The organism is Massilia alkalitolerans DSM 17462 (genome assembly GCF_000427785.1).
In the GTDB taxonomy this organism is placed as follows: Bacteria; Pseudomonadota; Gammaproteobacteria; order Burkholderiales; family Burkholderiaceae_D; genus Telluria; species Telluria alkalitolerans.
Window position 1 is genome coordinate 1 of record NZ_ATYR01000010.1, and the last position, 56,505, is coordinate 56,505.

A 56,505-nucleotide genomic window follows, 5' to 3' on the forward strand; every position below is an offset into this window, starting at 1 on the left:
ATTGCGCACCAGGCGGTGAACCTGCGTGCCGGCGTGCGGGTACGCAGCGGCGTTGCCGGCGCCATCCATGTGCAGAATGTGAACGCCTATCACCAGCGCTTCCGGCAATGGTTGAGCCGCTTCCGCGGAGTAGCTTCGCGCTACCTGCCGAACTACCTGGGCTGGCGTCGGGCGCTCGATGGTGGACGGATCACGACGGTGGAGCAATTGCTGCGTCTCGCGTTCGGAGTCATCCATAGCTAAGGAGGACAGCGCCTTTTTTATTGCCTGCGCCTCAAGCGCACTGCAGGCCGGCTTCCTCCGCGCAGATCCGGTTGCGCCCGCCCTGCTTCGCCACGTAGAGCATGGCATCCGCACGCAGGAACAGTTCGTTCTCGCTGCGGCACTCCGGATAGGCCGCCACCCCGCCGCTGAAGGAAAAATGGCGCAGGTCGCCGGGGCCGACTTCGAAGGGGATGGCACAGAAGGCCTGGCGCATGGCGTCCAGGCGGCGCCTGCCCTCCTCCCGGCTGCAATCCCAGAACACCACGACGAACTCCTCGCCGCCGAAGCGGCTGAGCAGGTCCCATTCGCCCAGCTGCGGCGCGAGAAGCAGGGACAGGCGCTTGATCACGATGTCGCCGAAGTGGTGTCCCCAGGTGTCGTTGATGGTCTTGAACTTGTCGATGTCGATGACGCCGAAGGCCAGTTCGGAGCCCTCCTGGGCGGCGCGCCGCACCAGCGCCTGCGCCTTCTTCTGCAGGCCGACCTTGTTGAGCAGGCCGGTGGCGCGGTCCTTCCCGATCAGGTCCTTGTTGATGCGGATCTTGTTGCTACGGTTCACCAGCTGGGCTTCCAGCAAGCCGGGCTCGCCGTTCGCCAGCACGGCGTCGAAGCCGTCGGCCAGCGCGCGCCGGGCCAGCGCCGGATCCGGACGGCACTGCAGCAGGGCGATCTCGCGCACCGGGTCGGCCTCGATATTCCTTTGCAGCACCCGCACGATGGCTTCGGTGCGCAGGTATTCGCCATCGGTCACCAGGACCAGATCGGGCTGCAGTTCCTTCACCCGCAGGTGCAGGGTGTACGCGTCCGGATGGCGGATCACTTCGACGCTGTGCTGCGCTAGCTGTGCCTCGTCCAGTCCCGGCACCTCGCCCAGCACGACCATGCGCACCGGGTCGCCGCGCTTCTTCTGCATGAACAGGTTGAACAGCTTGTCGACGAACACGTCGTTGGGGATCGGCTTTTCGGCATAGGCCAGGCAGTTGCTGTCGACCAGGCGCTGCTGCAGCAGGAAACGGCTGCCCTGGCGCGCGCTCTGCAGGTAGACATAGCGGTGGTCGGCGGGCAGGCGCTGCAGCAGCTCGCCCAGCATCAGGGTGCGGCGCCCCTCCGGCATGTCGGCCTGCATGTTGTGCAGGGCATCGAGGTCGATCACGTACAGGTTGTCGCCGCCATCCCCGGCCACCGCCTTGACGAAGCGCGACACGTCGTCGAAGAACAGGATGTCGAAGTCGTATTTATGGGCGTGCAGTAGCAGCTCGGCCCGGTTGTCCTTGATGAAGAAACTCTGCGATAGGAGCAGGACGTGATTCCTGTACAACGACATGGCTTGCGTCATGGTGCCTCGACTTCCTTGCTGGATGCGCTGCGTTTGCCCCTTGCGGTGCCTGCCGGGCTGGTCCCGTGCTGTGTTTATTACAGGAATCTAATTGTGTTCCCGTCGGCTCCAAAAGGCAAACACTTCAGTCCTAAGTGCAACAAGCGCCTGCAGAATTTCCGTTAAGAAATTTAGCTTAACAATCCTGTATGACGCCCGTATGAACTTTGATCCCGCGCAAACAAGGAACGGTGCCTGCCCGCGCTCCAGAACTTGATGCCCAGGCGCCGCGTCAAAACAAAACGCCAGTGTCGCCATACCGGGGGAAACGATGAGACCCGCACGCATCCTCACCATCATGGGCGCAAGCGGGGCAGCCGCGCTTGCAGCCCTGGCAGCCCTTTCCCTGGCCACGGCCGGCCCCGCTCCGAACGAGCGCGGCACTGGCACGCAGGCCTTCGATCCCCTGTTCGCACCCGGCGCCGTCTGCACCCCGGCGCGTACCGGCCGGCCGCCGCTGCTCGAGCGCCTCGTGCTCGCCCAGGCGGAGACGACGCCGTTCAAGCCGGGCCAGACAGTGCCGACCCAGGGCAAGACGACAAGCGAGGCCGCCCCGCCCCTGTATGCCAACCTCGGCAGCCTGCACGTCCCGGTCACCACCGGCAGCCAGCGCGCCCAGGCCTATTTCGACCAGGGCATGCGCCTGACTTTCGCCTTCAACCATGCCGAGGCCGCGCGCGCCTTCCGCGCGGCGCAGCAGCACGATCCCGGCTGCGCCATGTGCTACTGGGGCGAGGCGCTGGTGCTGGGCCCGAACATCAACGCACCCATGTTCCCGGAAGCCGCCGGGCCTGCCGCCGCCGCCGCCGCGCGCGCGGTGTCGCTGGCAGGCAAGACCACGCCGCCGGAACAGGCCCTGATCCGCGCCGTCGCGCGCCGCTACCAGGCCGAGCCGCCCGCCGACCGCACACCGCTCGACAAGGCCTATGCCGATGCCATGGGCGAGGCTGCGCGCGCCTTCCCGAACAACGACACCATCCAGGTGCTGTATGCGGAATCGCTGATGGACCTGTCGCCCTGGGATTACTGGCAGGCCGGCGGCACCCAGCCCAAGAACCGCAGCGCCGACCTGGTGGCCGCCCTCGAGCGCGTGTTGGAGCGCAACCCGAACCACCCGGGCGCCGCCCACTACTACATCCACGCGGTCGAAGCCTCGAGCCAGCCGGAACGGGCGCTGCCGGCGGCCAGGGTGCTGGCCCGGCAGATCCCGGGGGCCGGACACGTCGTCCACATGCCTTCGCACATCTATTACCGGCTCGGCATGTACCGCGAGGCGCTGGAGTCGAACCGCGAGGCGATTGCTGCCGACGAGCAATACTTCGCGCGCTCGCCGAGCGACCCGGTCTACCGCGGCGCCTACTATCCGCACAACATCCATTTCGTGATGGTGTCGGCCCTGATGGGCGGCGACGGCCGCACGGCGCTCGAGGCGGCAGGCAAGCTCGACAAATCAATCAGCCCCGAGCTGCTCAAGGGCTTTCCCAGCCTGCAGCCGGTAAAGTCCGCGCCCTATTTCTCGCATGTGCAGTTCAGCTCGCCGGACACGCTGGTGGCGCTGCCCGACCCCGGTCCCGACTTCGTGCTGGTCAAGGCGATGTGGCACTACGCCCGCGCCGTCGGCTTCGCGCGCAAGGGCATGCAGGCCGAAGGCGCCCGCGAAATCGCGGCGCTCGAACGCCTCGAGCGCACCGCGGACTTCAAGCCGATCGCGGAATGGAACATCCCGGCGCGCGAGATCGTGCAGACGGCGCGCGCGGTCGCACGCGGACGGCTGGCCGATGCCCGCGGCAATGCGCCCGAGGCCATCAACGCCTACCGTGAAGCGATCGCGGTGCAGGACGGCCTGCCCTACATGGAGCCGCCCTACTGGTATTACCCGGTGCGCCAGTCGCTGGGCGCGGTACTGCTGCGCACCGGCCAGCTCGAGGCCGCCGAACAGGTCTTCCGCGATTCGCTGGCGCGCACGCCGAGCAATGGCTGGGCCTTGCGCGGCCTGATCGAGGTCTACCAGAAGCGAGGCGACAAGCCTGCGCTGGCGGCGGCGCGCAAGCGCTTCGAGACCACCTGGCTGGGCGAGCCGGGCGGCCCGCCGCTGACGCGCCTGTAGCGGCTTGTTACAGCGTGGCGCTTTGCAGGCGCAGGTGGCGCTGCTATAGTGGGTGCATCGGACAGATGCGTCACCCCGTCTTTCCGGCTTCGAAAACGCTGACCTGTGGTCGGCGTTTTTGCTTTGGGGGCGGCTTAGTTTCCTGTCAATTGCCTATCGATACATGGTCGCTTGCGCCTGGGGTTGATCTTGCCAACGAATTTCCTGACTCTGCCATTTCTTTCGCGCCGGCCTGCCTGCCTTGCGGGACGCGCCGCGCTGCCCCTCCTGCTCGCGCTAGCCGCGTGGCCCGGCATGGCGACTGCCGTGCCCGCACCAAGCTATGGCGCCGAGCAGCTCACTACCCTGGTCAATGCCTACCGCAGCGCGCCGGGCAGCTGCGCGGGGCGCGCGGCCGCGCCGGCCGCGGCGCTGGTGGCGCACCCGGCGCTGGCGCGGGTGCGCATCGGCCCCGGCACCTTCATCGAGCTGGCGCTCGAGCAGGCCGGCTTTGCCGCCGAGCGCGCCGTATCGGTCAGCGTCAACGGTCCGGAAACCCCGGCGGAAGCGATGACGGTGCTGCAGGAAAAATATTGCCGCACCCTGCTCGACACCCGCTTCTCGGCCGTCGGCAGTTACCGCGAGGGTAAGGAATGGACCGTGATCCTGGCCCGTCCGGCGCCGCCGCTGCCGTCCGAGTCCTTTCCGGACTGGCACGAGGCCGGCAAGGCCATCCTGGCCGGCGTGAATGCGGCCCGGGCCAGCGCGCGCAGCTGCGGCAACCGGCAGTTCGCCGCGGCGCCGCCCGTGACCTGGAACCCGCAGCTGGGCGAAGCCGCGCTGTCCCATAGCCGCGACATGGCCGCGCGGCGCTACTTCGGCCACAAGGCCAAGGACGGCAGCATGCCGGCCGACCGCGCGACGCGGGCCGGCTATGCCTGGCAGCGGGTCGGCGAGAACATCGCCTTCGGCCAGAGCACCCCTGACGAAGCCATCGCCGGCTGGCTCGACAGCCCGGGGCACTGCGCCAACATCATGAACCCGGGCTTTACCGAGATGGGCGCGGCCTACGGTGTCGCGGCGGAAAAACGCAGCGGCATCGTCTACTGGACCCAGGTGTTCGGCCGCCCGCGCTGACCCGTCAGCTTGTCCCTGAGCTGTCCCGGGAACATGGTCCGAAACCCCTAAGCGAACGCGCCGGGAAACCTGATTTGGATAGACTGGGACGCGCCATCACCACATCACGGGACACCATGCAACCGAACCTCGGCCTCGTCTGCATCACCGCATCGAAAGACGTCCGCTACCGCACGGTCACGCGCAAGCGCCTGCTCGAGCACAGCCTGGACGCCCAGCGCAAGCTGCTCGAAGACCTGTACCGCGACAACATCCAGACCCTGGACAAGGCGCTGCGCTACTGCGAGGGCGAGGGCATCCGCCTGTACCGCCTGCCCTCCTCGATTTTCCCCTTCGCCGACGAAGACATCGGGCGCGAGGTGCTGGCGCCCTTCGCGACGACCCTGGGCCGCTCGGGCCGGCGTGCGCTGGAACGCGGCATCCGGCTGGTGATGCACCCGGACCAGTTCGTGGTGCTGAATTCGGATTCGGAAGGCGTGGTGGCGAACAGCGTCAAGATCCTGCAGATGCACGCCGACATCATGGACCTGCTTGAGCAGCCGCGCTCGCCATGGGCCCTGCTCGAGATCCATGGCGGCAAGGGCAATCGCGCCGACGCGCTGGTCGAGCGCATCGCCCTGCTGCCGGACGCGATCCGCTGCCGCCTGGGGCTGGAGAACGACGAATATGCGTATGGCGCTCAGGAAATTTACGAGATCTGCATGCGCGCCGGCGTGCCGATGGTCTTCGATGCGCACCACCACGTGGTGCACGACAAGCTGGACAGCTACGAAGACCCCAGCGTGGGCGCCATGCTGCTCAAGGCCAGGGAAACCTGGGCCGATCCCGCGCACCAGCTGGTGCACATCTCGAACGGCCGCGAAGGCTTCAACGACCGCCAGCATGCCGACCTGATCGAGGTGATGCCCTCGTCCTACCTGGCGGCGCCCTACATCGAGATCGAGGCCAAGCTCAAGGAAGAGGCGATCCGCGGCCTGCGCGCCTGGTCGGCTTCCGCGATGGCCTAGGCTGACGTCACTTTCTGCAGCCAGGGCTCGACGATCGCGAGCAGTGCCTGCGGGGCCTCGATCGGCACCATGTGGCCGCTGTCCTCGATGACAGCGAATTCGGCGCCGGGAATCCCGGCATGCATCTCCTCGGCTTCCTCGCGTGAACGCAGCCGGTCCTGTCCCGCCGCAATCACCAGGGTCGGGCAGCGGATGTCGATCAGCCGCTCGCGGTCGCTGGTACGCACGATCGCCGACTGGCGCCGGAACACCTCGCCGCCCAGGCGCACGCCCATCGCGCGCACCCGTTCGATCAGGGCCTCGTTGGCGGCGTGTTTCGGGTGCAGCGAGGTGGCGATCGCGGTCTTGCTCAGGCCCGAGAAGGCGACCGAGGCCGCGGCCTTGCCGACCGTGCCGCGGCTCTGCCGCAGCGAAGGCGTATCGGGGCGCGTGGAGGTGGCGACCAGCACCAGCGCGCGCACCCGCTCGGGCGCCAGGCGCGCGATCTCGCGGGCGACATAGCCGCCCATCGAGAAGCCGACCAGGATGAAGCTGCAAGGGGCATCGGCGAGCGCGCGGCCGGCCATCGCTTCGATGGAGGAATCATGGCGCAAGTCCGCGTGCATGAGCGGCCCGAATTTCCCGAGCGGCCCGGCCACGTCGTCCCAGAGCGCTTCGTCGGCCATGTAGCCGGGTACGAGCAGGATAGACATCGCAGCATGATAGCAAAGCCATGCTGCGCTTACCGGGCCCTGCTCAGGTTCAGGTACCCTGCGTCAGGTATTGCGCGACTGCGCCTGCGACACGTTGCTGCCCGGGGGGACGCTCTGGGTCAGCCAGACATTGCCGCCGATGGTCGAGCCGGCGCCCACCGTGATGCGTCCCAGTATCGTGGCCCCGGCGTAGATGACCACGTCGTCCTCGACGATCGGATGGCGTGGTGCTCCTTTGACCAGTGCGCCGCTGGCGTCCACCGGGAAGCGCTTGGCGCCCAGGGTCACGGCCTGGTACAGGCGCACCCGCTCGCCGATGATGGCGGTCTCGCCGATGACGACGCCGGTGCCGTGGTCGATGAAGAAGCTGCCGCCGATGTGCGCCGCGGGGTGGATGTCGATGCCGGTCAGCGAATGGCCGATGTCGGCGATCAGGCGCGCCAGGAAGGGCACGCCGAGGCGGTGCAGGCAGTGCGCCAGCCGGTGGTAGAGGATGGCGATGGTACCCGGATAGCACAGCATGATCTCGGCCACCGAGCTGGCGGCCGGGTCGCCGGCCAGCGCGGCCTGCACGTCCGACACCAGCAGCGCACGGATGCCTGGCAGGCTGGCGGCGAACTCGCGCGTGATCGCCTGCGCGTGCTCCGCCAGGGTGACCTCGTCGGCCTCCTCGAACTGGGGGGCGAAGCGCAGCGCGCGCCGCACCTGCCCCACCAGACGGTCGAGCGTGACGTTGAGCGTATCGCCGACGAAGTAGTCGATGCTCTCGTCGTTCAGGTCGGGCCGTCCGTAATGGGTCGGAAACAGCGCCGCCGAGACGCCGCCCACCACCTGGGTGAGGACTTCGCGCGAGGGCAGCTCGCGCACGCGCCCCTGGTGGCGGATGTTGTGGGTGGATTCGCGCGAGGTGCGCAGCGCGTCGATGATGGGGCCCAGGTGCCACTGCACGGAGCCGGATGTGGTCGGGAATTCGCTGTTCATGTGCCGAGCCTACCTGCTTTGCCGGCCTTGGAGAACGATTTAAATCAGCCTTCTATATGCGGAAATTGTTATGAAACATAGCTCGCGTAAACTTTGATCCGCTTCATTACTTCTGGTCCATATTTTGCTCTAACTTAATGGATTGCGTCCTGACACCAGGGCGCGCTTCATCGACGTGCCGCCGGCCGCCCCATACCGGGACAGGCCGCACCGGCATGGAGCCCACCAGCCACCGGGAGACGCAGTGTCCAACGCCATGTCCAGTGTCCGCGCCCAGTTACGCATCGTGTTTGCGTTCGTCATCATCATCTCGACCCTTGCCACTGCGGTCGCCATCTGGCGCCTGCAGCTCATGTCCGAGGAAACCGAAGCGTTCACCCGGCGTCCGCTGGTCAAGGAGCGCCTGGCTTCGCAATGGCTGCTCAACACCTCGGTGTCGGCCAAGCGCACCGCCGCGGTCGCCCGTTCGAGCGATCCGGAACTGGCCAAGGCCTTCGCGGCCGAAAGCCTCGAGTCGAGCCAGCGCACCAGCGTCCTGCAGGACAAGGTCGGCGAACTGCTCGACACGCCGGAGGAACAGGCGCTGTTCCAGGCCATCGCCGAGGCGCGCGGGCGCTACATCGAGACCCGCGACCGGGTGATGAAACTGAAGGCCGACGGCCAGGCTGGCGAGGCAATGGCCCAGTACGAGCGCGAATTCGTGCCGGCCACCCAGCTCTACCTGGACAAGGTGACGGCGCTGCAGGCGCTGCAGCACAAGGCCATCGACACCATGGCGCAGGAGGCGCTGGATGGCGCCGCCGCCAGCACCACCATGCTGGTGAGCCTGTGCCTGGTGACGCTTGCCGGCAGTATCGCGGCATCCATGCTGTTCGCGCGCGCGCTGTTCCGGCGCCTGGGCGGCGAACCGGCCGAGGCGGCGCGCGTGGCGGGCGAGATCGCCGCCGGCAAGCTGGATGTGCGGGTCGCGCTGCGGCCGGGCGACCAGTCCAGCGTGCTGTATGCCTTGCTGCGCATGCGCGACAGCCTGGCGCAGATCGTCGGCCAGGTGCGCGACGGCACTTCGACCATCGGCGCCTCGGTGGATGCAATGGCGAGCGAGGCCCAGGAGCTGTCGCGCCGTACCGAGAGCCAGGCGGCCGCGCTGGAGCAGACCGCCTCCTCGATGAACGAGCTGGCGCACGCGGTCCAGCACAGCGCCGCCAGCGCCGAGGAAGCGAACGGCCTCGCGGTGGCCGCCTCGACGGTCGCGCAGCAGGGCGGCGCCATGGTGGGCCAGCTGGTGGACACCATGGGTGCGATCAACGCCTCGTCGGCGCGCATCGTCGACATCATCGGCGTCATCGACGGCATCGCCTTCCAGACCAATATCCTGGCCCTGAACGCCGCGGTGGAAGCGGCGCGCGCCGGCGAACAGGGACGCGGATTCGCCGTGGTGGCCGGCGAGGTGCGCAGCCTGGCCCAGCGCTCGGCGGCGGCCGCGAAGGAGATCAAGGAACTGATCGACGACTCGACGCTGCGCGTGTCCCAGGGCGCCGACCTGGCCGGCCGCGCCGGCGCCACCATGAACGGCATCGTCGACAGCATCGGCCGGGTGACCGCGATCATGGGCGAGATCGTCGACTCGAGCAAGGAACAGGCGAGCGGCATCCAGCAGGTGCACCGCGCGGTGTCCGACATGGACAGCGTCACCCAGCAGAACGCCACGCTGGTGGAGGAATCGGCGGCCGCGACCGAATCGATGAAGGAAGAAGCCGCGCGCCTGGCGCAGCTGGTCGCGGTCTTCAAGCTGGCCGCCGAGGCCGCGCCACGCAAGGACGACGCGCCGCGCATCGCCAGGACAGTCCCCCCTCCCACCAAACCCGCCGCATCCGCGCCTCCGGCCGCGCGTGCCAAGCCTGCCGCCCGCCCTGCCCCGCCCCCGGGTGCGGAGCGCAAGGCCGCCGAAGAGGAGTGGGAAGAGTTCTGAACCCCGCCGGCCGGCATTGCCGGCCCGGCGATTCTGGCGCACCATAGCGTCATCCTTACTTCTGTCGAGCCCTGCATGAACCTGCCTTCCCACCAGCTGTCGATGACGGTCCTGATGACTCCTGACACGGCCAATTTCTCCGGTAACGTCCACGGCGGCACCATCCTCAAGCTGCTCGACCAGGTGGCCTATGCCTGCGCCAGCCGCTATGCCGGCCGCTACGTGGTCACGATGAGCGTGGACCAGGTCACCTTCCGCCAGCCGATCCACGTCGGCGAGCTGGTGACCTTCCTGGCCTCGGTGAACTATGCCGGCCGCAGCTCGATGGAGATCGGGATCAAGGTGATCGCCGAGGACATCCGTTCGAAGGTGGTGCGCCACGTGAACAGCTGCTTCTTCACGATGGTGGCGGTGGGCGACGACCGCAAGCCGGTGGCGGTGCCGCCCTTGCAGCCCGCTAACGACGACGAACACCGCCGCTTCGAGGAAGCCAAGGGGCGCAAGGCCGCCCGGCTGGAACTCGAACGCCGCCACGCCGAGCGCGCCGCCGCGCGCGCCTAGTCCGTGCGTTGGCGTACGGCGGGGCGGCGCCTCCTTCGGCTACCATCGGAGCTCGACCATTCACGGGAACGCCGATGAAAACCTCCCTGCTTGCTCCGATGCTGTCCCTGCTGATCTTGTCCGCACCCGCTGCCCAGGCCGCGGGCCAGGCAGCCGATGGCGCCAAACCGCTGGCCACGATTCCCGCGCTCGACGTCAAGCGCTACATGGGCACCTGGTACGAGATCGCGAAGTTTCCAAACGACTTCCAGAAGAAGTGCGTCGGCTTCACCACTGCCACCTACAGCCTGCGCGAAGACGGCCGCGTGGACGTGCTCAACCGCTGCCGGCGCGCCGACGGCAGCACCGACGACGCCAAGGCCGTGGCGCGCCAGGTCGGCGAGGCCACCTCGCCGAAACTGGAAGTGCGCTTCGCGCCCGCCATCGTGTCCTGGCTGCCGATGGTATGGGGCGACTACTGGGTGATCGACCTCGACCCGGACTACCAGCTGGCCGCGGTCAGCGAACCGAAACGCGAATACCTGTGGATCCTGTCGCGCACGCCGAAGGTCGACCCAGCCGCCTACGACGCCCTGCTCGGCCGGCTGCGCGCCCAGGGGCTGGACATGAACCGGCTGGTGCCGACCAAACAGGGCGAATGAGCCTGATTTCAATCAGGCACTACCGCCGCGCCAACCCATGTGCTAGAATGCGAGCCCTTGGCCTGGTAGCTCAGTTGGTAGAGCAGAGGATTGAAAATCCTTGTGTCGGTGGTTCGATTCCGCCCCGGGCCACCAAGAATTTGCTTCACGAAACGCCCACTCATGCAAGTGGGCGTTTTCGTTTCCGGGATAGTGCTTCCCCGGTGTCGATCTCCTCCCTCCCCAGACAGCGGCTCTCGATGCCGACTCCCCGTGGTGTCGTGTCGAGCTTCCCAAGTTCAGGCATGCATCTCCGCTTGACTACCCGTTTTCCCGGCCTCCAAGGCCATGACCATTCCTCGGCATGGTCGTTAACTATTGCCTACGGAGAATCCACAATAGACCATATTTGCCTAGGCAAATATAGTTCAACCGTTTTCAGACCATGGCTGCATTTGAAGAATCCAACAATGAACAGTTTGGTTACCTGATCAGCCAAGCTCGCAACGCGTTGTTTGCAGCGCTTGGTAAGGAAATGCTGCCGCTGGGCCTGACCGCGTCGCAGTTTGTTGTGGTCATCAGTGCAATGCGCCATGGCGCCCGCACCGTCAACGAGTTTTGTCAGCTGGCCGGGATCGAGCCTGGCCCAATGTCGCGTCTACTGGACCGCCTGGAAGCCAAGGGGATCGTCCGCAGGGTGCGCGACTTGGAAGACCGTCGCCAGGTCAATGTTGTCCTGACCGATAAAGGCGTCGCGCTCTGCCCGCACATCAACGCGGCGCTCCACAAGGTCTACGCGCAGTTGCTCAATGGGTTCAGCGAACAGGAAGCGCTGGCCTTCAAGCATGCGCTGGAAAGAATTCTGCTCAATGCGAAACAGTAGTTTCCAAGAACAGGGAATACAAGCACCACTTCGCCATTGATAGAAAAGTCAACCCGAATACGTCAGCTCGCGTCTGCGCACCGTCTTTGAACGACGGCGCCCTGTCGCATTCAATTTTTCTCAGGAGGACTCATCGCAATGAGTCAAGAAACCAGCAAGAATCCAGCAGCGCCTGCCAGCAGCAAGCGCTTCTCCCGGCGCAAGTTTATGGGAACCGCTGTCGGCGCCGCAGCCTTGGCCGGCGGCTACTCACTTGCATTCGGGGGGCAGTTCCGTGCCGCCAAGGCAGATCGCGCGGTTGACGTGCTGCTGATCGGCGGTGGCATCATGAGCGCGACGCTTGGTGTCTATCTGTCGGAACTGGAGCCAACATGGACCTTTGAAGTGTTCGAACGTTTGGACAAAGTTGCTGAAGAAAGTTCCAATGGCTGGAACAACGCGGGCACAGGTCACTCGGCGCTCTGCGAACTGAACTACACCCCGATGGACGATAAAGGGCAAGTGCATATTGCCAAGGCGATCGAGATCAACGAGAGCTTCCAGATCTCGCGCCAGTTCTGGTCGCATCAAGTGCGCAAGGGCGTGCTGGGCAATCCGCGCGAGTTCATCAACTCGACGCCTCACATGAATCTGGTGTTCGGCAAGGAGAACCGGGACTTCATGCACAAGCGCGTCGCGGCCTTGAAGGCATCGCCGCTATTTGCCGGCATGGAATTGACTACCGATCCGGCCAAGATTGCCCAGTGGATTCCGCTCATGATGGAAGGCCGCAAACCGGACGAAATGGTTACCGCCACCCGTTCGCCGCTCGGCACAGACGTCAACCTGGGCGCGATTACCCGCCAGTTCTACAAGCATCTCAGCCAGACTGTGGGCAGCAAGATCTCGACCGGGTACGAGGTCCGCTCGATCACGCGCAACGAGGATGGATCCTGGCGTGTGTCGGCGTTCGACGTCAACGACAGTTCCAAAGTCCAGACGGTCGATGCGCGCCACGTCTTTATCGGTGCAGGTGGCGCAGCATTGCCGCTGCTGCAGTTAACGGGTATTCCTGAAGCGAAACAGTATGCTGGCTTCCCGGTCGGCGGCGAATTCCTCGTCACCGAGAATCCGGCAATTGCCTCGCGCCATCTGGCCAAAGTGTACGGCCTGGCGGATACGGGTTCGCCACCGATGTCGGTGCCGCATCTGGATACTCGCGTGCTGGACGGTAAAACGGTACTGCTGTTCGGGCCATTCGCTACCTGGTCCACCAGATTCCTCAAGAATGGGGCGTATTCCGATATCGTGAAGGCAACCACGCCCTCCAATATCATTCCGCAACTTCAAGTCGGCGCTCATGAGTTTGCACTTGTAAAATATCTCGCGCAGCAGTTGCAGCTGTCCAAAGAAGAAAAAATGGCGGCGCTGCGTCACTACATGCCCGAGGCAAAGGACGAAGACTGGCGTCTATGGCAAGCTGGCCAGCGTGTGCAGATCATCAAGAACGTGCCCGGCAAGGGTGGCGTACTGAAGCTTGGTACGGAAGTGGTGGTTTCCGAAGATCGCTCGGTGTCTGCGTTGTTGGGAGCGTCACCAGGTGGCTCTACATCGCCGGCGATCATGCTGTCGCTGCTGGAGAGAGTTTTCCCTGATCAAATGAAGACCGCCGCCTGGCAGGAAAAAATTCGCGACATCGTTCCGTCTTATGGGAAAAAGCTGAATGAAAATGTGCAACTGCTGGCGGCCACCTGGGCAAGCACTGCTGAAACACTGCAGCTGACGATCGCGCCGCCAAGCCTGGAGAACTTCGTTCCAGGCGCGGCTGCCGTCGTTCAACCTGGGCAAGTGAAAAAAGTGCCTGACATCGCGCTGTAGTGCTGTCACCAAAACTCAGCCGTACAGCAAAAGCGCCACCTTCGGGTGGCGTTTTTGTTCAAACCTTCAATCCTTCTTTTCCCTGAATTCACCGTCGATGACCATGTCATCGGTCTTGTTGGCCGGCTGTCGGCCGGTGAACCTGGTGACGGACGCGACGATCCGGTCGAACATAACTCGCCTCAACCAGGGATAGCCCAGAAGAAACGCCAGGGTAAAGCCCGTGAATATCGCGGACACGCTGTCACCCAGCCACAGGAAGTTCAGCAAGCACAGTGCGAGTATGCCGGCGATGAGTGGCCGGCGCACAGGTTTGGGCAAGAGGCCGACGATGCGCAGCTTGCCCTTGCTTATCCAGGGAAATCTTGCAAATACGACGGCTAGGAGGAGTCCTGCCAGGAACCGGCCCGTGCCGAGATAAGCGGCCAGCACTCCAACGACCAGGAAACCGGTATAGGTCATCGTAGCGGCCAGGGCTGCCAGCAGCAGCAAGGCAATGGCGAGCGTTAGCTTGGGCGTACGTATCGCCGCATTGATCAAAAGACGTAGGATTTGTGTACTCCTGCAGAGGGACGTTAAAAAACCAAAGCGAATTTTAACAATACTCTCTTGCCTCGGGGCTGTTCAGGAACGTTCCTGCCCGGCGCTCGACCTTGCCCTTGCACCCATCGCCCCGCGCAGCCGCTTCTGCTACCATAGTCCCCTGGCGCGCGAGCATCCATCGCATGCGCCGACAACAACATCGAGACACCGATCCATGAAATCGGTGTTTCTGTCTTCGGGTAGCCAACCCACCCCTCCATACGGCGAGGCGGATCCCACGAGGTGACGCCTGCCGCACTACGACGAGCCACCGGCAATGCGCCGGAGCTTCGTCGCGCTCGCCGCTCCCGTGCATCACGTCGACGCTGGTCGTCGATGGAGCTGCCTGGACTCAGACATTCTCGATCTTGGAAACCACATGAAATACCTGTCCGTACATCAGTTTTTGCAGCACGTTGCCGACCGCAATCCCGGCCAGCCTGAATTCCTGCAGGCCGTCACCGAAGTCATGGAGAGCCTGTGGCCCTTCATCGAACAGCATCCCAGGTATGCCGAGCAAGGCCTGCTCGACCGCCTGGTCGAGCCTGATCGCGTGGTGATGTTCCGGGTCTCGTGGGTGGACGACCATGGACAGGTGCAGGTAAACCGCGGCTACCGGATCCAGCACAGCATGGCGATCGGCCCGTATAAAGGCGGGTTGCGTTTCCATCCCTCCGTCACGCTGTCGGTACTGAAGTTCCTCGCCTTCGAACAAACCTTCAAGAACGCCTTGACCACCCTGCCCATGGGCGGCGGCAAGGGTGGTTCCGACTTCGATCCCAAGGGCAAGAGTCCGGGCGAAGTCATGCGCTTCTGTCAGGCCTTCGTGAGCGAGCTGTTCCGCCATGTCGGCGCCGACACCGACGTTCCGGCCGGCGACATCGGCGTCGGCGGGCGCGAAGTCGGCTACATGGCCGGCATGATGAAAAAGCTGAGCAATCGCGCCGACTGCGTGTTCACCGGCAAGGGCCTGAGTTTCGGCGGTTCGCTGATGCGCCCCGAAGCCACCGGCTACGGGACCGTGTACTTTGCCGAGGAGATGCTCAAGACGCGCGGCCGTTCCTTCGAGGGTTTGCGTGTGAGCGTGTCCGGCTCGGGCAACGTGGCGCAGTACGCCGTGGAAAAGGCGCTGTCCCTGGGCGCCAGGGTCGTCACGGTGTCCGATTCGAGCGGCACGGTGATCGACATGGATGGTTTTACCACCGAAAAGCTGGCCGTCCTGATGGAGGTGAAGAACCACCTGTACGGCCGCGTCGGCGATTATGCCCAGCGCACCGGCACCCGCTTCGAAGCCGGCGTGCGCCCGTGGCATGTTCCGGTCGACGTGGCGCTGCCCTGCGCCACCCAGAACGAGCTGGATGCCGACGACGCCGCCGTCCTGATCCGCAATGGCGTCCTGTGCGTGGCCGAAGGGGCCAACATGCCCTCGACCATCGAGGCCGCAAAAGCGTTCGAGGCGGCCGGCGTGCTGTACGCGCCGGGCAAGGCCAGCAATGCCGGCGGCGTCGCAACATCCGGCCTTGAAATGAGCCAGAATGCGGCGCGCCTGTCCTGGCCGAGCGAGGAAGTTGACGCCCGCCTGCTGCAAATCATGCAGGGCATCCATGCGTCGTGCCTGAAATACGGCAAACGCGCCGACGGCAGCATCAGTTATGTGGATGGGGCGAACATTGCCGGGTTTGTCAAAGTGGCCGACGCCATGCTGGCCCAGGGTGTGATCTGAGCGCCTGAAACCCTAGTTGCCCTTCTGCGCCTGCGCCATTTCCAGCGCCGGCAAGGTCACCGTCAGGAAGGACGACACCTGGCCGACCAGCTCGGCGGCCTGCTGGCGCACCTGCCCCATCTGCAGGATCGACAGCTCGGCCTGGCGCACCGCCTGCTGGATCAGGGTGCGTCGCTGCACCAGGGCGTCCGACAGGCTCGCGTCCGTCGCGCCACCCGCGAGCTTCGACACGACGGCGAGCACCGCCGCATGCAGGCCCAGGTTGCGCGCCGACTCCTCCAGCCCGCGCACGGCGGCGTCGCTGTCCGCGATGAGCTGCAGCAGCTGCGCACGGCTCGAAGCCAGCTCCGTCTTGTACTGGGAAGGAGACTTCGGGCGGCGGAACAGCTTGTCGAACACGCCTGCCGGCGCCCTGGTGCTCTCCAGTGCGGCCTCGAGCTGCGCGGGCACCGCCATCTGGGTGAATCTCAGCACCAGCTCGGTGATGGGCTGGAGCAGCGCGGCCTGCTCCATCAATGGTCCTTCCGCCCACTCCGTGACCACCGGCAGCTTCAGCGGCAGGATGCGGCGAAACAGCGCGGCGAGGCGCTGGCCGGCGTGCTCGGACAAGGCCGGATAGTCGGCGAGCGCGATCGCCAGCGCATCGCGCACCGCCGGATGATCCTCGCTCTCGAACAGCACCCTGGCCACGGCTTTCGGGGGTACGGCGGAAGCCGGCGCCGCGGGGAGATCGTCGAAGGACAGCGCCTTCGGTGGGCCAGTGCCGGCCGGCGGCGCGGCAGCAGGCTGCTCGGCCTCGCCGAAATCGAAGGCCTGCGGCGCCGGCGAAGCGCCGGCCGGCTCGGCGGGAAGCTCGGGCTCCGCGCCGAAGTCGAATGCCTTGGGCGTCTGCTGTGTCATCGGCTACCCGGCATCGAGCAGGAGCGCGTGCTCCTCAGACGGTGCCGCCGAGCTTGCGGATGAAGGTCGCCAGGTTCAGCTTGAAGCCGGCGCCGACGGCCTGGAAGCGCCATTCGCCATCCTTGCGGTACAGCGAGCCGAACTGCAGCGCGGTCTTGTCCGAATAATCCTCGTCCAGGTCGTATTCCGCGATCACCTCGTTGGTCTCGTCGTTGTACACCTTGACGTAGGCATCCATGACCATGCCGAAGGTCTGCTTGCGTACGTCAGCATCGTGGATGGTCACGACGATCGGCATCTCCACCACTTCCGCCTCGACCTTGCCCAGGTCGACGGTGATGACCTCGTCGTCGCCATCCTTGTCGCCGGTCCGGTTGTCGCCCGAGTGCACCACGGCGCCGTCCGGCGAGGTGGTGTGGTTGTAGTACACGAAGTGGGCGTTGCTGATCATGACCGGATGGTCGCTCGCATCCCGCCTGCACAGGAATACCGACGAGTCGAGGTCGAATGGCTGGCCCTCGACCGCATTGACCTTCCATCCGAGGCCGATGCGCACGCGCTTCAAGCCCGGCGCGGTTTTTTCGAGGTTGATGCGGTGGCCAGTGTGGAGCGTCGTCGACATGGACTTTCCTTTTCCTTATAGGGTGAACATGATATTCAAGCGCCGCCTGGCGAAAAGCGCGCGATCAGCTCGCGCTCCAGTTCCTGCAGCTTCGGCAGCTCGGCCTGGCGACGCTGCTGGCCTTCGTTCGAGATCTGCTCGAGCTTGTCGAAGGCGGTCACCAGCTGGGTCTGGACGTGCTGGGCGGTTTCCAGGCTGACCAGCGAGCGCTGCTTGGCGCGGGCCACGGTCTCGGTATTTTCCAGCAGCATGTCGGCCTGGGCACGGAAGGCTGCGTCGGTGGCGTCGTACGCGGCGTTGGCGACCGCGGCGCTCTGTTTGGCCTCCAGTTGCAGCAGGTAGAGCGAGAACACGTTGCGCCAGGCCGGAATCGAGACGTTGACGATGTCCGTGAAGGTGTCCGTCAGTGCGCGGGCATTGTCTTGCGACAGGCGGATCTGCGGCACCATCTGCGTGGCCATCAGCATGGCGCGCTTCAGGTCGTCGATGCGCTTTTCGAGGCGCTCCAGACGACGCTTGAGCTCGGTAGCCTGCTGCGCCTCGAAGGCATTGGCCGGCGCGGCCTGCTGCGCGACCGCCTGGCGCAGGCGCGAGGCCCATTCCTCGCCCTTCTTCACGTCGGCATCCAGGCCCTGGTAGTACAGTTCCAGGCCCTTGTACATCTCATCGAAATCCTGGATCCGCGCCCGGTGCACGTTGGCATGCCGCGTCATTTCCGTGACCAGGGTGTCCATGCGCGATTCGACCACCTGGTACTGCGACAGCATCTTTTCCTTGACCGAGCCGAACATGTTCGTGACACGCGACAGCAGGCCGCCGGAACGCAGCTTGGCCGGGTCGAGGCCCTTGGAGGTCGCGATCAGTTCGTTCAGCTGCGTACCGAACACATCGGCATCCGATGCACGCACGGTGCCGAGCAGCTTGGCCGAGACCTTCGCCACGCCCGCGCCGGTGGAACCGCCCAGGGCCTCGATGGCCTTGTCGTCGATTCCGGAGATATCGACCCGAACGATGGGGGCCGCGCTCGCCTCCGGACGCAATGCCGGCAGCGCGTCCGGCATGGGCGCAGGATCCAGCAAGGGCGCCAGCGTGGGCGCGGGCGCCGCGGGCGTGGTGGATGCTGCGTTCGCTTCTTCGTCGGAGGAGAACAGCGGTTTCATAGGATTCCTTCAGGTGGGAAGTGACAACATGAATAGCTTACCACTGGACAATCCAGCTGGGCCAGCATCGGCGCCACATGCCTTGCTTGTCGACCCGCGTTGGGTCAGTATAACCACTCCACAGCAGGAGCCCTTCCATGTCGCATGCGCGCGTCGTCGTCCTGACGGTACTGGCACTGGCCGCGTTCGCGGGCAACTCCCTGCTGTGCCGGGCCGCCCTATCCCGCTCGCATATCGATGCCGCCAGTTTCACGACCGTGCGCCTGCTGTCGGGCGCGCTCATGCTCTGGGTGCTGGTCAGGCTGCGCGGCGGCGCCAGGGCGGGCAAGGGCAGCTTGCTGTCCGCACTGGCCCTGTTCGCCTACGCAGCCGGCTTTTCCTTCGCCTACCTTCACTTGCCCGCCGCGGCCGGCGCGCTGATCCTGTTCGGCGCCGTGCAGACGACGATGATCGCTTACGGGCTGTGGTCGGGCGAGCGCCTGCGTCCGGCGCAGCTGGCCGGTTTGCTGCTTGCCGGCGCCGGCCTGGTCGGCCTGCTGCTGCCCGGCCTGTCCGCGCCCCCGCTGGCAAGCGCCCTGCTGATGCTGGGCGCCGGCGCGGCCTGGGGCATCTATTCGGTGCGCGGCAAGGGCGCGGGCGACGCCCTCCAGGTCACCGCGGGGAACTTCCTGCTTGCCGTACCGATGGCGCTGGCGCTGAGCCTCGTGCTGCTGGGCGAGGCCGCGTTCGACTCGGCGGGAGGCTGGTATGCCGTCCTGTCCGGCGCGCTGACATCGGGCGTCGGCTACGCGATCTGGTACACGGCGCTGCCCTTCCTGAAGTCGACCAGCGCGGCGGTAGTGCAACTGAGCGTTCCCGTGATTGCCGCCCTGGGCGGCGTCATCTTCCTGGACGAGCCGCTCACGCTGCGGCTGCTGTCCGCATCGATCGCGATCATCGGCGGCATCGCGCTGGTGGTCCTGGGGCCGCGCACATAAGCTGGCCTGCTCTGCTTGCGTCAGCCCGCCCCGCCTTCCTATCATGAATGGAGGGCTTTCAACCGAGCGTCCGGGAGGTACGATGAATACGCTGACGAATGGGCAATTCAATGAGCTGAAGGGTGCGATTCGAGGAGACATCCTGCAAGCGGGCGACGCGGGTTACGACGCCGCCCGCACGGTCTGGAACGCGATGATCGACCGGCATCCGGCCATCATCGTGCGCTGCGCCGGCACGGCGGATGTCCGCGCCGCACTGGTGTACGCGCGTGACCACGGGCTTCCCCTCGCCGTGCGCGGCGGCGGGCACAACATCGCCGGCAGCGCCCTGTGCGAGGACGGACTGGTGATCGACCTGTCCGCCATGCGCTCGGTCCAGGTCGACGCCAGGCAGCGCCGCGCCTGGGTGGAAGGCGGGGCCAGCCTGCGCGATTTCGACCACGAAGCCCAGTCCTATGGGCTGGCCACGCCTTTGGGAATCAATTCCACCACCGGGGTGGCCGGGCTGACGCTGGGCGGGGGCTTCGGCTGGCTCAGCCGCACGCTGGGCCTGGCGGCCGACAACCTGCTGTCGGCCGAGATGGTCACGGCCGACGCGCAGCGCCTGCACGTGAGCGAGAGCGAGTACCCGGACCTGTTCTGGGCCATTCGTGGAGGCGGCGGCAACTTCGGCGTGGTCACGCGCTTCGAATTCGGGCTGCACCCGGTGGGGCCTGAGATCACGGCCGGGCTGATCGTGTTCCCGTCCGCCCAGGCCAGGGCGATCCTGATGCAATACCGCGACGCCGTCGATGCCATGCCCGCCGACATGACGGTATGGGCGGTGCTGCGCAAGGCGCCCCCGCTGCCCTTCCTGCCGACCGAGGCGCACGGCCAGGACGTGCTGGTGCTGCCGGTGTTCTCGCCGTCGCGCGGCGCATCGGTGGATGCGGCCATCGAGCGCATCAGCCATTTCGGCGAAGCGCTGGGCATGCACGTCGGTCCCATGCCTTACGCGGCCTGGCAGCAGATCTTCGACCCCTTGCTGACGCCGGGTGCGCGCAACTACTGGAAATCGCATAATTTTGCCCGGCTGAGCGATGAGGCCATCGACGTGGTCATGCGCTATGCCGGCAATTTGCCGACGCCGCAGTGCGAGATCTTCCTCGGATTGCTGGGCGCGCAGGCATCGGCGCCACCGCCGCAAGCGATGGCCTATCCGCACCGGGACGCGCTGTATGTGATGAACGTGCACACCCGCTGGGACGATCCGGCCGACGACGCGCACTGCATTGCCTGGGCCCGCGATTTCTTCAGGGATGCCGCGCCCTACGCAAGCGGGGGCGTCTACGTGAATTTCATGCCGCAGGACGAGAGCGAGCGCACGCCCGACGCCTACGGCGCCAACTACCAGCGGCTGGCCGAGATCAAGCAGAAATACGACCCCGACAATGTGTTCCGCGCCAACCAGAATATCCGTCCGGCCGCGAGCGCTGCCGCCTGAACGCGCTCATTTTTACGACAGGAGTCGATCATGACACGCAAATTCATCGATTGCCGGGAGCTCCCGAGCGACATGCATTGTTCGGTCGCCATCTCGGCCGACAGCGAGGACGAGCTGTTGCAGGCCGCGGTGCAACACGCGGTGTCGGTGCACCACCACAGCGATACGCCCGAGCTGCGCCAGCAATTGCGCCAGTTGTTCAAGGACGGCACGCCGCCCGAACAGCTTCCCATGCGTGGTCAAATGGGCAGCGCCGGCGCAAGCAGCTCGCCGTCGCACTGAACGGCGGCCAATCGTTCAGGCCTCCGGCACTGCCTGCGCCTCGCGCAGCATGCGCCGGATCGTCATGATGTTCACCGCGGCGATCACCACTTCCAGCGCCGTGCCGCCGACCGAACCGGCGATCACGTTGTTCACGATCCACAGCACGGTCCCGCACAGCATCGCCAGGCGCATGCGCACGCCTTCCAGCAGGAACAGCGCCAGGGTGCCGATGCAGGAGGCCCCCAGCGGCAGCCAGTCGCTGGGGCGCGTGGCCAGCGCCAGGCCCAGGGCCAGGTTGGCGGCGACGACGAACAGGGCCACCCAGATCGAGCGCGTGTACAGCGAGAGCACCGAGCGCAGCAGCGACATGGTCGAACTGGCGACCGCCGTCGGCCTGCCGAGCAGCGCGAAATGGACGATATAGGCGAGACATTCGGCCGCCATGAAGATCTTGAAGCGGCGGTCGTTCCTCTGCAGGAAGGAAGCGACGCCGAGGGCGAACGCAGCGTAGCCGACGCACTGCGCCGGCGAGAACCAATCGATCGTCATCGAACAGGACAGGAAAAGGACGATTATAGCCGCCCCGTCCATTTCTGCCGGACCTGCCGCCCGGGCTTCAAGCCTTCTTGAGCGCGTCCGCCTTGTGCGCCGCCTCGGCGCCGGTCTTGTCGCTGACGACCAGGTATTCGGGATGCTCGCGCGAGGCGGCCACGTGGTGCCCCTTGATCTCGGTGGGGGATGTCAGCTTCTTCTTGACGGTGCCGTGCACCGTCCCTTGCGACGATTGCCATTGCACCTTGTCGCCGGCCTTGAACGCGTCTGCCATGCTGGGCTCCTTTGAATGGTGGGGCTGTGCAGCTGGCTCAGGCCTGCCTGCCTGGCATGGGCAGCCCTTCCGCCAGCGCCAGCCTTTCCATCGCCGCTTCCAGCACCATGCGGGCGCGGCCCGAGGCCAGCTCGAGTTCGCGGTGCAGGCGCGCGTCTTCCTGGTTGCGCGCGGCGCATTGCGCGCTGTAGCGCTCGAAGCTGCCGACCATCATCAGGATGTCCGACAGGTGGCGCGGGCATTCGCAGGACAGGCGGTTGCCGGCTGCCGTAATGGCCGCCAGCGCCTGGTCGTCGAAGCGGCGCGGCGCCACCCGTTCGCCCGCCGGCTCGGCTGCGGGCAGGCCCTGCCCCGCCAGCGCCGAACGGCACAGCAGCACCAGCTCGCCGATCTCGGCCGGCACGCGCGCCACCAGGCAGCCCTGGAAGCGCAGCGCGCGGATGGTGGCGCTGCCGCAGAAGCGGTACAGCACCACGGTCGCTTGCGGACGGGTGATGTCGCGTGCCGCCGCCACCTGCGCCACCGAGGCTTCGTCGAGTTCCGAGGCTTCGATCAGCAGCACGTCCAGCGCCATGCCGTCTCCCAGCGAGGGCACCTGGTCGAGCCGGGCGCAGTGGCGCTGCACCTGCAGCGCGCGTCCGTCGCGGCCGCTGGCGGCGATGCGGCGCACCAGGCTCTCGCCGACCACCAGCGTGCGCATCGGCCCGCTGACTTCGGCCGCACGCGCCGCGTTGGGGGCGATCATCTCTTCCAGCCGCTCGACCGGCAGCCCGGTCAGGACGCCGATCGGGTGTCCCAGGTCGACCAACTGCTTCAGCAGGCCAAGGCGCCTTACCTGCTCGGCCGTGTAGAGGCGCTGGCCATGCGCCGAACGCTGGGTATCCGACAGCGCATAGCGCCGTTCCCAGACGCGCAGCGTCTCCACGGGCAAGCCCGCCAGGCGCGCCGCAACCCCGCTGCGATAGGTGACTTCGCGGCCCTCGCCCCGCTCTTGATGCATTCTGTCGTTCATATGACCCGCCGTTGAACAGTGATCTGATGAGTATCCCGCTACAAATACGAGACGTTGCCAGTTTAACTCAAAATCGTCAAATATAGCTGTTCAATAGCGATTCACGACGCTTACCAGGTGAAGTCGTCCGGGATCTTGAAGTCCGCATAGGGATCGTCCTCCTCGACCTGGGCAGCGGCCTGCTTGACCTGGATGACGCTGCCCGGGTCGCGCTCGGCGATCTTTTCGCCGATCACCTTCGGCACCAGTTCGTAGTTCCCCTTCAGGAATACGATCACCAGCCGGCCCGCCACCAGGTGCTGCCGTACCTGTTCGGAGACGTAGATGCGCTCGATCTTGCTGCCGTGCGTGAAGTTGTAGACGATGTCGCCCTTGCCGTTCTTGGCGCGCGGCTGGCGGTTCTGCTCTACCAGCTGGGCGATCTGCGCCTTCACCGCCTTCTGCGCGGCCTCGGCGTCGCGTTGCGCATTCAGCTCGCGCGCCCGCTCGGCATTCTTGCGCTGCATTTCCAGCGCCGCCTCGCGCGCTTCGTTGACCGACTCGGTGCCGGTACGGCGCTCGATCTTTTTCTGCTTGCTCTTGTCCTGGTTGACCTTCTGGACCTTCTTCTTGTCCACCAGACCGGCTTTCAGCAACTGCTCCTGCAGCGAGACCATCGTTCTGCTCCTTGATTGCATGGTGGCCGGGCAGCACGGCGCCGCCCGGCGAAGCCGCTAGCATAACAAACCGGGGAAACAACGGAAGCCTATCCGGTCGCAGGGCTTATGCATACGGAATGGACATCAACTGTCAACTCATCCATATTTACCGCTTCACATTGACCTTTTGAGCCATGCGCCCATTTGCCCGCCCGTCTCCACTCCTTCAGACAGGAACGATGTCGGGCAGCAGCGCCGATACGACCGACACCACCGCACCCACGCTGGTCGAGCGGCCGCGCGACGGCCAGGCGGCAGACGCCCCGCTGGTGTTCACCTTCAGCGAAGCCATCAAGCCGGGGCCGAACGCCAGCATCCGCGTCTATACCGGCACCATGTCCGGGCTCACGCTGGCGCTGGCGGACAATCCCGCCATCAGCATCTCGGACGCGACCCTCACGGTCCGGCTGCCGCAGCCGCTGGACCATGCGACCTCGTACTCGGTGTACTTCAGCGCCGGCGCCATTACCGACCTGTCGGGCAACCCTGCTTTTGGCGGCTTCTACCATGACCTGCGCTTCCTGTCCGGCCTGAGTCCGGTGGCGCTGAACCTCACCGGCACCGCCGGCAACGAGACCCTCGACGGCAGCGACCTGGCCAACACCATCGACGGCGGCGCGGGCGCCGACACGATCAACGGACATGGCGGCGACGACCAGCTGCGTGGCGGCGCCGATGCCGGCATGGACCGGCTCAATGGCGGCGCCGGCCACGACAAGCTGTGGGGCGGCGGCGGCAACGACCTGCTCGACGGCGGTACCGGCAACGACGAGCTGTACGGCGAGGACGGCAACGACAGCCTGAAAGGAAACGACGGGGACGACCTGCTCGACGGCGGCGGCGGAGACGATGAGCTGGTGGACCACGCCGGCGCCAACATCCTGCGTGGCGGCGACGGCCGCGACACGCTCGTGGGCAACGGCGGCAGCACCTACGAGGGCGGCGCCGGCGACGACGTCATCCGCCTGAACCTGGGCGCGGAGCCCGGCGGCCTGACCCAGGCCAGCGGCGGCGACGGCAATGACCTGTTTCACCTTGGCCTGTACAGCCCACTGGCCGGCAAGACGACGATCTCCGGCGGCGCCGGCACCGACACCTACGTCCCCGGTTTCGGCATGGCCGTCATCCAGGCCCTTCCCGACGTCACCATCACGGATTTCGCAACGGGCGCCGGCGGCGACCTGATCGACATCGGCAACCACGAGGGCAGCAACCCCTTCGATGGCGGCGCCATGCGCCTGCTCGCGTCCGGCGCCGACACCCTGCTGCAGCTGCGCCTCCCCGGCGGCGGAACCTATGTGACGATGCTGACGCTGGCCGGCGTCGCGCCCGCGCAGGTGCTGGCGGCGAACTTCGTCGGCGGCTTCGATCCCAAGGGCGGCACGACCGGCATCACGCTCACCGGCACGGAAGGGCCGGACACCCTGGACGGGATGTCGCTCGACGACACGCTGATCGGCCTCGCGGGCAACGACGTCCTGAACGGCAGCTACGGCAACGACCTGCTGGAAGGCGGCGACGGCAACGACACGCTCAATGGCGACGTCGGCGACGACACGCTGCGGGGCGGCAATGGCGACGACGAGCTGAACGCCAGCTACTGGGGCTCCAGCGTGCTCGAGGGGGGCGCCGGCAAGGACCGCCTGCGCAGCTACGCCGGCGGCAACGACCGCCTGGACGGCGGCGACGGCGACGACAGCCTGCTCCTGATGCAGCATACCGAAGCCCCGCAGAGCGCCACCATCACCCTGTCCGGCGGCGCCGGCGACGACCGCATCTCCATCGTGGCGGCGGGCCGGGTCGCCAATGTGATCGTCAAGGGCGGCGAAGGCGCCGACATCATCCATGTCGGCCGCACTGCCTATGTCCGGAATTTCAGCATTCTCGATTTCGGCGCGACCGACCAGCTCGACGTGCAGGAATTCCTGCCCTACGGGAGCACCGAGAATCCCTTCGGGGCCGGCGGCTACTGGAAAGCCGTGCAGGAAGGCGCCGACGTCGGCATCTACATCGACCAGGACGGCGCCGCAGGCAGCAATCCGGCATTCCGGCTCCTGACACTTGCGAATACTTCGCTCGGTTCGCTCACCAAGGCCAGCTTCGTGGGCGGATTCGATCCGGCCGGCGGCGCCCATGGCGGCAATGCCCCGATCGGCAAGACCCTGCTCGGCACCAGCGACGACGACGACCTGTCCGGCGCCGAGTTGAACGACATGCTCGAAGGCCGCGCCGGCAACGACAGGCTGTACGGCAGCGGCGGCGACGACAAGCTGTTCGGGGGCGATGGCAACGATACGCTGGACGGTGGCGACGGCAACGACCTGCTCGAAGGCGGCGCGGGCAACGACACCCTCACCGACAGGTACGGCGACGATGTCCTGCACGGCGGCGCCGGCGACGACGTCCTGAGCAGCGAGGGCGCGCCGGGCGAGCGGCCGGCCGGGACCACCCTCGACGGCGGCGACGGCAACGACCGCCTCCACGTGGGCGGCTCGGTCAAGCTGGTGCTGGGCGGCGCCGGCGACGACGAGGTGCTGGTCGACGACAAGGGTGGCCCGGCCGGGAGGGCGCCGCTGCTGGTGGAGCTGGGCGACGGCAACGACCGCCTGAGCTTCCGCAGCTTCATGGGGGAGGCGCGCGAACTGCGGGTCAGCGGCGGCGCCGGTAGCGACACCTACGGATTCGGCGGCGGCGGCACCATGCCCCTGCTCACGATCACCGATTTCCAGGCCGGCGCCGGCGGCGACGTACTGGATGCGAACTCCTTTGCCTACCCCAGCGGCGACGGCACCTCGGTCGGCCCGCGCCTGGTGCAGGACGGCAGCCGCGTCCTGTTCCAGGTCGACCCGGATGGCGCGCTCGGTGCGCGATCCTGGATGACCCAGGTCGTGCTCGAGAACACGCGCCTGGAAGACCTGACGGGCGCGAATTTCACGAATGGCACGGTCCCCGCCGGTCCCCCTCCCGTGGTTCAGCCGCCGATCGTTCAGCCGCCGGTCGTTCAGCCGCCGATCGTTCAGCCTCCGGTCGTTCAACCACCGGTGATCCAGCCGCCGATCGGCATCGGTCCCGGCAGCGGCTCGCCCGGCGTGGTCCTGACCGGCACCACCATGGGCGACGTGCTTTCCGGCAGCCAGCTCGACGACAAGCTGCATGGCGGCGAAGGCAACGATGTGCTGACCGGCGGCGCCGGCCACGACCTGCTCGATGGCGGAGCCGGCATCGATGCCGCGCTGTTCAGCGGAACGCGCAGCCAGTACAAGGTGGAGCGCCAGGCGCAGGACCCGCAGAAGACGGTCGTGTCCGACCTGCGCCCCGGCTCCAACGAAGGCACCGACCACCTGCTCGGCATCGAGCGCCTGGTGTTCGCCGACGGCGCCCTCGCCCTCGACACCGGCCCGGACGGCATCGCCGGCCAGGCCTACCGCATCTACCGCGCCGCCTTCGACCGTGCGGCCGACGAAGGAGGACTGGGATTCTGGATCGCGGCGATGGACCGCGGCAGCAGCCTGGCCGAGATTGCCGACAACTTCGTGCGCTCGCAGGAATTCGTCATGCTGTACGGCGCCGCGCCGAGCAATGCCGAACTGGTCACCAGGCTGTACCGCAACATCCTCGACCGCGATCCGGAGCAGGCCGGTTACGAGTTCTGGCTCAATGCCCTCGACAGGAAACTGGTCGATGTGCCATCGCTGCTGGCCCAGTTCAGCGAGAGCGCCGAGAACCGCGCGGCGGTGGCCGAGCTGATCGCCAACGGAGTGGCTTTCCAGCCCTTCGGCGGCTGAGCGATTTAGAAGAAAGCCCTATATATGACTGATAAAAATAAGGAAACCTAATAGTTCGCACGGTGCCGCCCGCATCGTGCTCCCGCCTTCTTCAGCGCACAGTAGACTGTCCTCCAGGTTCGATGACGTGCACAGAAAGGATGCGACATGACTGCTTCCACCAACGGCGCTTCGGTATCGGTCTGGCTCGACACCGCCGATGTCCCGGCCTGCTCTCCCGTGTCCGGTGACCTCGATACCGAGGTCTGCGTGATCGGCGCCGGCATCGCCGGCCTCACCACCGCCTACCTGCTCGCCAGGGAGGGCCGCAGCGTCGCGGTGATCGATGCCCTCGGCATCGGCGCCGGCGAGACCGGGCGCACCACGGCCCACCTGTTCCCGCCGGACGAGTGGTACACCTACATCGAAGACAAGTTCGGCGCCGCCAATGCGCGCCTGGTGGCGGACAGCCATGCCCGCGCCATCGACCTGGTCGAATCGATTGCGGCACAGGAAAACATCGACTGCGCATTCGAGCGCCTCGACGGCTACCTGTACTCCCTGCCCGGCAACGGCTTCAAGGACCTCGAGAAGGAATACCAGAGCGCCCGGCGCGCCGGCGTGGCGACGGAATTCCTGCCCGGCGTGCCCGGCCTGCCTTTCGATACCGGCCCCGCCGTGCGCTACGCCAACCAGGCCCAGTTCCACCCGCTCAAATACCTGGCCGGCCTGGCGCGGGCCATCGAGCGCCTCGGCGGCCAGATCTACGGTTCCACCCACGCGCACCGCGTGCGCGGCGACCAGGAGCAGCAGACCGTCTCCACCGACCACGGCGAGATCCGCGCCCGCCACGTGGTGCTGGCCACCCACACGCCCTTCAATGACCGCGTGGTGATGCACACCAAGCAGGCCGGCTACCGCACCTACGTGGTCGGCATGCGGGTGCCGCGCGGCGCGCTGCCGCGCATCCTGCTGTGGGATACCGGCGACCCGTACTACTACGTGCGCCTGGAAACCCCGGATGCGGCGGCGGACCACGACATCCTGGTGGTCGGCGGCGCCGACCACAAGACCGGCCAGGACGACCATCCCGAGCACCGCTACGACGACATCGAACGCTGGACCCGTGAGCACTTCCCGATGGCGGGGGCGGTCGCCTACCGCTGGTCGGGCGAGGTGATGGAGCCGTCCGATGGCCTGGCCTACCTCGGCCGCAACCCGATGGACGACGACAACGTCTACCTGATCACGGGCGACTCCGGCAACGGCATGACCCACTGCACCATCGGCGCCATGCTCGTCACCGACCTGATCGGCGGCCGCGAGAATCCGTGGACGGCGCTCTACGATCCCTCGCGCAAGCCGGTGCACGGCCTCACCGACTTCGCGCACGAGCAGGCCAATACCATGGCGCGCTACGGCGAATGGCTGACCGGTGGCGACGTCGACTCGGTCCAGGAAATCGCCGCCGGCGAAGGCGCGGTGGTGCGCGACGGCCTGCGCAAGATCGCGGTCTACCGCGACGCCCAGGGCGGCCTGCATGCGGTGTCGGCCAAATGCACCCACCTCGGCTGCGCCGTGCACTGGAACTCGGCCGAGCGTTCCTGGGACTGCCCCTGCCACGCCTCGCGCTTCGATATCGAGGGCAAGGTGCTGCACGGACCGGCGCCCGAACCGTTGGAAAAGGTCGAACTGGCCGACCAGACCCCGCCACCGCGCTCGCCGCGTGCCGGCACACGGGGTCGCAGCGTGCGTTAACAGCATGCGTAAACGACGACACCAGCCCGCAGGCTGGTGTCGCGTGCGGCCGCAAGGGCCGCATCAGGCGTATTCCGCGAATCTGCGCGGATCAGTAGCCGCGGCCGGTGGTGCCGCCGCCGGTGCCGCCGCTGGTGGTGCTGGAACCGCTGGTGGCGGAGGCCGCCCCGCCGGTAGCTGCGCCGGTACCGCCGCCGATGGTGCCGCCGGTGGTGCCGCCCGTCCCGCCGGTGCTGCCCGAGCCGGTGGTGCCGGTGGTACCCGAGGTACCGGTGGTGCCGCTGCGGCCGGTGGCGTCCATGGTGCCGGTCGAACCGCTGGTGCCCATGGTGCCGGTCGCACCCGAGGTGCCGGTGGTGCCGGTGCTGCCCGACGAACCGCTGGTGCCCATCGAGCTGCCCGAACCCGAGGAGCCGCTGGTGCCCATCGAACCGCTCGAGCTCGACGACCCGCTGGTGCCCATCGAACCCGACGAACCGCTGGTCGAGCTGCGGGTTTCCGGCTCGCTCGAACGGCCGGTGCTGGTGCGGCCGGCCTCGACGCCCGAGCTGCTGGAGCCGCTCTGGCTATCGTTCATGCTGCCCGAGCTGCTGGTGCCCATCGCGCCGCTGCTGCCCGACGAACCGCTCTGGTCGCTCATCGAGCTGCCGGTCTGGCCCGCGCTGCTGGTGCCGCTCTTGTCGTGGTGGGCGCCTTTCTTGCTGCGCTTGTGTTTCGATGTGTCGGTGGTGGCCGCTGCCGACGAGGTGCCGCTGCTCTGGTCGCTCATGCTGCTGCTTCCGCTGGTGCCAGCGCCGCGGGTATTCTGGGTGCCGTCCGACGATTGTGCATGGACGGTGGTGGCGCCGAACATGGCGGCGGCAACGGAAGCGCCCAGCAGGCCTTTCAGTAGCTTATTCAGTTTCATGGTCGATCTCCTCAATTTGTCTTCGGGGCTGAAATGCTCAACAATATCAATAAGATATTGAATTCAGGGTTCCGAGTGTAGAGACGCCGATGTGGGGGAGGCGCACGGTAGCCTCCCGGAAAATACCGAGGGTTACTTAACGCGGGGGCGGGACCGTGACATCCGCGGCCTGGGCCGACAGCGTGCCCAGCTGGGTATACAGCGCCAGCACGTTGCTCTTGTCGTCCGGGTAGACGCGGTTCGACAGCAGCACGTAGAAGGTGCGCGAATGCGGATCGACCCACAGGATGCAGCCGGTGAAGCCGGTATGCCCATACGATCCCACCGGGAAAACGGTGCCGCGCGGGCGCTGCGCATAAGGCGAGTCGATGTCCATGCCCATGCCGCGCAGGGCCAGCCCGGGCGGCGACTGCACGGTGGTCAACAGGCGCACGCTATCCCTGCTCAACACGCGCACGCCATCGAGTTCGCCCCCACCCACCAGCATGCGGCCGAAGCGCGCCACGTCGCGCGCGGTGGAGAACACGCCGGCGGAACCGCCCACGCCGCCCATGCGCCGCACGGTCGGGTCGTGCACCACGCCGGCCAGCAGCTGGCCCGGCGCCAGGTCCGCATGCAAGGACGCATCCACCGTGTCCGGACCTCGCTGGGTCGGCGCGATGCGCGCCGCCGGGGTGCGCGCCAGCGGCAGGTAGCCGGTATCCGCCATGCCGAGCGGCGTGAAGATGCGCTGCTGCGCGAAGCGTTCCAGCGGCATGCCGGCGACACGCTCGACCAGGTGGCCAAGCAGGACGTAATTGATGTCCGAGTAGCGGAACAGGCTCCCCGGCACATGCGTCGGCGTCTGGGTGCAGGCCAGCGCCAGGGAGGCCTCCTTGCCCTCCCATGCCGGCCTGGCGGGCAGGCCCGCCGGCAACCCGGACGAATGGGTCAGGAGCTGGCGCACCGTGATCGCTTCCTTGCCGCCGTTGGCGCACTCCGGGAAGTAGCGCACCAGCGGCGCTTCGAGGTCGAGCTTGCCCTCCTCGGCCAGCAGCAGCACCGAGGGCGCCGTCGACAGCACCTTGCTCAGCGAAGCGGCATCGAACACGGTATCCGGCGTGACCGGGCTGGCGCCTTCCTCATAGGTGTGACGGCCGTAGGCCTTCTCGTAGACCGCGCCTTCGCGCTCCAGGTGGAACACGGCGCCCGGAAGCTTGCGTGCGGCGATGTTGTCCAGGATGGCGCGGTCGATCTCCGCCAGCCGCGTGCCATCCAGCCGCGCTTCAGCCCGCATCGCACTTCCCTGCCCCGGCAGCTGCGCGCAGCCGGCGCCCAGCAGGGCAACGCAGAGGGCGGTGAGGAGGGGCGTGCGGCGGCGTGGCAAGGTCGGGAGTCGGGACATGGGCGCAGAAGCTGGGGTGGCTCGGTTGTTCGGTCCGATCATAAGGACGGGTTCGCCACGGGTCAATCTTTACGAGCAGCAATTCCTGTTCGACCGCGCACGCCAAATGTCACATCGGCGTATGATAAATGGATGATTCCATTTTCGATTCTCGACCTTTCGCCCATCGTTGAAGGCAGCGATGCAGCAACTTCTTTCCACCGTTCACTAGACCTCGCCCAGCACGGCGAGCGCTGGGGCTACGGGCGTTTCTGGCTGGCCGAACACCATGGCATGCCGGGCATTGCCAGCGCGGCCACTGCGGTGCTGATCGGCCACGTGGCGGCCGGCACCAGGACCATCCGCGTCGGCGCCGGCGGCATCATGCTGCCGAATCACTCGCCGCTGGTGATCGCCGAGCAGTTCGGCACGCTCGAGTCGCTCTATCCGGGTCGCATCGACCTCGGCCTGGGCCGTGCGCCCGGCTCGGACCACACTACCGCACGCGCCCTGCGCCGCAACCTGGCCTCGGATGCCGACGAGTTCCCGCAGGACGTCGTCGAGCTGATGGATTATTTTGCCGACTCGCCGCGCCGCTCGGTGCGCGCGGTGCCGGGCGCAGGCCTGGACGTGCCGGTCTGGATCCTCGGCTCCAGCCTGTTCGGCGCCCAGCTGGCGGCGGCGCTCGGCCTGCCCTATGCGTTCGCCTCGCACTTCGCGCCGCAGATGATGATGCAGGCCATCGAGATCTACCGCTCGACCTTCCGGCCCTCGAAGCAGCTCGACAAGCCCTACGTGATGCTCGGTTTTAACGTGTTCGCCGCCGACACCGACGAGGAGGCGCAGGTGCTGGCCACCTCGATGCAGCAGGCCTTCGTGAACCTGCGCAGCGGCCGCCCGACCAAGCTGCAGCCGCCGGTACCGGGCTACCTGGAAAGCCTGGGCACGGCCGAGCGCATGATGCTGGAGAGCGTGCTGTCCTGCACCGCGATCGGCTCGCCGGCCACGGTGGAAAGCCAGCTGCGCAGCTTCATCGCGCGCACCAAGCCGGACGAGCTGATGATCACCTCGCAGGTCTTCGACCACGCGGCGCGCCTGCGGGCCTACGAGATCACGGCCGAGATCAACAAGAAGGGTTGAGCCGAAGCCGGCGGCGCGTCAGGCGTCGCCCGTACCCGCCTGCAGCATGTCGATCAGCGCCCGCGTCGACCTGACCCTCCCCATGCGCGGGAAGATGTGCTTGCAGGTGAAGTGGTGCGCCTCGGCTTCCATGCTGGTCATCGCATCTTCCGCGAACACCAGCTTGTAGTTGCGATCAAAAGCCGCGCGCGCCGTCGATTCGACGCCGAAGTTGGTCGCAATCCCGCCCAGCACCAGGGTATCGATCGCGCGCCGCCGCAGCAGCTGGTCCAGCTCGGTGCCATAGAAGGCGCCCCACTGGCGCTTGGTGACCACGATGTCGCTCGCCTCCACGTCGGCCATCGGCGCCAGCTCCGACGCATCGTAAGGCGGCGCGGCAGCGCCGGGCGGGCGCATCGGGGCGTCGGCCAGCGGCGACGGCAATTCGTTCACCAGTACCCGCACGTACACGATCATCGCGCCGCGGTTGCGCATTTCCTGCGCCAGCAGCACGCAGTTGCCGACGGCCTGCTCGGCGGTATAAGGGGCCAGCTCGCGCCTGACATTGCTGTTTTGCAAATCGATCAGCACCAGGGCCGTGCGCGCCAGGTTCAGGGATTGTTCGGTCATGGCATCCTCCTGAACGCAGTATTCACGATTCGCGCCCGCTTCGGCGCACGCGGCTACAATGCGCCGAAACCCTCTTTCTGGAGCAAGCATGCAACGTCGCCAGTTCATCCGCCTTTCCTCGCTCGCCGCGGCCGCCACTCTGCTGTCCGGCTGCGCCGCCATCGCCAACCTGAGCACCGGCCCGCTGATCGCGCGCCACGTCCCCACCGATTACAGCGGCGTGGTCGCCGTGCGCAAGGATGCGGCGTCGCCCCTGGTGGTCCATGCCAGCGGCCTGGCCCTGCGCGAAGAGAAGCAGCCCGTCACCAGGGACACCCGCTTCCTGGTCGGCTCGATGACGAAATGGATCACCGCCGTCACCGTGCTGCGCCTGGCCGACATGGGCACGCTCGACCTCGATGCGCCGATTTCCCGCCACCTGCCGGAACTGCCGGCGGCCAACGGCGCCGTCACCCTGCGCCAGCTGATGTCGAACCGCAGCGGCATTCCGAACGGCCTGGCGGAGGCCCTGCGCAAGGACAGGGCAGTCGAAAAGCTCGAGATCGGCCCGGTCGAGGCGGCCCTGCGCTTCGGCGTCGGCGCCCCCAGCGCGGCCCCGGGCGAGAAATGGGATTATTCGTTCACCAACTGGATCCTGGTCGCGGCGGTCGTCGAACGCGCCCGCAAGGAGCCGTTTACCGAAACCGTGGAAGAACTGGTGCTGGCGCCGAGCGGCGTGAAGGACACCAGTTTCGCCGCCACCGGCTACGAGGACGAAGTGGGCATGGCGGTTGCCTATAACGCCGAAGGCCAGCGCAAGACCTCGTCCGTGCCGCCGATGATCGCGGCCAGCGGCACCCTGTACAGCACCGCGGGCGACCTGGTCGCGATCGCGGACACCGTCTACCGCGGCAAGCTGCTGTCCGACAAGGCGCGCAAGGCGCTGTCCACCGTGGTGGTGCCGGCAGAAGACTATGCGCTGGGTGGGAAGGTGAAAACCGTGAGCACGAAAAACGGCGCCCGCTCCCTTGCATGGGAAGCGGGCGCCATCGGGGCCTACAAGACGCTGCTGGCCTACGACCCGGCGGACGGCCGGGTCGTGGTCCTGCTGAACAACACCGACATGCCGCAATCGGAACAGGCGAAGATCGCGACCGCGCTGTTCCAGGACATGTAAGGCTTACTGGATCGGCTTGCCGTCCACGTCGATCTTGCGGACCTCGCCGATGTTCAGCGCACGGATGCCCGGCTCGATCTTGCTCAGGTCACCAACCACCACCCACACCAGGCGGTCCGGGGTGAAGCTGCGCGCCGCCAGTGCATTGGCCTGCTCCGGGGACAGCGACAAGACCTTCTGGGTGTAGGTGTTGTAGTAGTCGTCCGGCAGGCCGTACTGCACGATGTTGGTGTAGGCGCTGGTCAGCTGGCCGGCCGTCTCGAACCCGCCCGGCAGGCCGAGGGTGTTGTTGTCGACCGCGGCCTTCAGTTCTTCCACCGTGATCGGCTTGCCGCCGGCGATGTCGCGGTACTCGCGCACCAGTTCCTGCATCGCTTCGCGGGTCTTGTCGGTCTGCACCGGCGAGACGCTCATGAACGCACGCTGGCCGATCGCCGGCTGCAGCGAGCTGCGCACGCCATAGGACCAGTGCTTGTCTTCGCGCAGGTTCATGTTGATGCGCGAATTGAAGGAGCCGCCGAACAGGTGGTTGACGATTTCCAGCGGCAGCGCGTCCTCGTGCTTGCGCGGCACGGCCAGCTGGGCGCCGACGATCACGCTCTGCAGCGCGCCTGGACGGTCGACCAGGTAGACCACGTTCTTGCCAGGTGCGGCGACGTCGGCCAGCACCTTCTTCGGCACCTCTCCCGCACGCCAGGAGGCGAAGGCTTTCTCCAGCATCGGCTTGACCTCGGCCAGCGTGGTGTCACCCACCACCAGCAGGGTGGCGTTGTTCGGCTTGAACCAGGTGGCATGGTACTTGACCAGGTCCTCGCGGGTCATGCGCTTGACCGCTTCTTCGGTACCGGTGCCGGTGAAGGGCTTGGCATACGGGTGGTCCTGGCCGTACAGGATGCTCGGCAGGACACGCATCGCCATCGTCTGCGGCACGGTCTTCTCGCGGGCGATCGCGGCCAGGCGGTCCTTCTGCAGGCGCTCGAACTCGTTCTGCGGGAAGGACGGGTTCAGGATCAGGTCCGAGTACAAGCCCAGCGCCTGCGGCATGGTGGCCTTGAGCGTGTTCATGTACACGATGCCGCTGTCCAGGTTGGCGCCGGCGCCGAAGTTCGTGCCCAGGCTCTCGAAGGCTTCGCCGATCTCGAGCGACTTGCGGGTTTTCGTGCCTTCTTCGAGCATGCGCATGGCCAGGCTGGCGACGCCCGGCTTGTCGGCCGCGTCCGAGGCATAGCCGCTGTCCACCAGCAGCTGGAAGTTCACCACCGGCGCGTCATGACGCTCGGCCAGCACGATCTTCAGGCCGTTCGACAGGGTGGCCTTCTGCATTTCCGGCAACTTGAGCGCCATCGGCTTGCCGATTGCCGGCTCCTTGCTGCGGTCCACGCCTGGCGTGCCCGCGGCCAGGCCGGTCGGGTACGGATCGACCTGCAGGACGAAGTCGCCGGTGCTGAGCCAGTCGTTCATGGCCTTCTTCACGCTTGCCGGGGTGGCTGCCTTGATGCGTTCCAGGTAAACCTTGTAGCAGTCCGGATTGCCGGTATAGGTCTGGCACGAGGCCAGCAGGTCGCTCTTGCCGCCGAAGCCGCCGACGCGCTCGATCATGCGGGTGTACTGGGCCAGGATGGTGGTCTTGGCCAGGCGCAGTTCGCTTTCCGTCGGACCGTTCTTCATCAGGGCCTGCAGTTCCTCGTCGGCGATGCGCTCCATCTTGGCCACGTCGGCGCCCGGACGCGCGGTCAGGGTGATGTCGAACTGGCCGCCGATTTCCGAGGCGTCATCGCTGGCGGATGCGCTGGTGGCCAGCTGGTCCTTGTAGACCAGGCGCTTGTACAGACGCGAGGTCTTGCCGCCGCCCAGCACCAGGGCCGCCAGGTCGAGCTGCGCTTCTTCCGGCGTGTGCGCGCCCGGCACGTTCCAGGTACGGTAGATGCGCGTCTGCGTCACGCGGTCCTGCGCCACCGTGCGGTGGGTGCCGGTGCGCTTGGCGATCCAGGCCTGGTGCTTGGCCAGCGGCGGGCCCGGGGGAATGTGGCCGTAGTACTGCTCGACCTTCTGGCGTGCTACTTCCGGGGTGATGTCGCCGGACAGCACCAGCACCGTGTTGTTCGGGCCGTAGTTGGTCTTGAACCAGTCCTGCACGTCGGTCATCGAGGCCGCGTCCAGGTCTTCCATCTTGCCGATCACGGTCCAGGAATACGGGTGGCCGACCGGGTAGGTATTGGTCACCAGCAGTTCGTAGGCCAGGCCGTAGGGCTGGTTCTCGCGCTGGCGCTTCTCGTTCTGCACGACGCCGCGCTGCAGGTCGAGCGTCTTCTTGTCGACGGTGCCGAGCAGGTGGCCCATGCGGTCGCTTTCGGCGAACAGCGCATAGTCCAGCATCGAGGTCGGCACGTTCTGGAAGTAGTTGGTGCGGTCCTGGTTGGTGGTGCCGTTCAGGTCGGTCGCACCGATGCCCTGCAGCGCGCTCAGGTAGGTCTTCTTGAAGTTGTCGCTGCCGCCGAACATCAGGTGTTCGAACAGGTGGGCAAAGCCGGTCTTGCCCGGCTTTTCATTCTTGGACCCGACGTGGTACCAGGTGTTGACCGCCACTACCGGGGTCTTGTGGTCTTCGTGGACCAGCACCGTCAGCCCGTTCTTCAGGGTGAACTTGGTGTACTTGATGTCGGGGATCGGGATATCGGGCGTGCTGGCCGCGGACTTGCTTGGGGCCGGGGCTGCCTGGGTGGCGGATACGCCAGTGGCCAGCGCGAGCGCGACGGCCATCTGGAGAGTGCGACGAACGGATACTGCCATTGCTACTCCTCCAAGGAAACGGCGGGTTGCCGATCCTTGCATTCTAGGCAGCTTTTGTTATTGCAACAAAGAACTAATTGCGCATGGAGGAGGAATCCATGCGCTGTGCATCGGGGTGTGGGATTTAGGGCAAGTTACTGCGGCACGATCCGCAGCAGGCTGCCCTTGGCCTCGTCGGTGATCGCATACAGGTGCCCGTCCGGCCCCTGGCGCACGTCGCGCACGCGCTTGCCGATGTCCAGGCGCTCCTGCTTGACCACCTTGCCCTGGGCATCGAAGGCCACGCGGCGGATATCCTCTGTGGCCAGCCCGCCCGAGAACAGGCTGCCGCGCCAGGCCGGGAAGGCCGAGCCGGTGTACCACGTCAGTCCCGACGCCCCGGTCGACGGCGTCCACACGACCAGCGGATTCACCATGCCCGCGACCACGCGCTTGCCGATCGGTTCGCGGGTCTTGTAGTCCAGGCCATAGCTTTGCAGCGGCCAGCCATAGTTCTTGCCGCCTTCGATCAGGTTGATCTCGTCGCCGCCGCGCGGGCCATGCTCGCTGGCCCACACGCGGCCCTGCGGGTCGACCGTCATGCCCTGGATGTTGCGGTGGCCGATGCTCCACAGCTCGGGCAGTGCGCCCTTCTGTGCGGCCAGCGGATTGTTCGGCGCCGCCTGGCCCTCGCTGGTCAGGCGCAGGATCGAACCATTGTGGCTGCCCACGTTCTGGGCCTGGTCGCGCGCCAGCATGTTGCCGACGCGCGCGGGCGGGTTGCCGCCGTCGCCGATGCTCATCAGGATCGTGCCGTCCTTCAGGAACGCGATGCGCGAGCCGAAGTGCTGGCCGCCGCTCTTGGTGGGCGAGGCCTTGAAGATCGTCTTGATGCCGTGGATGCGCTTGCCGTCGAAGACACCCTGCACCAGTGCCGTCGAATTCGCGTCCGCGGTGCCGCTGGCCATGGTCATGTAGATACGCGGGTTCGGCCCCTTGTCGAGCGGGTGCACGGCGATGTCGAGCAGGCCGCCCTGTCCGTCCGTGAACAGCGCGGGCAGGCCTTCGACCGGGATGTCCTGGACACGCTTGCCGTCCACCAGGTGCAGCGTGCCCTTCTTGCCGGTGACCAGCATGCGGCCGTCGGCCAGCCAGGCCATGCCCCAGGGCTGCGGCAGGCTGTCCACGACGGTCTCGACTTTCCAGCCCTTGGCGGCCGTCGGTTCCGCCACCGGCTCGACTTCCTGCGCCACGCTACTCGAGCACGCCAAGGTGATCAGGGTGGCAACGGACACGGCAATTCCTTGATAAGTCGTCATTAAAATATCTCCCGGGATTGGTCAAAGCATTAATAAAGTGGCCTTTTTACCGCATTTTCCTGCATTTTCTCTGCACGTTTAACACAATAGGCGTAGAATTTACGTTTGAGAGAAACTCACCATAAGGATCTCCCACGATGATGCAACGCCGCGCATTCCTGAAGTCCTCCCTCCTCCTCGCAGCACCCACCCTCAGCATCCCAGCACTTGCCAAAACAGCACAACCCGCCACGGGCGAACGTGTCCTGCGTCTGTATAACACGCATACCGGCGAAAAGCTGAAGAGCACCTTCTGGGCCGAGGGCGAGTTCATCCCCGATGCGATGAAGGACATCAACAAGGTGCTGCGCGACCATCGCAACAACAAGGTCGCCCAGATGGACCCGGAACTCCTGCTGCTGCTCACCCAGCTCAACGACAGGCTGGAGAACAACCGCGAACTGCACATCATTTCCGGCTACCGTTCGCCGGAGTCGAACGCCAAGCTGCACGCCGCCAGCGGCGGCGTCGCCAAGCGCAGCCTGCACATGGATGCCAAGGCGATCGACATCCGCCTGCCGGGCAAGGACCTGAAGATGCTGCACAAGGCGGCCATGTCCCTCAAGGGCGGCGGCGTCGGCTACTACGCCAGCTCGCAGTTCGTCCACATGGACACCGGCCGCGTCCGTTACTGGTGACACCATGACGCGGCTCCTGGTCCGCGTCGTCCTCGGCCTGGCCGTCCTGGCCGGGCACCAGGCTGCCCACGCACAAGCCGCCGGGCAGCCCGCGACGGTCACGGTGCAATCCACCCGCGACCCGGTCGACAAATCCTACAGAAAAATGATCAAGGGCATGGAACGCTTCGAACGCGAGCGTGCCCTGGCGCCCACGGCGCCGCTGCGCTTCCAGTTGCTGCCGCGCCTGCCGACCGTCGACATGCGCGGCATCACGCTGCGGATCGCGGGCGATACGCTCAGCGTGCCGGTCGAGGTGGCGCCCGACAACAGCTTCGTCCTGCCCCGTAACGAGCAAGCCTTGCGCGAGGACGCGGCCGTGGTCGCCAACCGCAAGACCACCAGCATGACCTGGCGCGCGCAGATCATCACGCCCGGCCTGCCCGCCGGCACGCGGCGCCTGGGTGACATGCGCCTGGAATGCCTGGTGGGCGTCGAAGCCGGGCTGGTGTCCAACAGCTCTCCGCTGTTCGGCTGGATTGCCAACGCCCTGACCACGCCCGAGCAGGTGTGCAACAGCCCGAATGGCAATTACCTGTTCTTCGCCGAACGGCCGGTGTTTTCGGTGCGCCTGCGCGCCGCGAACGGGGCAAATGAGCGGGTCGAGACCCTGCCCTTCAACATGCTGTATGCGGGTGGGGAGCAGAGCAAGGCCGACTTGCAGTACTGCGACTGCCAGGTCATGCTGGACCGCACCTTCTACGCGCCGATCTGGGACAAGTCCTGGCCGGACGATACGCTGGTGGAGTTCGAGTACATGGAGGATGCACCATGATGCGCGCCCTGTTTGCGGCGCTCCTGCTGGCCGGCTGCGCCACCACGCCGGCGCCGCCCGGCACGCAGGTGGCGGCCGGGCGCCTGCAGCAGGCTGTCGTTCCGGGCATGACCACCAAGGCGCAGCTGCTGGCGACCTTCGGCCCGACGAAAAGCGTGGTATTCGACAGTGGCTATGAAACCTGGGTCTACCAGTCGCCTGCGGGCAATGGACGATTCAGCGAGTTCGTCGTGCTCATCAATCCCGCAGGCGTCGTCACCAGGACCCGCACGCGCCCGCCCGGCTAGGCGCCCTGCTCCTTGTCCACGTCCTCGCCCTTGCCCCTGGCCTCGACATTCTTGATGCCGCGCCTGGCAAGGCCCTCCCTCAGCAGGAATTCGATTTCCGCGTTCACGCTGCGCAGATCGCGGGCGGCGAGGCGTTGCAACTCCTCCCACAAGGCCGGGTCTATCCGTAGAGGAAACGCTTTTTTGCCAGGACTTGCCATGCTCTTCGGGTGCTAGTTATAGAGTGTGCCCGTGTTGACGATCGGCTGGGTTTCCTTGTCCGAACACAGCACCACGAGCAAGTTGCTGACCATGGCCGCCTTGCGTTCGTCGTCGAGCTCGACGATGCCCCGCTCGGACAATCCCCTCAGCGCTGCTTCGACCATGCTGACGGCGCCGTGCACGATCTTGGCGCGGGCGCTGATGATCGCCTCGGCCTGCTGGCGACGCAGCATGACCTGCGCAATCTCGGCAGCATATGCCAAATGGGTGAGCTTTGCATCGAGCACCTCGACACCAGCCGCTTCGAAACGCGCCTGCAGCTCGCGCTGGAGGGCGTCGGCCACCACGTCCATGCCGGCGCGCAGCGTGGTTTCGCCTTCCGGCAGGTCCTCGCCTTCGTCGTAGGCATATTGCGAGGCCAGGTGGCGCAGCGCGGCTTCTGCCTGGATCGAGACATAGCGCTCGAAGTCATCCACCTCGAACACGGCCTGGGCGGTGTCGCGCACGCGCCAGACGACGGCCGCGCTGATCTCGACCGGGTTGCCGCGCTTGTCGTTGACCTTCAGCGTCGGGGCGTTGAAATTGCGAGCGCGCAGCGACAGGCGCCGCTTCTTATAGAGCGGAAAGGCCCAGCGCAGGCCTTCGCTGCGGTCGGTGCCGATGTACTTGCCGAACAGGGTCAGGATGGCGCTTTCGTTCGGCTGGAGCATGAACAGGCCGCCCAGGCAGACGGCAGAGAACAGGCCCATCGCGAAACTCAGCAGGATGGAGGGAAACTCCCCTGTTCCAAACAGGAAGACGGCAGCCAGGAGCAGGACAACGCCGGCAGCGGCTGCCAGGTAACCATTCACGGATGAGAACGCCTTTTCGTGGCGCGTAGGTGCGGTGTGCATGCTCGACTCCCCTGGGTAAAGTAACATCAAAGTGATATCACTTTAGGATCACCAGAAATTATTGTCAAGCAATTCCGACAAGCTTCATGACATCCTGCAAGCGTAGTAGAGTTGCATGTCCCGATTACCGAATGCCGACATGCCGCGCCAGCCTGCCCTCTCCCTCGTATTGAGCCTCCTGCTCGCCACCTCCGCCCAGGCCCAGGGCCTGTCCGCCACCGAACAGCGCATCCTCGAGGAGGTCAAGGCCTGGCAGCCCGAGGCCATCGGGCTGCTCGAGCGCAGCGCCCGCATCAACAGCGGCACCTTCAACCTGGCCGGCGTGCGCGCCACCGGCGAGGTGTTTCGCAAGGAGCTGGAAGCCCTGGGCTTCAAGACCGTCTGGATCGACATGCCGCGCGACATGGGGCGTGCCGGCCACCTGGTCGCCAACCGCAGCGGCAAGCAGGGCAAGCGCCTGCTGCTGCTCGGCCACCTCGACACCGTGTTCGAACCCGACGCGCCTGCCCCGCTGTGGGAACGCGAGAACGCCACCACGGCACGCGGCCAGGGCGTGGCCGACATGAAGGGCGGGAACGTGGTCGCGATCGCGGCCCTGCGCGCCCTGCACCGCGCCGGGGCGCTCGAGAACACCACCATCACCGTGGTGTTCACCGGCGACGAGGAAGAAGCCGGCCACCCGCGCGAAGTCTCGCGCCGCGACATGATCGAGCTGGCCAAGCTGAGCGACGTGGCGCTCAGCTTCGAAGGCGCCGTCACCGGTCCGGATGGCCAGCCGATGGCGACCGTCGGGCGCCGCGCCACCGCCTTCTTCGACCTCGACGTCAAGGGCCGGCAAGGCCACTCGCAGGGCGTGTTCGGCCCCGCCGGCTATGGCGCCGTGTACGAGGCCGCGCGTATCCTCGACGGCTTCCGCCAGCAGGTGGTGGAGCCGGGCCTGAGCTTCAATCCGGGCGTGATCCTGGGCGGCACCGACGTCACGCTCGACGAGGCCAATGCGAAAGGCACGGCCGCCGGCAAGACCAATGTCGTCGCCAATACGGTGACCGTGCGCGGCGACCTGCGCTACCTCGACTACGCCCAGCGCGACCGCGCCCACGCGCGCATGCGCGAGATCGTCGCGCAAAGCCTGCCGGGCGCCGGCGCCACGATCGCTTTCCGCGATTCCTATCCGCCGATGGCGGTCACGCCGGGCAACCTGAAACTGCTCGACTTATATTCGCAGGCCAGCCTGGATGCCGGCCTGGGCGCGGTCGGCGCGGTGCCGGCGGAAAAGCGCGGCGCCGGCGACATCCAGTTCGTCGCCCCCCTCATCGACAGCCTCGATGGCTTGGGCGCCAGCGGCGGCGCGGCCCATTCGCCCAACGAGCACGTCGACCTCACTTCCCTGGAGCGCTCGGCGATCCGCGCCGCACTGTTGATGTACCGCCTGACACGGTAGGAGGGCGCACGGCTGGCGAAATTCCGTGGCAAAGCCAGCCGCTTCGCTGCAGAATAGGCTTGCCGGAGCATTTGCGACCATCCAGGAGGCTGTCATGCGTGCGTGGACATATCTGCTGATCCTTATTTCCTTCTGCATGAGCGCCTGCGGCGGAGGCGGCGGCAACCCCGGCACCACCGGCCCCACGCCAACGCCGCCGACCGCCACCACCGGCTCGCTGGCGATCACCACCAGCGGCCTGCCCGCCGGCGTGAACGCCGCGGTGCGCGTCAACGGCCCCGCCAACTACCAGCAAGACCTGACCGGCTCGCAAACCCTGTCGAATCTCGCGCCCGGCAGCTACACCCTTGCCGCGGCCCCCGTGACCGCGGGCGGCCTCACCTATTCGCCCGCGCCCGCCTCGCAAAGCGCCGTCGTCAGCGCCGGCGCCACGGCCAGCGTCACGGTGGCGTATGCGAATGCGCCGGTAACCATCGCGCTGAGCCAGGTGGCGGCCAACCTCGACAACCCGACCTACCTCACCGCACCGGCGGGCGACACGCGCCTGTTCATCGTCGAGCGGGCCGGACGCATCCGCATCGTCGACAACGGCAATACGCTCACCGCCCCCTTCCTCGACATCAGCGGCCGCGTCTTCACGGGCGGCGAAGGCGGCCTGCTGTCGATGGCCTTCGACCCGCAGTTTTCCAGCAACCGCTACTTCTATCTCTACTACACCGACCCGCAGCAGAACATTGTCATCGAGCGCTTCAGCCTGGGCGCCAATTCCAACCTGGCCGATCCGACCTCGGGTCTGGTCATCATCCGCATCCCGCACCCCGGTTTCACCAACCATTTCGGCGGCCAGGTCGCCTTCGGCCCGGACGGCAACCTGTACCTGGCCACCGGCGACGGCGGCGGCGCGGGCGACCCCAACCGCAACGGCCAGAACCTGGACTCCTTGCTCGGCAAGCTGCTGCGGATCGACGTGCGCAATGCCACTGCCGCGGCGCCTTACCGCATCCCGGACGGCAATCCTTACGCCGGCCAGGCGGGGCGGCGCGCCGAGATCTGGGCGGCCGGGCTGCGCAATCCCTGGCGCTTCGCTTTCGATGGCAGCCAGCTCTACCTGAGCGACGTCGGCCAGGACCGGCGCGAAGAGGTCAATATCGGCCCAGTTTCAGCGGCTGGGCTCAATTACGGCTGGAACACGATGGAAGGCACCCTGTGCTACAACGCCGCCAGCTGCGAGCGCAGCGGCCTGACCCTGCCGGCCTTCGAATACGACCATGGCAGCAACGACGCCAACGGCTGCTCGATCACGGGCGGCTTCGTCTACCGCGGCAGTGCCATTCCCGGGCTGCAGGGACGCTATTTCTACTCGGATTACTGCCGCGGATTCCTGAAGAGTTTCCTCGCCGGCGCCGGCAGTGTCAGCGAGCAACGCGACTGGAGCGTGGGCGACATCGGCAATGTGGTCTCCTTCGGGCAGGACGGCCAGGGCGAGTTGTACCTCATGACGTCGCGCGGCATCGTCTATAAAATGGTCCGCTCGACCACTCCATGAGCTTAGAATAGAGCAATGGCACGATTACAACTCACCTTCCCCGAAGACCAGTTCTACTATTCCACCCCGATGTCGGTACGCGTAACCGACATCAACGCGGGCAACCATCTCGGCAACGACTCGATGATCTCGATGATCTCCGAGGCACGGGCGCGCTTCCTGTTCGAGTTCGGCGTCGCCGAGACCGAGCGTGACGGCACCGGCATCATCGTGACCGACCTGGCCACCACCTACCGCGCCGAGGCGCATGCGCGCGACCAGCTGCTGTTCGAGGTGGGGGTCATGGACTTCAACAAGTACGGCGGCGACATCATCTTCCGCATCACGCGCCCGCGCGACCGCAAGCTGATCGCCATGGCCAAGCAGGGCTTCGTCTTCTTCAACTACAAGTCCAGCCAGGTCGTGATGATGCCGGAAGAGTTCCGCGGCAAGTTCGACCGGGTCAACTGGATCGACTGAAAACGGCTGGGCCCGGCAATCGGGCCCAGCTTTTCGGGCCGGGCTCCGCCGGTCTATCCCTTTCCCGAATCCGCCTGCCGGATCGTCGTCGTCTTCCAAAAATAGTTGGAACTTTTCTGCTGCCTCGGCGGAATACAGGTAAGAGATGACGACCATGACCACGATCACCCCCGACCCCGCCGACCACGAACTGATGCGCCTGACGCATGCGGGCCGCGCCGACGCCTTCACGGCGCTGTACCGGCGCCACCAGGGTCCGCTGTACCGCTACGCGCTGATGCGCTGTGGGTCCGCGGACACGGCAGCCGACATAGTGCAGGAAGCCTTCATGGGCCTGCTCACGCAGCGTTTCGGCTTCGATCCGCTGCGCGGCCAGCTGCAGCATTTCCTGTTCGGCGTGGCGCGCAATGTGATCGTGAAGCTGGAGGAAGCGCGCCGCCGCCATGTCGCGCTGCCGGAGCCGCGGGTGGAAGAGGATCAGGACGGTGAGCTGGAGCTCGAGCAGGCCTGTGAAGGCGCCGAGCCGCTCACCCGCCTGCTGGGCATTGAAGCGGCCGAGGAAGTGCGGCGCGCGCTCGGCCTGCTGCCGCCGCACTACCGCGACGTCGTTATCCTGTTTGAACTGCATGAACTGTCGTACCAGGAGATCGCCGCGGTTTGCCAGGTGGATATCGGCACCGTGCGCTCGCGCCTGTCGCGCGGCCGGGCGGCCCTGGCCAAGCGCCTGCAGGCGCACGCGCCAGGCGCATGCCTGGCGAATTGATGGAGTAGATGATGGATACCAAGGACAAGCAAGACGACCTCGCCCCCTGCTTCGCCGCGCTGCGCAGCGAGCTGGCCGGCATCGACACCCCGCGCTGCGTCGAGAAGGAACTGCTGCAGGCCTTCGAGCGCCAGTTCGCACCGGCGAAGCGCCGCTGGTACCAGGCCCTGAGCCTGCCCCAATGGGGCACCGCCGGCGCCCTGTGCTCGCTGACGGTGGTCGTGCTGCTGCTGGCGCATGCGCCGCACCAGGCCGTGAGCGTGAGCAGCCAGCCCCTGGTCAGCTTCGACAGCGGAGGCGCCTTCGTCGCCCTCGATTCGCTCGAGCGGATCGAGGCCGAACCCGATGCGCGGCTGGTCGAGACCGAGGTGCCGCGCACTGCGCTGGCGCCGCTCGGCGTGCCGGTCAGCCCGGAAAACGCGGCCGACACCGTGCGGGCCGAGATGCTTGTCGCCGCCGACGGCCATCCACTGGCCGTGCGGCTCAGTTCCACCAACTAGGACCAACATCCACCCACAAGAGGACATGACATGAACAAGAAGATTCTGCTTGCAGCACTGCTGGCCTGCGCCTTCGCCCCGGCCCTGGCCGGGGAGATGGGCTTCGACGAAGAACAGGTCGTCGAGCGCCGCATCGTCACCCGCACCGGCGGCGAGCTGCAGGCCGGCCACCCGGACGCCATGAACTTCGTCGATGCCGTGGGCGGCGGCGCCACGATGGTGCACATGTCGCGTGCCCGCATGATCAAGAATGCGCCCTACAGCGCCGAGATGGTATCGGAGCGCACCCAGACCCTGGGCGACGGCAACCAGATCGTGCACAAGACCAGCACGATGAGCTACCGCGACAGCGCCGGCCGCACCCGCACCGAGGTGCGCGGCGAAGACGGCGAACTGCGCACCGTGATGATCCACGATCCGGTGGAAGGGGTGCGCTATGTCCTGCGTCCGCGCGACAAGACCGCGATCAAGGTCTCGGCGCCGAACGGCGCGGCCATGGCCGCCGTGCGTGAACAGGCCCGCGCCGCCGCAGCCGAAGCACGTGCCTCGGCCGCCGAGGCGCGCGTGGCCGGCGCCCAGGCCCGCCTCGCCGCCGACCAGGCGCGCATCAAGATCGAGGAATTGCGCCGCGAAGGCAAGCTGCCGGAAGGCGAACGCTTCATCATCAAGCAGGTCGAGCGCTCAGGCAGCAGGGCCGGCGAGCACAAGGACGTGCAGATCCGCATCGCCCAGGTGGCGGGACCGCAGGCGGCGGCGCGCGTGGCGCCGGTGCTCGCCGGCGCGCTCGGCGACCACAAATGGGCCAGCAAGGCGGAAACCAAGGACCTCGGCACCCGCGAATTCAATGGCGTGAAGGCCACCGGCGTGCAGCGCAGCTACGAGATCCCCGCTGGCGAAATCGGCAACCGCAGTCCGATCGTCGTCAGCACCGAGACCTGGACCGCGCCGGAACTGCAGGCCGTGGTGTACCAGAAGCGCAGCGACCCGCGCAGCGGCGAATTCGTCTACCGCGCCGACAACCTGAAGCGCGAGGAGCCTGCCGCGGCCCTGTTCACCGTGCCGTCGGACTATACGGTGAAGGATTCGGCGGCGCTGGCCAGGGAAGCGGCCGAGAAAGCGGCTGCGGCGCGCGCGAAGGCCGGGAAGAACGGCTGACCAGCCCCCGAAAAAACAAACCGGCGCGTCGGTTCACCGAGGCGCCGGTTGTCATGGGTGAATCAGGAAACGATTCAGGACTTCTTCTGCAGGATGGTCTTGTCGAACCACTCCTGGATCATGCGCTTCTCGAAGCGCCGGGGTTCGCTGTCATGCAGGCGGCTGCCGCGCTGCAGGTAGTTCATGTCCGACAGCTTGGCCTGGCCGCTCTGGATGACCTGGCCGTTGGCGCTCAGGGTGTAGCGCAGTTCCATGACCGGCCAGTCCGCCATGCCCTTGAGCACGCGCAGGTCGTTGCCGCCGCGCGTGTTCGGGTATTCACGGCCGGCGAGGTCGATGTCGGTCACATCCACCGTCAGCTCCTGCCCGGCCGGCAGCGACTTGCCCAGTTCGACAAAATAATCCGCCAGGTCTTCCAGCACTTCCTTGCGCTCCCATGGCGCGAACGGCAGGTCGGAGAACTTGTCGGACTCCACATAATTGACGGTCACGCCCGCCGAGGCGGCGCCGGCACCCAGCGCGAGCAGGGCCGCGAGGGCCACTTTGCCAATCACCGTTTTCATTGCTTTCCCTTTCATTGTTCCGAACCCCTTCATGTTCCGAATATACGCCCTTTGCGCCGCCTTTCCAGTGCCGGCTTGTCGGCGTTTTGTATCGAAATGTTAGGTCCGCAATACAAATGGCTCCGGCAAATGGAAACGGCGCCTCGCGGCGCCGCCCTTCCCCTGCCGGTATAGCGGTTCAGCCGGGCTTCTTGGTCAGGATGGTCTTCTTGAACCAGTCCTGCAGCATGCGCTTCTCGTAGCGCAGGTTGTCCATTTCCATGGACATCTTCACCTTGCGGTTCATGTAGCCCACGTCGGAAATCTGGGCGGTGCCGCTGTCGAACACCTGGCCCTTGCTGCTCAAGGCGTACTGCAGCTCGATCAGCGGCCAGTCGGACTTGCCTTCGAGGACGCGCATGTCGCCGCTGGCGCGCTGTCCAGGGTATTCGCGGCCGGCCAGGTCGACGTTGTAGATGTTGACGGTCAGGTCGGTACCCGCCGGCAGGTCTTCGCCCAGCTTCTTGATGTATTCCGCCAGCTTGTTCAAGATATCCTTGCGTTCCCAGTCGCCGCTCGGGAGGTCCGCAAACTGCTCCATATTGACGTAGTTGACGGTCACTTCCGCCGAGGCGGTGCCGGCGCCCAGTGCGAGTGCGACTGCGAGAGCTGCTTTTCCAACTATTTTTTTCATTTCTCTCCCCTCCCTTTTAAAGCGGCTAATAAACCTCCATGGCTGCGTTGTAAGGTCTTGCCGTACAGGCGTACTGTCTTCGACCTTACGCCTTGCCCTGAAGGTTTTGTTAGCCGCTTTTACTGTTCAATATTCTTACCCATCAATAAATATACGCCCTTTGCGTGCGCTTGCCAGTCTCTTTTGTGGAAGTTTTGCGTCCAAGAGTTAGATTACGCACAGGGCATACGCCGGGCTCAGCCGACAATGCGGGGGAGGAGGTCGAACCATGCCCGAAGGACCGTCGTTATATATCTTGAAGGAGCTGGTCAAGGATTTCACCGGCCAGGAGATCGTGCGCGCCGACGGCAACGTCCGCGCCATCGACCCGGCGCGCCTGGTGGGCCAGCGCATCGAGGCCATTCACACCTGGGGCAAGCACCTGCTGATCGAGACGCCGGGCATGGTGGTACGCGTCCACTTCCTGTTGTTCGGCACCTACCGCATCAACGAGCGGCGCGAGGAGAAGACCCCGCGCCTGTCCATCGAAACCGCCAATGGCAACGAACTCAACCTCTATGCCTGCCAGGTCCGGGAGATCGACCGCGCCACGTATGAGGCCTACGATTTCAGTGCCGACGTCATGTCCGACGCCTGGGACCCGAAGCGAGCGCGCAAGAAGCTGCGCGCCCAGCCCGACATGCTGGCCTGCGACGCCCTGCTCGACCAGGACATCTTTTCGGGCGTCGGCAACATCATCAAGAACGAAGTCCTGTTCCGCATCCGCGTGCATCCGCTGTCGACGGTCGGCGCCCTGCCCGCGCCCAAGCTGCGCGCACTCGTCGATGAAGCCCGCCAATACTCCTTCGACTTCCTGGAATGGAAGCGTCAATACGTGCTCAAGCAGCACTGGCTGGCCCATGCGAAACGCATTTGCCCACGCTGCAACATTCCCTTCCTGAAAGCCAACCTCGGCCGCAGCAACCGCCGCAGCTTCTACTGTGAGCGCTGTCAGAAACGCTACGACTAAGGATAGTTTCCGGGTATGTGACATCGTTAACCAACACTTTTAATGTTGCCTGTTGTTAAGGACTGATGGTCGTACTACAATCGTTTTGACTTGCGGCTATGTCTTACACGTTTCCGCCGCCAAACGTTGCGATTGATCAACCCGAGCAAACGGTAGCCTATGTCCTTCCTCTCCAACGCAGCGCCAAAACTGGCTCCGTGGAAAGTCCTGCTGGTCGACGACGAGCCCGACATCCATGACATCACCAAGCTGACCCTGTCGCGCTTCCGCCTCGACGGCCGTGCGCTGCAGTTCCTGCACGCCTACAGCGGCGAAGAGGCCAAGGCGGTGCTGGCGCGGGAGAAGGACGTCGCCCTGGTGTTCCTGGACGTGGTGATGGAGCGCGAGGACAGCGGCCTGGAAGTGGCGCGCTGGATGCGCCAGGACCTGGACAACCAGTTCACCCGCATCGTGCTGCGTACCGGCCAGCCGGGCCAGGCGCCGGAAGAGCGCGTGATCGTCGATTACGACATCAACGATTACAAGGAAAAGACCGAGCTCGATCGCACCAAGCTGTTCACCACCACCTTCGCCGCCCTGCGCGCCTACCGCGACATCATGAAGGTCGAGGATGCGCGCCGCGCGCAGCAGACCTACCGCGAAGGCCTGGAACGCGTGATCGCCGCCTCGACCCACATCTTCCAGCAGCGCAGCCTGAAGGATTTCGCCAACGGCCTGCTGCAGCAGGTGGTGGCGCTGCTGCGCCTGGAACAGAGCATGCTGCTGCGCCTGAAGGGCGCGAGCGTGATCACGGGCGAGAGCCAGTACGAAGTACTGGCCCAGATCGGCGACATGGAAGGCCACGAGATCGGCCACGAGCTGGTGGCCCAGCTCGACGACGCGCGCCACAACCGTATTTCGCGCCTGCACGGCGACACCTATGTCGGCTACTTCCCGAACCGTACCGGCAAGGCCTCGCTGCTGGTGCTCAAGGGCGTGGAAGAGATCGCGGAGATCGATGCCCAGTTGCTCGAGGTGTTCTGCTCGGGCGTGGCGATCGCTTTCGATAACATCCTGCTGAACCAGGAGATCACCGACACCCAGGCGGAGCTGATCCTGCGCCTCGGCGACGTGGTCGAGTCGCGTTCGAACGAAGCCGGCAACCACGTGCGCCGCATGGCCCAGGTCTGCCACCTGCTGGCCCAGGCCTCCGGCATGCCGGAAGACGAAGTCGCGACCCTGATGCACGCCGCGCCGATGCACGACGTGGGCAAGATCGCCACCCCGGACGCAGTGCTGCTCAAGCCCGGCAAGCTGACCGAGGACGAGTGGGAAATCATGAAGCAGCACCCGACCGTGGGCCTGCAGATCCTGGACGGCTCGCAGCGCCCGATCCTGAAGGCCGCCGCCGTGATCGCCCACCAGCACCACGAGAAGTTCGACGGCAGCGGCTACCCGCAGGGTTTGCGGGGCGAGGCCATCCACCCCTACGCCCGCATCGTGGCGGTGGCCGACGTGTTCGACGCCCTGAGCCACAAGCGCTGCTACAAGGACGCCTGGCCGGCCGCCAAGGTGACCGAGCACCTGCGCGAGGTGGCGGGGCACCACCTGGATCCGTATTACGTGGATCTGCTTATCAAGAATATGGACAAGGCGCTCGACATTAACGCGCAGTGGCCGGATTGAGTTGTGCTACGGCGAACAGCCGCCACACATTTTTCACCAGTAACAGATGAGTCGTCATCCCGGCGCAGGCCGGGATCCAAGTTTGCACGCTCACCGCCTACGCTTGAGCTCCTGGCGCGCGACGCAATTGGATTCCGGCCTTCGCCGGAATGACGTGTTTAGGCCAACAATAAAGTAGAGGTGCCGGCGGTCCGCCAGGCCAAACCCGTCATCGTCACTTTTTCAGCGAGCGCGGGAAGCGCAGCTGATACCGCAGCCCCTCCCCCGGCGCACTGTCCGCCCTCACCGTCCCGCCCAGCGCCCCCGTCACCAGGTTGTACAGGATGTGCGCCCCCAGCCCGCTCCCGCCGGTGCCGCGCTTGGTGGTGAAGAAGGGATCGAACAGCTTGCCCAGGGTCTCCTGGTCCATTCCCATGCCGTCGTCCGCATAGTCGAACAGCACCTGCTCCCCCTCCTGCGCCACGCGGATCGTGATGCGTCCCGGCTGGTCGCGCTCGAAGCCGTGCAGCAGCGAGTTCACGACCATGTTGGTGACGATCTGCGAGACCGCGCCCGGCGAGCTGTCCAGCACCAGGTCCGGCGGGCAGTCCAGTTCCACCTTGATCGGCCGCCCCTTGAGCTTGGGCTGCAGCGACAGCAGCACTTCCTGCACGTAGCTGCACAGCTTGAAGTTGCGGATGTCGCCCGAGGACTGGTCCACCGCCACCTGCTTGAAGCTGCGCACCAGGCTTGCCGCGCGCTGGGTGTTGGTGGTCATGATGCGCAGCGACTGGTCGACGATGTCCAGGAAGCTGTTCAAACTGTCCTCGGTCATCTCGCCCGCGGCCAGCTCTTCGCGCGTGAGCTTGAGTTCCTGCACCAGGTGGCTGGTGGCGGTCACGCAGATGCCCAGCGGCGTGTTGATCTCGTGGGCCACGCCGGCCACCAGGCCGCCCAGCGATGCCATCTTCTCCTGGCGCACCAGTTCGCCCTGCGCCACCTGCAGCTTGTGCAGGGCTTCGTTCAGCGCCGCGTTCTGCACTTCCAGCGCCTCCTTGGTCTTGCGGATCTTGCGGTCGGCCTGCATGCGCGCCAGCGCCACCGCGACATGGCTGGCCATGAAGGCCAGCAGGTCCAGTTCCACCTTGGTATAGGTCACCGACGGGTCGTAGCTCTGCACCACCAGCACGCCGTAGGGCTGGTCATGCACCAGCATCGGCGCGCCCATCCAGCTGGCGATGTCGGGGTTCCCGAAGGGCGCCCTGACCAGGCCGTTGGCGACCAGGTGCTTGACGCTGGTGGCGTCGTGGAGCTGGGCCTGCTTGCTCGTCAGGACGTAGGAGCACATGCCCTGCCCCACCGGGAAGCGCGTCACCGGGGCGGTGCCGTCCTTCTCGTCCACGAAATAGGGAATGCTGATTTCCCGGGTATCCGGGTGGTGCAGCGCGATCAGGAAGTTCTTGGCCACCATCAGCTCGCCGATGATGCCATGCAGGCTGGCGGTGAGCGTGGCGGTGTCCAGCGCCTGGGCCGACAGGCTGGCGATCTGGTACAGCGCGTGCTGCACCTGCTCGGCGCGGCGCCGCTCGGCCACTTCGACCGCCAGCGCCGCGGTGCGCTCCTGCACCGCGCGCTCCAGCCGGTCCATGCTCTGCAGGCCCTGCAGCGCATTCGACACGTGGTTGGCGATTTCCGAGAACAGCGCCTGGTCTTCCTCGCTGTAGGTGACGCCCTTCGTGTAGCTCTGGATGACCATCGCGCCCAGGGCCTGGTGGTGGCGGTCGAGCAGCGGCGCGCCCATCCAGTGCTCGGCGGCGGAGCCGTGGCCCCACTGCATGCCTTCGCGCTCGCGCGCCAGGAAATCGTCGGCGGTGATCATCAGGCGGCGCTTGTTCACCACCACCCACGACGTCGGCGACTCTTCCGGCGCCGCCAACCGCACCTTTTGCCCGCTTACCGGCACCTCGGCGTCGGCTTCATCGACGAAATACGGGAACCAGATCGTCCCCTCCTCGCGGTCGCACAAGGCCACATAAAAGTTGGCCGCATACATGATGCGGCCGAGCGCGCGGTGCACCGCGCCGATGAAGTCGACGATGTCGTTGCAGCTGGTCGACAGCTCCCCGATTTCGAGCAGCATCGACTGGACTGCTTCCAGCCGGGCGAGACGGTCCATTGCTTCCCCAAGGTAATTAATTCCAAGGGGAAATATTAGCAGTTCAGGACCTGTAGCCGAAGCCTTATTCGGGCGAACTGTGGCGTAAAGTCTTCTTAGCCACGCGGGGCGCGGAAATCGTTCTCGATCCAGGCCGTGGCCGAGGCCGGGGTCAGCTTGAAGCTGGCCGGCACCCGCACCTTGGCCACCTGCTCGCCCATCTCGTCTGTGGCGGCCAGGATGGCGTAGGGATCGTCGTCGTCCGGCACGATGTCCAGCGTCACCTTCAGTTCGCCGTTCTCGGTGGAAACCGTGGTCTTCTTGTGCAGGATTGCGTGCAGGTGCTGCTCGTGGCGGCGGATCACTTCGGACGCCGTCTTGATCAGCGTGTTGAAGGCGTTGACGTCGAGCGGCTTCGGGTTCTTCTTGTCGCGCCCCATGGTCCAGGGGCCGACCAGCGCCGGTTCCCGCTCGCCATCCTTGTACATGGCAACCGCCCAGCCTTCGTCGTCGTCGTTCTTGATCACACGCGCGGTCCAGCCGTTGCCCTGCCACAGGCGGGGTTCCTGCACCAAGGCATTTTCTTCGCCTTCGTGCTCGTGTTCGTCGTGTTCGTTCATGGTCGTGTTTCCCTATGCCTCAAAGCAGAGATCATAGAGGAAACCGGCCCCGGGAAGAAGCCCGTTTGGCTTAAGCCTCAGGCATAACGGGGGCAGCGCCAGTCGGGACCGCGCGGCGGCCGTACCGGCGGGCGCACCGGGGTCGGGCGCGGATCGACTGCGGGAGAGGGCGTCTCCCGATTGAACGGATTGATGATGATCGGCGGGATGGTAGGTGGCGCCGATGGCGGGCCTTTGGGACCGCTGTTGGCCAACGCGGGATGCAGAACGGCCAGGTGGTCCCCCATTTTCTGGATGACAGCGTGCATAGGATCCCCCTGCTTCAGGAACAGGCTGTCAGTATAGGAAAGGATACGTTCATTGCAAGGCCAAATCGACCACGTTTGTTGCCGTGTGGTTGCACTGTCTTCATCCACTTATCGCGTCTGCACGCGTCCCGGCGCGCCAATTGTGCAGTTTGTCGCAAAGCCGTGGCCGCAGCCGGCGCGGGCTCTTACAGTTCAACCATGCCGCATTGATACGCGCACCCGAAAACCAGCCCAATGAAGAGGACTACCATGAAAAACTTTGCCAAGATCGCCATCCTGTTCCTGTTTGCCGTCCTGCTGCTGGACATCGCCTTCGATGCCGCCGACTTCATGAGCTTCAATATCGACGGCGACCAGGTCGACGGCCCGCTGGGCGCCCTGCTGGCCGTGGTGTTCGCGGGTGGCGGCCTGGTGCTTGCCGGCGTGGTCATGCTGGTGGTGGGTGCGGTGCTGGCGGTGGTGTTCGCCGGCGTGGGCGTGATCGTCGTCGGTGCGCTCGGCTTCGCCGCAGTGGCCGTCGCGCTGGCACTGTCGCCGCTGCTGCTGCCGCTGCTGGTGCCGGTGGCGATCATCTGGTACCTGGTCAGCCGCAGCCGCAAGGCCCCGGTCGCCGAGCCGGTGCACCCGGCAGTCTGATCTGCGCAGCGCGACTCCAGAACGGCCGGGAACTTCCCGGCCGTTTTCCTTGGCGGTGCGACGTGCGGCGCCCGTCAATACGGAACAGGTAAAATCGGCGCAAGACCACTACGCCAGTTTCAAGATGCAAGTCCCGCCCCCGCCCGCCGTGCGCACGATCCGCCCTACTCCGCTGTCGCGGCTCGTGATCGTCACGGCCGGGCTGATCGCCGCGCTGGGCCTGATCACCGGCGCGATGCTGTACGCCAGCTACCAGGACGCGCTGCGCGAACAGCAGGTCACCCTGCGCAACGTCGCCATCGCCTTCGCCGCGCAGACCGCGGGCGTGGCCCAGGCGATCGACAGCGCCGCGCAGCAGGCGGCGCGCATGCTGCTGGTGCAGGACGCGCCACCCGCTTCCGGGATGGCCGACGGCCGCGATGGCCTGGCCCACCCATACCTGGCACGCATCGTCCTGTTCGACACCGCCGGACAGACCGTCGGCAGCGTCATGCCGGGCAGCAGTTCGCGTGACCTGCCCCCCATCAAGCCGCCCGCCGGCGACGTCCCGCGCCGCATCACGATCACCGACATCGACCGTACCACCGGGCGCGGCATCCTGAATTTCGTGCACCCGGTGCGCGAGCGCAGCGGCCGGCGCATCGGCACCGTGGTGGCGCAGGTCGACTCGGTGCGTTTCGAGCAGCTGTACAACCTGGTGGAACTCGGCAACGGCGGCTCGGTCACCCTGCTGCACCGCGACGGCACCATGCTGGTACGCGGCCCCGGCTTCCCGGCCGGCATCGGCCGCTCCTTCGCCGACACGCCGCTGTTCCGCGAGCAGCTGCCGCGCGCCAGCCGCGGCAGCTTCGAGGCAACCAGCCCGATCAACGGTACGGCCGGCCTGTATGGCTACGACGTGGTGGACGGCTTCGACCTGGTGATCGTCACCGGCATGGCGCGCTCGGTCGCGCTGGAAGCATGGTATGGGCGCCTGTGGACGGCCCTGGCCTTCTATCTGCTGCTCGCGCTCGTGCTGGCGCTGCTGGCCTGGCGCGTGGCGCGCGACACCCGCCGCCAGTTCGGCCTGATCGACATGGTATCCAGCAGCGAGGCGCGCCTGGCCAAGAGTTTCGACTACCTGGCCTCGATCGTGAACGCGGTGGGCGCGCCGATCTGGGTACTGGACGGCGCGCGCCGCATCGTACTGGCCAACGAGGCCTTCGCGCGCCTGGTCGGACGCCCGCGCGAGAGCCTGCCGGGCCTGGACGAAAGCGCCGTGCTCGATGACGCCGCCGCCGAGCGCGAGCGCCGCTACGCCGCGGTGCTGGCGCATGGCGGCACCCTGGACGCGACCGGCACCATGCACGACGGCAGCGGCGAGAGCCGCACCGTGATCCAGCTGACCTCGCGCCTCGCCGGCGACGACGGCACGGCCCACCTGGTCAACGTGCTGACCGATATCACCGAACGCGAACGCGCCGAGGCACGCCTGGCCTGGCTGGCCGAATTCGACGCCATTACCGGCCTGCCGAACCAGGCCCAGTTCTGGCGCCTGCTGGAAGGACGCATCTCAGCCGATACGGCCGCCGCGGAGGGCGGGCGCGGACTGGCCGTGGTCGCGCTGGTGCTCGAGCGCCTGCACGAGATCGTCGACCTGCTCGGCCACGAGGCCGGCGACCGCGCCCTGCGCCAGGTGGCCGATTTGCTGCGCGGGG

At 66.2% G+C, this 56,505-nt stretch carries 51 protein-coding genes, 1 tRNA gene and 1 pseudogene (1 of these 53 only partly in view); 31 read left to right on the forward strand and 22 right to left on the reverse strand.

Annotated elements, in window-relative coordinates; translation table 11 throughout:
• Positions 1-243, forward strand: a pseudogene (locus YWC_RS29160) (IS1595 family transposase); the annotation flags it as partial.
• A 31-nt stretch (positions 244-274) separates the two neighbouring features.
• On the opposite strand, the gene YWC_RS0111960 reads toward YWC_RS29160, so the two are convergent.
• Positions 275-1,600, reverse strand: a complete 1,326-nt coding sequence (locus YWC_RS0111960; protein ID WP_027865584.1) for a GGDEF domain-containing protein — start codon at positions 1,598-1,600, stop codon at positions 275-277.
• A gap of 310 nt (positions 1,601-1,910) precedes the next feature.
• Here YWC_RS0111960 and YWC_RS0111965 point away from each other — a divergent pair, with 310 nt between their 5' ends.
• From YWC_RS0111965 to uvsE, 3 genes are all read left to right on the forward strand, one after another.
• Positions 1,911-3,746 carry a tetratricopeptide repeat protein gene (locus YWC_RS0111965; RefSeq protein WP_027865585.1) on the forward strand — a complete coding sequence of 612 codons (1,836 nt, stop codon included), beginning with the start codon at positions 1,911-1,913 and terminating at the stop codon, positions 3,744-3,746.
• Positions 3,747-4,052: 306 nt separating this feature from the next.
• Positions 4,053-4,862 (forward strand): CAP domain-containing protein, encoded by an 810-nt coding sequence (locus YWC_RS0111970; RefSeq protein ID WP_229413084.1) that lies wholly within the window; start codon positions 4,053-4,055, stop codon positions 4,860-4,862.
• 116 nt (positions 4,863-4,978) lie between these two features.
• Positions 4,979-5,869 carry a UV DNA damage repair endonuclease UvsE gene (gene uvsE / locus YWC_RS0111975; protein WP_027865587.1) on the forward strand — a complete coding sequence of 297 codons (891 nt, stop codon included), beginning with the start codon at positions 4,979-4,981 and terminating at the stop codon, positions 5,867-5,869.
• On the opposite strand, the gene YWC_RS0111980 is transcribed toward uvsE, so the two are convergent.
• Complete coding sequence (locus YWC_RS0111980; RefSeq protein ID WP_027865588.1) at positions 5,866-6,561, reverse strand: alpha/beta fold hydrolase; 696 nt, start codon at positions 6,559-6,561, stop codon at positions 5,866-5,868. The two genes, uvsE and YWC_RS0111980, sit on opposite strands and share 4 nt — an antisense overlap.
• A 63-nt stretch (positions 6,562-6,624) precedes the next feature.
• The gene (gene epsC / locus YWC_RS0111985; protein WP_027865589.1) at positions 6,625-7,542 is read right to left on the reverse strand and encodes a serine O-acetyltransferase EpsC; all 918 of its coding nucleotides are present in this window, start codon (positions 7,540-7,542) and stop codon (positions 6,625-6,627) included.
• A 244-nt stretch (positions 7,543-7,786) separates the two neighbouring features.
• Here epsC and YWC_RS0111990 point away from each other — a divergent pair, with 244 nt between their 5' ends.
• The 6 genes from YWC_RS0111990 to mqo all read left to right on the forward strand — a co-directional run bounded on the left by YWC_RS0111990 (position 7,787) and on the right by mqo (position 13,432).
• Complete coding sequence (locus YWC_RS0111990) at positions 7,787-9,511, forward strand: methyl-accepting chemotaxis protein (protein WP_027865590.1); 1,725 nt, start codon at positions 7,787-7,789, stop codon at positions 9,509-9,511.
• Between the two features lie 75 nt (positions 9,512-9,586).
• Complete coding sequence (locus YWC_RS0111995; protein WP_027865591.1) at positions 9,587-10,072, forward strand: acyl-CoA thioesterase; 486 nt, start codon at positions 9,587-9,589, stop codon at positions 10,070-10,072.
• A 74-nt stretch (positions 10,073-10,146) separates the two neighbouring features.
• Entirely contained in the window at positions 10,147-10,713 is a 567-nt protein-coding gene (locus YWC_RS0112000) for a lipocalin family protein (RefSeq protein WP_027865592.1), read from the forward strand.
• A gap of 59 nt (positions 10,714-10,772) precedes the next feature.
• Positions 10,773-10,848, forward strand: a tRNA-Phe gene (locus tag YWC_RS0112005).
• Between the two features lie 289 nt (positions 10,849-11,137).
• The gene (locus YWC_RS0112010) at positions 11,138-11,575 is read left to right on the forward strand and encodes a MarR family winged helix-turn-helix transcriptional regulator (RefSeq protein WP_027865593.1); all 438 of its coding nucleotides are present in this window, start codon (positions 11,138-11,140) and stop codon (positions 11,573-11,575) included.
• 138 nt (positions 11,576-11,713) lie between these two features.
• Entirely contained in the window at positions 11,714-13,432 is a 1,719-nt protein-coding gene (mqo, locus tag YWC_RS0112015; protein ID WP_027865594.1) for a malate dehydrogenase (quinone), read from the forward strand.
• Positions 13,433-13,498: 66 nt separating this feature from the next.
• On the opposite strand, the gene YWC_RS0112020 is transcribed toward mqo, so the two are convergent.
• A complete protein-coding gene (locus YWC_RS0112020; RefSeq protein WP_156923621.1) occupies positions 13,499-13,924 on the reverse strand; it encodes a hypothetical protein in 426 nt (141 codons plus the stop codon).
• A 469-nt stretch (positions 13,925-14,393) separates the two neighbouring features.
• Here YWC_RS0112020 and gdhA point away from each other — a divergent pair, with 469 nt between their 5' ends.
• Positions 14,394-15,737 (forward strand): NADP-specific glutamate dehydrogenase, encoded by a 1,344-nt coding sequence (gene gdhA, locus YWC_RS0112025; protein WP_027865596.1) that lies wholly within the window; start codon positions 14,394-14,396, stop codon positions 15,735-15,737.
• Between the two features lie 12 nt (positions 15,738-15,749).
• Here the strand turns inward: gdhA and YWC_RS0112030 are convergent, their stop codons facing one another.
• From YWC_RS0112030 to YWC_RS0112040, 3 genes are read right to left on the reverse strand one after another with little or no spacing between them, the layout of a single operon-like run.
• Positions 15,750-16,637, reverse strand: a complete 888-nt coding sequence (locus YWC_RS0112030; protein ID WP_027865597.1) for a hypothetical protein — start codon at positions 16,635-16,637, stop codon at positions 15,750-15,752.
• A 34-nt stretch (positions 16,638-16,671) separates the two neighbouring features.
• Positions 16,672-17,259, reverse strand: a complete 588-nt coding sequence (locus tag YWC_RS0112035) for a TerD family protein (protein WP_027865598.1) — start codon at positions 17,257-17,259, stop codon at positions 16,672-16,674.
• A 35-nt stretch (positions 17,260-17,294) separates the two neighbouring features.
• Positions 17,295-18,419: a toxic anion resistance protein gene (locus YWC_RS0112040; RefSeq protein ID WP_027865599.1), complete on the reverse strand. Its 1,125-nt coding sequence runs from the start codon at positions 18,417-18,419 to the stop codon at positions 17,295-17,297.
• A 137-nt stretch (positions 18,420-18,556) separates the two neighbouring features.
• Here YWC_RS0112040 and YWC_RS0112045 point away from each other — a divergent pair, with 137 nt between their 5' ends.
• The 3 genes from YWC_RS0112045 to YWC_RS29165 all read left to right on the forward strand — a co-directional run bounded on the left by YWC_RS0112045 (position 18,557) and on the right by YWC_RS29165 (position 21,161).
• Positions 18,557-19,396 (forward strand): DMT family transporter, encoded by an 840-nt coding sequence (locus YWC_RS0112045; RefSeq protein ID WP_027865600.1) that lies wholly within the window; start codon positions 18,557-18,559, stop codon positions 19,394-19,396.
• Positions 19,397-19,478: 82 nt separating this feature from the next.
• Complete coding sequence (locus tag YWC_RS0112050) at positions 19,479-20,879, forward strand: FAD-binding oxidoreductase (protein ID WP_027865601.1); 1,401 nt, start codon at positions 19,479-19,481, stop codon at positions 20,877-20,879.
• Positions 20,880-20,909: 30 nt separating this feature from the next.
• Positions 20,910-21,161, forward strand: coding sequence for a DUF1059 domain-containing protein (locus YWC_RS29165; RefSeq protein WP_036214185.1), 252 nt, complete (start codon positions 20,910-20,912; stop codon positions 21,159-21,161).
• A 15-nt stretch (positions 21,162-21,176) separates the two neighbouring features.
• Here the strand turns inward: YWC_RS29165 and YWC_RS0112060 are convergent, their stop codons facing one another.
• The 4 genes from YWC_RS0112060 to YWC_RS0112075 form a co-directional block, all read right to left on the reverse strand.
• On the reverse strand, positions 21,177-21,692 hold the full coding sequence (locus YWC_RS0112060; RefSeq protein ID WP_036214187.1) for a YgjV family protein: 516 nt from the start codon (positions 21,690-21,692) through the stop codon (positions 21,177-21,179).
• Positions 21,693-21,759: 67 nt separating this feature from the next.
• Positions 21,760-21,969 (reverse strand): hypervirulence associated TUDOR domain-containing protein, encoded by a 210-nt coding sequence (locus tag YWC_RS0112065; protein WP_027865603.1) that lies wholly within the window; start codon positions 21,967-21,969, stop codon positions 21,760-21,762.
• A 37-nt stretch (positions 21,970-22,006) separates the two neighbouring features.
• Positions 22,007-22,969, reverse strand: a complete 963-nt coding sequence (locus YWC_RS0112070) for a MerR family transcriptional regulator (protein ID WP_229413085.1) — start codon at positions 22,967-22,969, stop codon at positions 22,007-22,009.
• A 122-nt stretch (positions 22,970-23,091) separates the two neighbouring features.
• On the reverse strand, positions 23,092-23,637 hold the full coding sequence (locus tag YWC_RS0112075; protein WP_027865605.1) for a DUF2058 domain-containing protein: 546 nt from the start codon (positions 23,635-23,637) through the stop codon (positions 23,092-23,094).
• Between the two features lie 221 nt (positions 23,638-23,858).
• On the opposite strand from YWC_RS0112075, the gene YWC_RS33755 reads away from it, so the two are divergent.
• Together YWC_RS33755 and YWC_RS0112085 are read left to right on the forward strand one after the other, a co-directional pair.
• Entirely contained in the window at positions 23,859-27,464 is a 3,606-nt protein-coding gene (locus YWC_RS33755) for a DUF4214 domain-containing protein (protein WP_027865606.1), read from the forward strand.
• 147 nt (positions 27,465-27,611) lie between these two features.
• A complete protein-coding gene (locus YWC_RS0112085; protein ID WP_027865607.1) occupies positions 27,612-29,201 on the forward strand; it encodes an FAD-dependent oxidoreductase in 1,590 nt (529 codons plus the stop codon).
• A gap of 91 nt (positions 29,202-29,292) precedes the next feature.
• Here YWC_RS0112085 and YWC_RS29170 read toward each other — a convergent pair whose 3' ends face one another.
• The gene (locus YWC_RS29170; RefSeq protein WP_169728114.1) at positions 29,293-30,108 is read right to left on the reverse strand and encodes a hypothetical protein; all 816 of its coding nucleotides are present in this window, start codon (positions 30,106-30,108) and stop codon (positions 29,293-29,295) included.
• Positions 30,109-30,244: 136 nt separating this feature from the next.
• Complete coding sequence (locus tag YWC_RS0112095) at positions 30,245-31,492, reverse strand: serine hydrolase domain-containing protein (protein WP_229413086.1); 1,248 nt, start codon at positions 31,490-31,492, stop codon at positions 30,245-30,247.
• Between the two features lie 132 nt (positions 31,493-31,624).
• Here YWC_RS0112095 and YWC_RS0112100 point away from each other — a divergent pair, with 132 nt between their 5' ends.
• A complete protein-coding gene (locus YWC_RS0112100) occupies positions 31,625-32,611 on the forward strand; it encodes an LLM class flavin-dependent oxidoreductase (protein ID WP_027865609.1) in 987 nt (328 codons plus the stop codon).
• 18 nt (positions 32,612-32,629) lie between these two features.
• Here the strand turns inward: YWC_RS0112100 and YWC_RS0112105 are convergent, their stop codons facing one another.
• Entirely contained in the window at positions 32,630-33,220 is a 591-nt protein-coding gene (locus YWC_RS0112105) for an isochorismatase family protein (protein WP_027865610.1), read from the reverse strand.
• Positions 33,221-33,308: 88 nt separating this feature from the next.
• Between YWC_RS0112105 and YWC_RS29175 the strand changes: the two genes are divergently transcribed.
• Positions 33,309-34,376 (forward strand): serine hydrolase domain-containing protein, encoded by a 1,068-nt coding sequence (locus tag YWC_RS29175; RefSeq protein WP_051306416.1) that lies wholly within the window; start codon positions 33,309-33,311, stop codon positions 34,374-34,376.
• 3 nt (positions 34,377-34,379) lie between these two features.
• Here YWC_RS29175 and YWC_RS0112115 read toward each other — a convergent pair whose 3' ends face one another.
• Together YWC_RS0112115 and YWC_RS0112120 are read right to left on the reverse strand one after the other, a co-directional pair.
• Entirely contained in the window at positions 34,380-37,166 is a 2,787-nt protein-coding gene (locus tag YWC_RS0112115) for a M16 family metallopeptidase (protein ID WP_027865611.1), read from the reverse strand.
• Positions 37,167-37,300: 134 nt separating this feature from the next.
• A complete protein-coding gene (locus YWC_RS0112120) occupies positions 37,301-38,440 on the reverse strand; it encodes a PQQ-dependent sugar dehydrogenase (protein ID WP_229413087.1) in 1,140 nt (379 codons plus the stop codon).
• Positions 38,441-38,601: 161 nt separating this feature from the next.
• Between YWC_RS0112120 and mepK the strand changes: the two genes are divergently transcribed.
• The 3 genes from mepK to YWC_RS0112135 are packed head-to-tail and all read left to right on the forward strand — an operon-like array spanning position 38,602 to position 40,242.
• A complete protein-coding gene (gene mepK, locus YWC_RS0112125) occupies positions 38,602-39,141 on the forward strand; it encodes a peptidoglycan L,D-endopeptidase MepK (RefSeq protein WP_027865613.1) in 540 nt (179 codons plus the stop codon).
• Positions 39,142-39,145: 4 nt separating this feature from the next.
• Positions 39,146-39,955, forward strand: coding sequence for a hypothetical protein (locus YWC_RS0112130; protein ID WP_027865614.1), 810 nt, complete (start codon positions 39,146-39,148; stop codon positions 39,953-39,955).
• Entirely contained in the window at positions 39,952-40,242 is a 291-nt protein-coding gene (locus tag YWC_RS0112135) for a hypothetical protein (RefSeq protein ID WP_229413088.1), read from the forward strand. The genes YWC_RS0112130 and YWC_RS0112135 overlap by 4 nt, the downstream gene beginning before the upstream one ends.
• Here YWC_RS0112135 and YWC_RS0112140 read toward each other — a convergent pair.
• On the reverse strand, positions 40,239-40,442 hold the full coding sequence (locus YWC_RS0112140; protein WP_027865616.1) for a type II toxin-antitoxin system antitoxin: 204 nt from the start codon (positions 40,440-40,442) through the stop codon (positions 40,239-40,241). The two genes, YWC_RS0112135 and YWC_RS0112140, sit on opposite strands and share 4 nt — an antisense overlap.
• A gap of 12 nt (positions 40,443-40,454) precedes the next feature.
• Positions 40,455-41,336, reverse strand: coding sequence for an SPFH domain-containing protein (locus tag YWC_RS0112145; RefSeq protein WP_027865617.1), 882 nt, complete (start codon positions 41,334-41,336; stop codon positions 40,455-40,457).
• A 115-nt stretch (positions 41,337-41,451) separates the two neighbouring features.
• Here YWC_RS0112145 and YWC_RS0112150 point away from each other — a divergent pair, with 115 nt between their 5' ends.
• The 6 genes from YWC_RS0112150 (at position 41,452) to YWC_RS29180 (ending at position 47,200) form a co-directional block, all read left to right on the forward strand.
• Positions 41,452-42,777, forward strand: coding sequence for a M20/M25/M40 family metallo-hydrolase (locus tag YWC_RS0112150; protein ID WP_229413089.1), 1,326 nt, complete (start codon positions 41,452-41,454; stop codon positions 42,775-42,777).
• Between the two features lie 94 nt (positions 42,778-42,871).
• Entirely contained in the window at positions 42,872-44,323 is a 1,452-nt protein-coding gene (locus YWC_RS0112155) for a PQQ-dependent sugar dehydrogenase (RefSeq protein ID WP_036214192.1), read from the forward strand.
• Positions 44,324-44,338: 15 nt separating this feature from the next.
• Entirely contained in the window at positions 44,339-44,782 is a 444-nt protein-coding gene (locus YWC_RS0112160) for a thioesterase family protein (protein ID WP_027865620.1), read from the forward strand.
• Between the two features lie 154 nt (positions 44,783-44,936).
• On the forward strand, positions 44,937-45,545 hold the full coding sequence (locus tag YWC_RS0112165; protein ID WP_229413090.1) for an RNA polymerase sigma factor: 609 nt from the start codon (positions 44,937-44,939) through the stop codon (positions 45,543-45,545).
• Between the two features lie 11 nt (positions 45,546-45,556).
• A complete protein-coding gene (locus YWC_RS0112170) occupies positions 45,557-46,045 on the forward strand; it encodes a hypothetical protein (RefSeq protein ID WP_229413091.1) in 489 nt (162 codons plus the stop codon).
• Between the two features lie 30 nt (positions 46,046-46,075).
• Positions 46,076-47,200, forward strand: a complete 1,125-nt coding sequence (locus YWC_RS29180; protein ID WP_051306418.1) for a hypothetical protein — start codon at positions 46,076-46,078, stop codon at positions 47,198-47,200.
• 74 nt (positions 47,201-47,274) lie between these two features.
• On the opposite strand, the gene YWC_RS0112180 is transcribed toward YWC_RS29180, so the two are convergent.
• A complete protein-coding gene (locus YWC_RS0112180; protein ID WP_027865623.1) occupies positions 47,275-47,763 on the reverse strand; it encodes a DUF3016 domain-containing protein in 489 nt (162 codons plus the stop codon).
• A 178-nt stretch (positions 47,764-47,941) separates the two neighbouring features.
• The gene (locus tag YWC_RS0112185) at positions 47,942-48,436 is read right to left on the reverse strand and encodes a DUF3016 domain-containing protein (protein ID WP_027865624.1); all 495 of its coding nucleotides are present in this window, start codon (positions 48,434-48,436) and stop codon (positions 47,942-47,944) included.
• A 268-nt stretch (positions 48,437-48,704) separates the two neighbouring features.
• On the opposite strand from YWC_RS0112185, the gene YWC_RS0112190 reads away from it, so the two are divergent.
• Together YWC_RS0112190 and YWC_RS0112195 are read left to right on the forward strand one after the other, a co-directional pair.
• Complete coding sequence (locus YWC_RS0112190; RefSeq protein WP_027865625.1) at positions 48,705-49,445, forward strand: DNA-formamidopyrimidine glycosylase family protein; 741 nt, start codon at positions 48,705-48,707, stop codon at positions 49,443-49,445.
• 159 nt (positions 49,446-49,604) lie between these two features.
• Positions 49,605-51,110: a response regulator gene (locus YWC_RS0112195; protein WP_027865626.1), complete on the forward strand. Its 1,506-nt coding sequence runs from the start codon at positions 49,605-49,607 to the stop codon at positions 51,108-51,110.
• 214 nt (positions 51,111-51,324) lie between these two features.
• On the opposite strand, the gene YWC_RS0112200 is transcribed toward YWC_RS0112195, so the two are convergent.
• Positions 51,325-53,265, reverse strand: a complete 1,941-nt coding sequence (locus YWC_RS0112200; protein WP_027865627.1) for a GAF domain-containing sensor histidine kinase — start codon at positions 53,263-53,265, stop codon at positions 51,325-51,327.
• 95 nt (positions 53,266-53,360) lie between these two features.
• Complete coding sequence (locus YWC_RS0112205) at positions 53,361-53,864, reverse strand: hypothetical protein (RefSeq protein WP_027865628.1); 504 nt, start codon at positions 53,862-53,864, stop codon at positions 53,361-53,363.
• Positions 53,865-54,421: 557 nt separating this feature from the next.
• On the opposite strand from YWC_RS0112205, the gene YWC_RS0112210 reads away from it, so the two are divergent.
• Together YWC_RS0112210 and YWC_RS31565 are read left to right on the forward strand one after the other, a co-directional pair.
• Positions 54,422-54,808 (forward strand): hypothetical protein, encoded by a 387-nt coding sequence (locus YWC_RS0112210; protein ID WP_027865629.1) that lies wholly within the window; start codon positions 54,422-54,424, stop codon positions 54,806-54,808.
• Between the two features lie 124 nt (positions 54,809-54,932).
• Positions 54,933-56,505: the 5' portion of a bifunctional diguanylate cyclase/phosphodiesterase gene (locus YWC_RS31565; protein WP_156923623.1), read on the forward strand. It continues 1,088 nt past the right edge of the window; only the first 1,573 of its 2,661 coding nucleotides appear in the window; the start codon lies at positions 54,933-54,935; its stop codon lies off the right edge, out of view.

Excerpts from the sequence above, each read along its gene's own strand:
- YWC_RS0111960 (WP_027865584.1), bottom strand. The coding sequence starts at position 1,600 with ATGACGCAAGCCATGTCGTTGTACAGGAATCACGTCCTGCTCCTATCG.
- YWC_RS0111965 (WP_027865585.1), top strand. The coding sequence starts at position 1,911 with ATGAGACCCGCACGCATCCTCACCATCATGGGCGCAAGCGGGGCAGCC.
- uvsE (WP_027865587.1), top strand. The coding sequence starts at position 4,979 with ATGCAACCGAACCTCGGCCTCGTCTGCATCACCGCATCGAAAGACGTC.
- YWC_RS0111980 (WP_027865588.1), bottom strand. The coding sequence starts at position 6,561 with ATGTCTATCCTGCTCGTACCCGGCTACATGGCCGACGAAGCGCTCTGG.
- epsC (WP_027865589.1), bottom strand. The coding sequence starts at position 7,542 with ATGAACAGCGAATTCCCGACCACATCCGGCTCCGTGCAGTGGCACCTG.
- YWC_RS0111995 (WP_027865591.1), top strand. The coding sequence starts at position 9,587 with ATGAACCTGCCTTCCCACCAGCTGTCGATGACGGTCCTGATGACTCCT.
- YWC_RS0112000 (WP_027865592.1), top strand. The coding sequence starts at position 10,147 with ATGAAAACCTCCCTGCTTGCTCCGATGCTGTCCCTGCTGATCTTGTCC.
- YWC_RS0112010 (WP_027865593.1), top strand. The coding sequence starts at position 11,138 with ATGGCTGCATTTGAAGAATCCAACAATGAACAGTTTGGTTACCTGATC.
- mqo (WP_027865594.1), top strand. The coding sequence starts at position 11,714 with ATGAGTCAAGAAACCAGCAAGAATCCAGCAGCGCCTGCCAGCAGCAAG.
- gdhA (WP_027865596.1), top strand. The coding sequence starts at position 14,394 with ATGAAATACCTGTCCGTACATCAGTTTTTGCAGCACGTTGCCGACCGC.
- YWC_RS0112030 (WP_027865597.1), bottom strand. The coding sequence starts at position 16,637 with ATGACACAGCAGACGCCCAAGGCATTCGACTTCGGCGCGGAGCCCGAG.
- YWC_RS0112035 (WP_027865598.1), bottom strand. The coding sequence starts at position 17,259 with ATGTCGACGACGCTCCACACTGGCCACCGCATCAACCTCGAAAAAACC.
- YWC_RS0112040 (WP_027865599.1), bottom strand. The coding sequence starts at position 18,419 with ATGAAACCGCTGTTCTCCTCCGACGAAGAAGCGAACGCAGCATCCACC.
- YWC_RS0112045 (WP_027865600.1), top strand. The coding sequence starts at position 18,557 with ATGTCGCATGCGCGCGTCGTCGTCCTGACGGTACTGGCACTGGCCGCG.
- YWC_RS0112050 (WP_027865601.1), top strand. The coding sequence starts at position 19,479 with ATGAATACGCTGACGAATGGGCAATTCAATGAGCTGAAGGGTGCGATT.
- YWC_RS29165 (WP_036214185.1), top strand. The coding sequence starts at position 20,910 with ATGACACGCAAATTCATCGATTGCCGGGAGCTCCCGAGCGACATGCAT.
- YWC_RS0112060 (WP_036214187.1), bottom strand. The coding sequence starts at position 21,692 with ATGACGATCGATTGGTTCTCGCCGGCGCAGTGCGTCGGCTACGCTGCG.
- YWC_RS0112065 (WP_027865603.1), bottom strand. The coding sequence starts at position 21,969 with ATGGCAGACGCGTTCAAGGCCGGCGACAAGGTGCAATGGCAATCGTCG.
- YWC_RS0112070 (WP_229413085.1), bottom strand. The coding sequence starts at position 22,969 with ATGCATCAAGAGCGGGGCGAGGGCCGCGAAGTCACCTATCGCAGCGGG.
- YWC_RS0112075 (WP_027865605.1), bottom strand. The coding sequence starts at position 23,637 with ATGGTCTCGCTGCAGGAGCAGTTGCTGAAAGCCGGTCTGGTGGACAAG.
- YWC_RS33755 (WP_027865606.1), top strand. The coding sequence starts at position 23,859 with ATGTCGGGCAGCAGCGCCGATACGACCGACACCACCGCACCCACGCTG.
- YWC_RS0112085 (WP_027865607.1), top strand. The coding sequence starts at position 27,612 with ATGACTGCTTCCACCAACGGCGCTTCGGTATCGGTCTGGCTCGACACC.
- YWC_RS29170 (WP_169728114.1), bottom strand. The coding sequence starts at position 30,108 with ATGAAACTGAATAAGCTACTGAAAGGCCTGCTGGGCGCTTCCGTTGCC.
- YWC_RS0112095 (WP_229413086.1), bottom strand. The coding sequence starts at position 31,492 with ATGTCCCGACTCCCGACCTTGCCACGCCGCCGCACGCCCCTCCTCACC.
- YWC_RS0112100 (WP_027865609.1), top strand. The coding sequence starts at position 31,625 with ATGATTCCATTTTCGATTCTCGACCTTTCGCCCATCGTTGAAGGCAGC.
- YWC_RS0112105 (WP_027865610.1), bottom strand. The coding sequence starts at position 33,220 with ATGACCGAACAATCCCTGAACCTGGCGCGCACGGCCCTGGTGCTGATC.
- YWC_RS29175 (WP_051306416.1), top strand. The coding sequence starts at position 33,309 with ATGCAACGTCGCCAGTTCATCCGCCTTTCCTCGCTCGCCGCGGCCGCC.
- YWC_RS0112115 (WP_027865611.1), bottom strand. The coding sequence starts at position 37,166 with ATGGCAGTATCCGTTCGTCGCACTCTCCAGATGGCCGTCGCGCTCGCG.
- mepK (WP_027865613.1), top strand. The coding sequence starts at position 38,602 with ATGATGCAACGCCGCGCATTCCTGAAGTCCTCCCTCCTCCTCGCAGCA.
- YWC_RS0112130 (WP_027865614.1), top strand. The coding sequence starts at position 39,146 with ATGACGCGGCTCCTGGTCCGCGTCGTCCTCGGCCTGGCCGTCCTGGCC.
- YWC_RS0112135 (WP_229413088.1), top strand. The coding sequence starts at position 39,952 with ATGATGCGCGCCCTGTTTGCGGCGCTCCTGCTGGCCGGCTGCGCCACC.
- YWC_RS0112140 (WP_027865616.1), bottom strand. The coding sequence starts at position 40,442 with ATGGCAAGTCCTGGCAAAAAAGCGTTTCCTCTACGGATAGACCCGGCC.
- YWC_RS0112145 (WP_027865617.1), bottom strand. The coding sequence starts at position 41,336 with ATGCACACCGCACCTACGCGCCACGAAAAGGCGTTCTCATCCGTGAAT.
- YWC_RS0112150 (WP_229413089.1), top strand. The coding sequence starts at position 41,452 with ATGTCCCGATTACCGAATGCCGACATGCCGCGCCAGCCTGCCCTCTCC.
- YWC_RS0112155 (WP_036214192.1), top strand. The coding sequence starts at position 42,872 with ATGCGTGCGTGGACATATCTGCTGATCCTTATTTCCTTCTGCATGAGC.
- YWC_RS0112160 (WP_027865620.1), top strand. The coding sequence starts at position 44,339 with ATGGCACGATTACAACTCACCTTCCCCGAAGACCAGTTCTACTATTCC.
- YWC_RS0112165 (WP_229413090.1), top strand. The coding sequence starts at position 44,937 with ATGACCACGATCACCCCCGACCCCGCCGACCACGAACTGATGCGCCTG.
- YWC_RS0112170 (WP_229413091.1), top strand. The coding sequence starts at position 45,557 with ATGGATACCAAGGACAAGCAAGACGACCTCGCCCCCTGCTTCGCCGCG.
- YWC_RS29180 (WP_051306418.1), top strand. The coding sequence starts at position 46,076 with ATGAACAAGAAGATTCTGCTTGCAGCACTGCTGGCCTGCGCCTTCGCC.
- YWC_RS0112180 (WP_027865623.1), bottom strand. The coding sequence starts at position 47,763 with ATGAAAACGGTGATTGGCAAAGTGGCCCTCGCGGCCCTGCTCGCGCTG.
- YWC_RS0112185 (WP_027865624.1), bottom strand. The coding sequence starts at position 48,436 with ATGAAAAAAATAGTTGGAAAAGCAGCTCTCGCAGTCGCACTCGCACTG.
- YWC_RS0112190 (WP_027865625.1), top strand. The coding sequence starts at position 48,705 with ATGCCCGAAGGACCGTCGTTATATATCTTGAAGGAGCTGGTCAAGGAT.
- YWC_RS0112195 (WP_027865626.1), top strand. The coding sequence starts at position 49,605 with ATGTCCTTCCTCTCCAACGCAGCGCCAAAACTGGCTCCGTGGAAAGTC.
- YWC_RS0112200 (WP_027865627.1), bottom strand. The coding sequence starts at position 53,265 with ATGGACCGTCTCGCCCGGCTGGAAGCAGTCCAGTCGATGCTGCTCGAA.
- YWC_RS0112205 (WP_027865628.1), bottom strand. The coding sequence starts at position 53,864 with ATGAACGAACACGACGAACACGAGCACGAAGGCGAAGAAAATGCCTTG.
- YWC_RS0112210 (WP_027865629.1), top strand. The coding sequence starts at position 54,422 with ATGAAAAACTTTGCCAAGATCGCCATCCTGTTCCTGTTTGCCGTCCTG.